Source organism: Listeria costaricensis (assembly GCF_900183385.1).
Lineage (GTDB): Bacteria > Bacillota > Bacilli > Lactobacillales > Listeriaceae > Listeria > Listeria costaricensis.
On record NZ_FXUT01000010.1, the window covers coordinates 115343 to 173013 of the forward strand.

The following is a 57671-nucleotide window of genomic DNA, read 5'->3' on the forward strand; positions in this document are numbered from 1 at the left end:
CAATCAGGACTTCTATTAAGATAAGCAGCACGCCCATCAGCAAGATCGAGCCCCATAACGTCGACATGGTCAAGATAAAGGAAAACAGCGAGAAAAGTGCCGAGATGGCATAAATCAGAATCACTGTTTGGCGATGTGTAAAGCCTAGATTCATCAGGCAATGATGCATATGAAACTTATCCGCCATGGCGATCGGCTGCTTGGTAACCAGTCGCCGAATAATCGCAATCAATGTATCTGCAATTAGTACGCCCAGAATCAAAATGGGCACAATCAAGGAAATAAATGTGACATTTTTAAAGCCCATCAAAGATAGCACGGAAATAATGAAGCCTAAAAAGAGTGCCCCTGTGTCGCCCATAAAAATCTTAGCCGGGTTGAAATTATACGGCAAAAAGCCAAGTGTCGCAGCAATAAGAATAGCTGCCAGCATAATCACGACTGGATCCTGCATGATAAAAGCCATACACATGATTGTCAAAAGCGCAATCGTCGAGACCCCTGCCGCAAGCCCGTCCAGTCCGTCGATCAGATTCACCGCATTTGTAATCGCCACAATCCAAATAATCGTGAGCGGAATACTCAACACACCAAAATGGATATCCCCACCAAATGGCAAATTGATAAAAGTAATTTCAATTCCACCAAATAGGACGATAACCAGTGCTGCAAGAATCTGCCCAAACAACTTAACGCGCGCTTTTATTTCAAAAATATCATCTATCAGTCCAGTGATCATCATGATCGTTCCGCTGACAAATAATGGCACAAGTAGCGATTTATCGATTGGCAGCATGAAAAGACCAATCGTAAAACTTATGTATATCGCAAGCCCGCCAAGACTTGGAATCGGTTTGATATTTACACGACGTTTATCCGGTTTATCTGTCACATCAAAGTAGAGCGCCAGTTGCCGAATGATCGGTGTAAAAAGAAGCGAGGCCACAAGTACGATCGCAAAAATCGCATACAGCATCTTTCGCCCTCCTTTTTCAATTGAGATCTTCTATATTATACGTGCTTATTTATGAAAATACAATGAATATCTCGGGAGCAACCTTTTGATACAAAAAAATCAGTAATTATTACAACTTTTCGACAGCTTAAAATAAAGAGTGACCTTTCTTATAAATTGGGCTAAAATAAAGGTAGCAAAAAAGAGAGGATGAATAATTTGCGAACGGATAAATACAAAAAGAAGAAAAAACATCGGGTTTTAAAAATCATTTCAGCCATCCTATTAGTAATCATTTTACTTTGTGCTGGATTAATCGGCTATGCTTACTGGAAAACCAGCGCAACTTTTGATCAAATCCACAAACCAGTCGAAGGAAAACAAAATACTAGTGTCACGCTCGATGGAAGTACCCCTTTCTCTGTGCTACTTCTTGGGGTCGATGAACGCGAAGGTGACCGCGGCAGATCTGATACCATGATTGCGGCTACGGTCAACGGTACGACCAATAAAATCCAAATGCTCAGTATCCCACGTGATACACAAACAGAAATTGTCGGGCATAATTCAGTGGACAAAATTAATGCTGCCTATGCTTACGGCGGTGTCAAAATGGCCGAAGATACAGCCTCTAATTTTTTGAATGACATTCCTTTCAATTACTATATTAAAATCAACATGGAAGGCTTTAAGGATCTTGTTGATGCAGTCGGCGGAATCACTGTCTATAATGACAAGGACGGACTTGAACTTGACGGTGAAACTTTCAACAAAGGGAACATTACACTTGATGGTGACGATGCACTTGCTTATGTGCGTATTCGTAAAACGGACTCAGAAGGTGACTTTGGTCGTCAAAAACGGCAGCAACAGGTCATTTCAGCGATCGCAGATAAATTGATGAGCACAGGCCTGATTTGGCACTTCAATGATGTTTTAGATGCGATTGGCGATAATATCGAAACTGACTTTACAATGAATGACGTGACAAAGATTGCCAAAAACTATGCTGGTGCACTCGGCAATGTGGAAAACTTGCAGGTTAGCGGAACAGGTGGCATACAAAGCGATGGCATCTGGTACTATGTGGTCTCCGATGACGAACGGGCACGGCTTCATGACGAACTAGCCAAGAATTTGGAAATCAACTGACCCACTAGTCAAAACAGCGGAAAGCATGACTGTTCATTGAAACCGTTTTGCTTTCCGCTGTTTTTTGCAGGTTAAAAATTTTATACCACATAAAAAAATCTTTCCGTCTATTCCACTGAATCTGAGAATAGACGGAAAGATTTTTATTGTTTGACGCGCGCCACAAATTGAAAGCGGCTGCCTACATATTGCGAACGAGTAAATTCAAATGGTCGACCGTCATCCAAATAGGTAATCTGCCGAAGCTTCATGACTGGAGAACCTAATTTTACATCCAGATAAGGCGCGACTTTTTCCGAAACAAGTGCGGCTTCCATCGTTTGCTCCGCCTCGCCAATCTGCTGATCAAGGCTGGTTTCAATCGCTTTATAAAGAGAGTTCATGATGTCCTCTTTGGTTAAAAGTGACGCAATTTTTTCTGGAATCGACGCGACTTCATAAAGAATTGGCACTTTGTCCCCGTAGCGAATCCGTTCGATTTTCATCACATTGCTGTTATCCGGCAGTTCAAGTGCTTCCTGTTCCTGGATACTTGCCGGTCTGATTCCATAGGAAACGATACGTGTCGACGGAATCTTGCCCTCTTGCAGCATCAAATTCGTAAAACTTGTCACTGCTTCAAGACGCTCAGTCAGTTTTTTCTCAGCGATAAAAGTCCCGGCACCCACGCGGCGCTGAAGGATATTATCATCCACAAGTCCTTGAATGGCCTGCCGGACGGTCATCCGGCTCACTTGAAACATTTCGGCTAATTGACGTTCTGCCGGAATTGATGACCCGACCTGCCAGACGCCCTCTTCGATTTTTTGCTTGATGTTCGATTGGATTTGAATGTAAATCGGAATTCCTGATTGTTTATCGATCATTTTTCAGCCCTCTTTTTTATAGAAGTGAAGCTGCTTCCTCGTCCACGATAATGGTAACATCCGGATGATTTTGCAGTGCCGAAGCAGGGCATTTCACATCTACAGATCCTTTTATAGTTTCTTTAATCGCTTCTGCTTTGTTTTCACCAAAAGCAAACAGAATGATCTTCTTCGCGTTCATGATCGATTTGATTCCCATCGAGTAAGCGTGCGTCGGAACGTCTTCTTCTCTTTCAAAAAAGCGTTTGTTCGCTTCACGTGTCGATTCTGTCAATTCGACTTTATGCGTTAGCGAGTCAAATGGCGTACCGGGTTCATTAAAGCCGATATGTCCATTTGTCCCAATGCCCAGAATTTGAATATCCACTGGGTGTGCAGCAAGAATTTCTTCATAGCGGGCACATTCAGCCGCAGCATCCTTTGCTAAACCGTTTGGCAAGAAGCTTTCTTTAAATGCTTTCTTAGAAAACAACAATTGGTTCATATAGTAATGATAACTGTTTGGATCGTCGGCTGCAAGACCTACATACTCATCTAGGTTGACTGTTGTGATTTCAGCGGTATCGACATCGCTTTTAATCATTTCAGCATAAAGGGTTTCTGGCGTACTACCTGTTGCAAGACCTAGCGTATTCACACGGCCTGCTTTTATTTCATTTTCAATGATTTCTAGTCCTTTAATGGAGCCTTCTAGTTTATCTTTTACTTGGATAAGTTGCATGTTTAGTTCGTCCTCTCAAGAAAATTTACGACCGAATGAGAATGTTGCGGTCAATTTTAGATCATTGTCAAATACGTTAAAATCAGCATCTTTACCTGCTTGAAGCGCACCTTTTTGTGTTAGGTTGAACTCCTTCGCCTGATTGACAGAGCTCATTAGAACAGCTTCTTCTATCGTGCAACCGGTAAAGCGAATGATATTACGGAAAGCATCGTCATAAGTGAGTACGCTTCCTGCCAGTGTGCCATCTTCAAGACGTGCCTGTTTATCTTTTACGATAACCGTTTGGCCGCCAAGTTCTGATTTTCCTTCTGGCATACCTTTCGCACGCATGGAGTCTGTAATAAGACTGATGCCGTGTGCCCCTTTCATCTTGTAAGCAAGACGAACCATATCTGGATGAACATGGATACCGTCACAGATTAGTTCTGCTTGGATGCCGTCTTCTAAGAGCACGTGTCCTGGAACACCTGGTTCACGGTGTGTCATTCGATGGCAGGCATTATAAAGATGGGTGGCGTGGGTTGCCTTACTTGTTTTCAAATGTTCCCGCACGTCATTACTGTGTCCGATACTTGGAACAACACCCAGCTCATAGCAAAGATTTTCAAATGCTGGAGAAGTTTCGTGCTCGGGTGCATAGGTTACGACTTTGATTAAGCCGCCAGAAAGATCAAACCATTTTTTGAAAACCTCTAAATCTGGTGCTTCAATATATTCTTCTGGTTGTGCCCCTTTAAAGACAACCGATACAAAGGGACCTTCCAAATGAATCCCGGCGATGACCGGTTCTTCTTTAGCCACTTCGCCAATCGTTTTTAATGCCTTTTCAATATTTTCATGCGATTGTGTCATCGTTGTTGGGAAATAACTGGTAATCCCCTCATTCAACATTCCGCGTACTTGGAGCTTCAACGCCTCTGGATCTGCATCCATAGCATCGTGTCCGTATCCGCCATGTGAATGAACATCGATAAAACCAGGAACCACTTTTTTTCCGGATAAATCGATTACTTCTTCATCCTTTTTTGCCTCGAAATTCGCCATGCTGCCAACTTCTTGAATCGTTTCCGTGAAGCGCATGTAAGCATTCTCAAGTACATTCTTCCCCGTGTAGATTGTTGCGTTAGTAATCACTTTTGCAGTCATTACGATAGCCTCCTTCATTTACAATCGGTCTATACCAATTATTATACCGCTTTTCCTAAAAAATGCAACTTATCTTTTGTCCTTTTCCCGAAAAAGCTTTGGCAAAACAAAAAGTCCGCAGCTCAAAAACACTGGAATCGTTTGTACCTGCCGCTTCTCAGAGGAGCTTCTTCAAACAAAAAAACACGTAATAAATGTCTCTTTCACATCTATTACGTGTCCGTAAAGGAATTTTATTCATTTTATCAAAGACTTATTTATCGTCTTCTGCTTTTTCTTCTTTCTTTTCTTCCAGTTCTGGGATTAGCCCTTCATCCTCTGTCTGTTTTTCTTTTTTTACAGCATCTTTTTCTAAGTCATTCAGTAGTTCATCCATCGAAGCCTGATCTTTCTTTTGGAAATTGCGTTTTTCTCGTTCGATCATATCGTCCACCATGGATGAAAATTCTTGGGCTTTATCTTTAATGACTTCTTTGCTCTTTTGTGTTTTCTTGTCAAGCTCGTCCATCAGCTCATCAAATGACTGGGAAAGCTCTTTCGCCATGTCGGCTTTTTTACTCGCCTCTTCAGAAAGCTCCCGCTGTTTTTGGGCTTCATGGTAATCTGTTACACTGCCCCAGCTCATATCATGGATGACCTTATCCATTTTTTGCGCTGTTTCTTCGGCGTTCTTTTCAGCCATTTCTGCTAGATGCTGTGTTTTGAGGTTTTTCCATTTCAGGCGCATTTCATGCATTCTAAGCTCCAATTTTTCGAGTTGCTCTGATGCCTGTTCATAATGTTCTTTGGTCGTTTCAAGCTGTGCTTCATATTGTTCTACTTCTGCCTGAGCAAAATTAGCTAGTTTCGTTTCGCCTGCTTCTTTGGCAATTTCCACTTGGCGCCGGCGTTTTTCAATGTAGGCTTCCATTTCTTTATATTCTTTATAGAAAATGGATTTCAGCTCACGTTGTTTTTCTACCATACGCTCTGCTTCTTTCATTTCTGCTTTCGTTTTGTCCATGTAGTAGCTGACTGAATTACGGCGTTTTTCATTTTTTTCATCGATTTTCTTTGTGACTTGTTTATTCCATTCTTTCATTTTATCAAAAAAATTTGTCATGATTTTCTCCTCCAATTATTTGTTATATGGATAATCAAACGTGTCATTATGCGATTGATTTTTAGGTCGACGGTTTTTCGTAATAAAGTAAAAGATTAAAGCGATAACCGCGACGACTAAGATGCCTTTTAGGTTAGCCAAAATAATGAGTACACCTACACCAATCAAAATACCATATAAAATTTTTTCACCGATTGTCTGGACTTCAAGTAATTTTTTCAGCGACCAGAAACCGATGACGGCACCGATTGTTGCCATAATGGCCGGCCAAAGGATCGTCAATATCAGCGCGATCAGGAGCACTACTAGGATCGCAATAAGTATGCCTCTCATCTATTTTGCCTCCTTTTCTTAACTGTACTTATCATACCCCGCATTTGCAAGACAATAAAGCAACTGCAGAAGGAATTTCGACTACAACTTGAGGCTGAAAAGAAAAAGCTGCCCTCTCATAAGAACAGCTCCATCTCTTATTTTGCTTGTTTTTCATTTTCATACTTGACGCTTGTCATGGCGCCTTCCGCGACCATATTTTCTGCCTCTATTTCGGTTTCGCTGACAGCCTCTTTTGCATACTGGTTCCGAATATCATTCACTGTATCAAAGGGATCGCCGGTTCGTTGTTTCAAAATAATAAATGTTCCTACGCCTACTAGAGCCCCTGCTGCCCCGCCAATCAGCCAGCCAATCTTTTTTTGCATCTTTGGCACCTCCTCGTAAAGTCAGTTGTCTTTTCCCAAAAATAAGCTTTTGCAAACAAAAAAAGCCATGACAAATGTCAGGCTTTTTAAAACTATTAAAGACTTGTAAAAGGATCACGAGGCTTACGCACCCAGGACATGATTGCTGCAATCAAAAACAGCAACGCCGGAATGAAACCTGTAGAAAAAGTGACGACAAAAACAAGAATCGCTGCGAAGAAATACAAGAAACCTGCTAAAACGGGCTTTTTATTTCCTGTAATAAAAATAATCGCTAGAATAGCTAAAATCAGTGTAATAATGGCTGCCACAAGAGATAATCCAGCAAATGTATGTATCTGGTCGAGAACCGTGCTTGCATCTGGAACGCTCGCCATACTGCCACCATATTGGGTTACCGCTTGATTATAATTATCGACAAAGCTTTGCAACCCGTCTGGCTGATTTGTCACTCTTACAAGTACAAAGCAAACGGCTGTAATCGCGCCTTGCACAATGATGGCTAAAATAAGTCCAATAATTCCGAGAGTCACCTCTCCTGTTCGCTTAATCAAAATATCGCCTCCTTGATAACAGTATACCGAATTTTTTTCTGCTTGAAAACCTTCAGTAAACGGATTATAGAAAGTGCGTTTTGGGTAAAAAGCAGGTATAATGAAAGAAATTGCGTTTGAAGGGGAGTCACAAGGATGTTAAAACGCCTTATATTTGCCGGCCTCGTGCCACTTTTATGTGTTGTCGGTGCGATTTATTGTATTTTCCAAATGGAGCCACAAGTCAAAGCCGTCAGCAGCTCAAATATACCGACAATTTTTATTCACGGCTATAGGGGAACCGATCGATCACTACATGGAATGATTCGCCGTTTTGATCAAAAATATGACTGGGGTACGGACGCGCTGAAAGTATCCGTCAGCCCCACTGGTGAAATATCTACAACAGGAAGCTATTCAAAAACGGCCAAAAATCCTTTGATCAATATTGTCTTTGAAGATAACCGGGCGACGATCACTCAGCAATCGATGTGGACGAAAAAAGTCATGCTCTATCTGCAGGATCACTATGATATCCGTCAGTTCAATGCGGTCGGACACTCGATGGGTGGCGGCGCTTGGGTGGCGTATCTTGCCAGCTATGAAAAAAATCCAGACTATCCGCAAGTCAATAAAATTGTCTTTTTGGCCGTCCCGTTCTATCCGGAAGAATATGTGAACGGTGACGAGGAAGTCGATATCAAAAATGCCAATGAGGTGCACGCCAAATTTGCCAGTCAGATGTCGAAAAACCTGCCTGAAAATGTTAAGATTCTGATCATTGGCGGTAATTTAGATGATGGCAGTGACAGCGACGGCGAGGTTAAGATTGACAGCGTGCTTTATGGTAAAAAATTATTTACCAAGCAAGAAGTTGAAACGCATGTCATTCATGGACCTGAAGCCACGCACAGCAATATGCATGAATTGACAGCAGTTGATAAGTATGTAGGACCTTTCCTATTTGGACAAAAATGAGGTGCATATCGTGAAAAAATGGTTGATCGGCGGTTCTGTAGTATTCGTATTTCTGATTTGTATCGGACTAATTTTCTATACACTGCCTCAAACGGAATCTCCAAAAAAAGAATCTGCAGCGAAAACAACAACGTCTCCCCCTCTTAAATCAAAGGTCACGGCGGAAAAGACACCCGATGTGCCGACGATTTTTGTTCACGGATATGCAGGGACAAAAAATTCGCTTGGCAACATGATCAAACGGCTGTCCAAAAACGGGCAGGCCACCAAGTCGCTGGTTTTGACTGTGAACGCAGATGGCACTGTCTCAACAAGCGGTCAGTTTGACGAAACAAGCCCAAATCCGCTGATTCAAATCCTTTTTGCGGATAATAAAAGCTCAATGGAAAACCAAACGATCTGGCTGGAAAACGCCCTTGCCACGCTGAAAAACGAGTACCATATCGAAAAAATCAACGCGGTAGGTCATTCGATGGGTGGCGTTAGTCTAACGAACTATCTGGAAAAAGATGGCCATAACGCGGCTTATCCGCAAGTTGAAAAGCTCGTCCTGATCGCCGCCCCGCTCAATGGTCTTGTAATCGGTGAGGATGGCGTGACACCTTATGATCTGACAGACAATGGGCCGGGTGCCGAAACCGATCGCTATGCGAATTTTATGAACGGTCAGGCTGGTCTGCCAAGTGATCTTCAAGTTTTCAATATTGCAGGCGACATAGAGGACGGGACGAAGAGTGACGGCAGTGTGTCGGTGGCCAGTGCCTTATCCGGTCGCTTCATTTATGCAGATGTGGCCAGCTATTCGGAAAAGATTTTTTACGGAGAAAATGCCGCCCACAGTAAGCTGCATGAAAATCCCGATGTAGACCAAACGATCGCCGACTTTTTATGGTCGGATTAAAGGAAAAAGGTGCAAAATCCACATAAGATTTTGCACCTTTTTTTATATTTCACGGGAAAAGCACCACATGTCCCGGCATAATAGGCCATTTTCAAAAATAGGTTCCTCGTAATTTTCAGTAAAGAAATCCAGCTTGATTGCCGTAAGTCGGAAGCCCATTTTCTGGTAAAAAGCCACTTGCCCGATACTGGAATTGCCTGTCCCAACATGCAAATCGCGTGCGCCTGCCTTTTTGGCTTCTTGAACGGCATGGTTTAGCAAAATCTTCCCTAAGCCCTCGCCCTGCCTTTTCTCGCTGACGGCAATATTCATCACTTCCATTTGCGTAGCGGTCAACTTCTGCAAAGCGTAGCAGCCGATCGCCTCCCCTGCTTCTTCTAAAACAAATACTTGGGACTTAGGCAGATAGCTTTTTATTCGCTCTTCACTGGGATCAGCCAGCTGGAGTAAATCTAGTGGATAATTCTGCTCAACCCTTTGAATCCTCATCCGGCACCTCTTTCTTCTTTTTAAATCCGAAGAAATTTTTGCGAGGGATGTCGTCCGTGCTCCGAACATCTAAAACATCTAGCATAAACACAAAGACGGGGATCCCAACGATTAAGCCCCAAACGCCAAAGAATTCTTCCGAGAAAATCAAAATGATAAAGGTGTAAAAAACTGGTAGATCGGTTTTGCTCGACATCAGCTTAGGATTGAGTACGTATGTTTCGATCGCATGGACGATGACCACGGTCAGCAAAATATAAAAGACGTCTTGAAATCCGCCGACGGAATAGGCAATGATGGTGAGTGGGATACAGGAAATAATCACACCGGCAACTGGGATCATGCCTAGAATGAAGACCATGATCGACAGACTAAGCAGTTGAGGGAAATCCATCAAATAAAGCGCGGTTGTCGTGATCAGACAATTGACAAGCGCAATCAAAAGCTGGGCTTCCAAAACCACTCCAAATGTTGAAACAAATTTTTTCCCAAAATAGGCCAGGTCTTCAAAAATAAAACCGATTTTACTTGTGAGAAATTGACCTGTAAACCGCATGACTCGTTCCTTTTCCAGCGAGAAAAACAGGCTGAGAATGAGTGCCATAAAGAAGGACACGCCCACCGCTCCGATACCTGAAAGCGAAGAAACGAGGAAGTTTACACCCGATTCGAGGTATTTTTGAACATTGGAATCTTGAATAATCCCGAAGACCCATTGTAAAAATTCATTGTTTGTTGGTTGATTGAAAAATTTGATGATCATATCGACAAGCTGTGAAACTTGATCGATCAGGATTGGCAAGTAATGCACCACTGCAATATAAAGCAGTAGGGCTACAAGTGCATATAGTGTAATCACAATCAACCGTCTGGGTATACGCACTCTTTTTAAAATGACATTTTCAATTCTTGTCACTAAAAACGCAAAAATAAATGTCAGTAAAATCAAATTGATCATACTGCGAAGAAGATAAAGTGTGAAGCCCATCAAAGCAAACACAATTATTCTTCGTAATGTTAAATTTTTTATAAAATAATCGACCCATTTCATCTTCCAAACTCTCCTCCTTAACCCTTTTCATTCTATCACAGCTTCCAGCATTCGCCTACTCTCTTTACAATTCCTGCCAGTCACGTTAAAATTAACCAATCATCCTACCTTTAATTGAAAGAAGTGATTCGATGGAAAAAATTCCTCGCTCAACGCTTGCAGAACAAGTTTATCTGCAAATCGAACAAAAAATTCACACGGGCGATTGGCCACTTGGAGCGCGCATTCCGAATGAAAAGGAATTGATGGCGCAGCTTGGCGTTAGCCGCAATACTTTACGTGAAGCTATTCGAGCGCTGGCCAGTGTCGGGCTCTTGGAAGCGCGACAAGGAGACGGCACATTTGTTACTGCCAAGAGTGAACTGGACGCCATCCTGCAAAAACGTGCAGAAAAATCGGCACCGCTGGAAATTTTGGAAGTGCGGCGAGCGCTCGAAAAAGAGGCTGTAGCACTTGCCTGCAGGCGAAAAACGGCAGCGGATATGGCGGAGATTCTTCGTTTACAAGCCGCTTGCCAAATGGCTGCTTCAAGCGGTTCTGAGGAGCAGTTTGTCGAGCAGGATACCAAGCTGCATTTGGCGATTGTGGCGGCCTCGCACAACCAGTTACTGTTCGATATTTATGCAAACCTGATCGAGCAAATTCGGCATTCGATTGTCCGGACTGCTGAACTAACAAAAGAAACGATCATTGGACATCCGGCACTGATCGAGGCGATCGACTGTGGGGATGTCGAGAAGGCGCAAGAAGAGGTTTCCCGCTATATTCGCCACTTTCAGCAGTTGATTTTGCATGAAGAGGTGCCAAATGACTGATACGAAAGCTGCACGTAATGGACTACTGATCTGCGGCATTCTCCTGATTGCGGCCAATCTTCGCATGCCGATCACCTCCCTTAGTCCACTGCTGCCTTTTATCAAACAGGATGCTCCGGTTTCCAGTGCCTTTGCAGGTTTTCTGACCACTTTGCCACTGCTTGCTTTTGCCCTTGTTTCTCCGTTTGTGTCAGGGCTCAGTCGCCGATTTGGCATGCGCCGGATCCTCTTTTTTGCCTTGATTATCCTATCCATTGGTAGCTTTATTCGACCATTTGGCGGTCTGCCGCTGCTTCTTATGGGAACGCTACTGATTGGCTTTGCGATTGCTGCTGGAAATGTGCTGGTGCCGAGCTTGATCAAGCAGGAATTTCCTTTTAGGCTGGGACTGATGACGGGACTTTATTCGATTGTGATGAATCTTTCGGCTGCTGTCAGCTCCGGCTTGAGTGTTCCACTTGCTGAAACGTTGCCGCGCGGTTGGCAAGGGAGCCTCTTGACATTTGCCTGCTTTTCACTGGTGGCACTTCTTTTCTGGCTGCCTCAGATCCGCCAAAATCGCGAACGACCGCTTGATCAAAAAACGCACGACAAGCAGGCGGTCAATGTGTGGCGGTCGCCGCTTGCCTGGATGATTACCGTCTTGATGGGCATGCAGTCACTGATTTTCTATGTCGCCGTGGCGTGGCTGCCGGAAATCATGCAAAGTCGCGGCTTGCTTCCGGCTGAATCTGGCTGGATGCTGACCATTCTGCAAATTGGGATTATGCCGACAACCTTTATTGCGCCAATGATTGCTGCACGGATGAAAGATCAGCGGCTACTGGTCGGACTCGCAGCGGGCTTTTTAGCGCTTGGCACGACAGGTCTGCTTTTTGCAAATGACCAGTTTTGGCTGGATGCAGTGATTGTGCTCATTCTGGGTATCGGTTCTGGACTCGCTTTTAGCCTGGCGATGATGTTCTTTAACTTGCGGACTCGCACGGCTGAGACGGCGGCGGATCTTTCCGGCATGGCACAGTCGATCGGATATCTGCTGGCGGCAATCGGCCCGACCTTGTTCGGCGTTCTTCATGACATCAGCGGTCATTGGAACGGGGCGATCGTGCTCTTTTATGTTGCCACCTTGTTGATCTTGTTTTGCGGACTGAAAGCTGGGCGGAATCGCGTGATTGACTGATTATTTCCACCTAAAACGGCCATCTGGCTGGAAACCTTGTTTGGCAGGTTTTCAGCAGATGGCCGTTTTCACTATGAGCGTTATTTTTCCTGTTCTTTTAAACGGGCTTGGGCTTGTTTGATTGTGGTCAAAGTTTCCGGTTCCTGAAATAGGCGCAGTGCTGTCACGGCCAAAAGTTTTGCTCCGGTCTGAATGGCCGCATCTCCCGCTTCACTTCTTGCAGCTTCCCGAAACGCATCTGTGTGCGCGACGAGTGATTCAGGCCCGATTTTAATAAACGGATGGATCGTCGGAATTCTCTGGCTCACATTCCCAGCATCCGTCGAGCCAACCCCCGCCCCGTCCTTCTCACACGCCACATCAAGCTCTGCTGCCACCTGATAAAAAAGATCATTAAAGGGTTGATTGACCCACACATTGTCAACGCCTCTTTGAATGCGGCTGATTTTGACAGTTGTTCCTGTCTGACAGGCCGCACCTTCCGCAATCCGACCCACACGTTCTGTTAACTGGTCCAGATTCTTCCGTTTTAAGGCACGGGTGAAAAATCGAGCTTTTGTATACGCTGGAATAATATTGGGCGCCTGTCCGCCGTCCAAAATAATGCCGTGGATCTGCTCGCCAGGTGCCAGCTGTTGTCTGAAAGCATTGATTCCGTTATAAAATTGGATCATGGCATCCAGCGCATTGATGCCCGCTTCTGGATTCGTAGAGGCATGCGCCGCCTGACCAAAGAATTCAAAATCAAGTACATCAACGGCAGGTGCTGGGACAGTGAGGTGCGTCTGGCCGTTTGGATGCAGCATCATGGCCGCGTCTATCTCCTCGAATAAACCGGCCGCACTGTAGCTCGCCTTGGCACTGCCATTCGGACCGCCTTCTTCCGCCGGAGTCCCAAATACAAAAATCGTCCCGTCAAGCGTTTCCTGCATCGTGCTCAAACTAACGGCCGCGAGAACACTTGTCGTGCCGATGATATTATGACCACAAGCATGCCCCAGGCCGGGCAGTGCATCATACTCTGCCAAAAAAGCAATATGCGGTCCCGGTCGCCCACTTTCTTTCCGCGCGATAAAGCCTGTCGGATGCCCAGCAATCGCTTTTTCAATTTCAAAGCCTGCCTCTTCTAACAAGTCGCACAATGTCTCTGAAGCAAAAAATTCCTCATTGCCAATTTCTGGTTTGCTATGGATCGCGTGACTGGCGGCCACATAGTCTGGATGACGGCGTTCAATCTCTGCTAAAAGCCGCTCTTGTCCTTCCTTCATCCTGCTTCACCGTCCTTTCAGTTCTTTCGTTGTATTTCCGCGTTCATCGCGTGCGGCCAGATGGATACTGGTCGCTTTTTTAGCCTGAAATGATCATCCTAATCGCGTGACCAGCAGGCTTATTTTCGGCATGATTTCTACAGCCGTTCTTAATCAGGATACCAAAGCTGCCACAAAAGGTAAACAAGCAGGCGTTTACTTGGTGAGAGGTGGTGACAGTTTGGCTGACCGTTTTTTCGTTTTGCCGCTTGGACGCTCTTTCACAAAAAAACAAGCCGCACATGAATCGTACAGCTTGCCTGTTCCTTTATTTGACCGCTTCAGAATAGGAAAATTTAACTTCTTCTGTTTCAGGATCATAGTCGATTTGCCAGTCATGTTCTTTAAAGTACCAGTAGTCGTGCTCCTCTACAAAAATCAGCAGGTTCTCTTCTTCATCAGAGACGGCGATTTCTGTTGGCACTTCAGCAGCCAGACCAATTGAAAAACCGGGATGTAAGGAACTATTGGAGCCGCCATATTTCGCGAATAAACGAATGCCATTATCACCAGACACATCAAACTCGTCCTTGAACCATTTTTGCGCATTCTCTGTTACATCAATTTTCATCCTTCTCACTCCTCATTCCTTTGCTTCACTATTGTCAGGATAGCAGATAATCCGCCTGAAAGCATTCATTCTGCTTGATACGTATGCTTATTATAACCGTTTTTCCGATCGATAAAACCTTTTATTGTTATAAAACAGTTTATTTTCTGTTTATTTATCCTATAACAACTCAAAAAAGCACCAGTCAGCTTTGACTGGCGCTTTTCATAAGATCCGTTTATTCTAATGGACCTCTTCCAAGATATGCTTTGAACATCCAAATGTGTTTGTCAATGCTGGTTTTAAAGCCAATCAGCATATCATTAGTTACATCGTCTCCTTCTTTATCAGAAAGATCGATCCCTTGTTTATATTCATCACGTAATAATTCTAATGTCGCTACTAAATCTTCCATTAAGTCTTCCATGGATTTAGGTTTTGTGTAAGGAGCTTCTTCAATACTCGTGTTTTCCAAGAACTCTTTTAAAGTGGAGAATGGGCTGCCGCCAATGGCAAGGAGACGTTCTGCTACCTCATCCATTTGTTCGCCGAATTCGCTGTAAAGCTCATCCATTTTTTCATGCAAAGTAAAGAAATTTTTGCCGCGCATATACCAGTGGATTTGGTGAATTTTAACGGTAAATACATTCAAATTGGCTACCTGATGATTTAAAAATTCCTTTGTGTCGACAGAGTTAATAGTTTTCATAATTGATGATCTCCTCCTAATTTGTAATCATTATCAACTAATAATAATTATAATATACTTCCAACCATTTGTCCAGTGTTGAAAGCTTCACAAAGAATATTTACCACTTATTTTTTATTTTAAACGCTTTTTCTGCTTTCGTCGAGATTTAATCGGTCTTCCTTGCAACAGTTCTCTAATCACGGCATAATAAAAGAAGACTGGAGGGAATGGAATGAAGTGGTTGACCAACCAAAAAAAGCCTATAACAGAAAAAGAGATTGCAGGTTTGTCCGGACTTGCTGCCCAGCTTCCGTCCTCTTATCTCGAACTATTGCTTCTTCAAAATGGCGGCTATCCTTCGCTGAATGCTTTCCCAACAACAGAGCCGACTTCCTATGGCATGACTCATTTAGAAATTTATCGGATTATGGGTTTAGAGGAGCTAGTTTCTGAGGTAAGCTACGAACGTGAAAATCAGTTAGCCTGGCCCAAACTATACTTTTCGGCAGATGGTCCGCGGTTTTTGGCGTTTGATTTTTCGACAGATGAGCCGTCCATCAAGTATATTGATTATGAAACCTTGCAGGTGCTGGGTGTGGCGGAAAGCTTTGAAGCATTTCTTGAAGGGCTTTACACGGAAACTTTTCCCATTGAAAAGGCAGCAAGCTTTCCTCTAGAAAAACGGATTCAGCTCTTCTATACACTCTCGGCAGAGCAAAAAGGACAGCTGCTCGAGCATTTGGAGGACATGCCGGAAAAACAGGTTTATTTAGACTTGCTTGCCGATTTGATTCCGATAGATTGCCCAAAAGCGCTGGCATTAACGGAAAATCAATTGACTTATTTTCGGCGTTCATTGACTGATCAGGACGCTAAAAAACTTTTTGAAGCCTTTAAAAGGGCCGAATTAGATAAAAATCAGCTTAAGCGGCTGGAAAAACTTTGGGAGGATTAACATGATTACAGTAGAATTTGTTTGTTTAGGAAATATTTGCCGTTCACCCATGGCAGAAGGAATTTTTCGTCAACTGGTAGAGGAAGCGGGCTTGACTAAGAAGATTGCAGTTCGCTCAGCTGCAACTGGCAGTTGGAATTTAGGCAAAGCTCCACATCGCGGAACCCAACAAGTTTTAAAGAAGCACGGTATTGATTATACGGCGATGAAAGCAACTAAGCTGACTCAGGATGAAATTGCAGATACGGACTATTTGATCGGCATGGATGAGGCGAATCTGGAGGATATTCGCGCTATTGCTGGTTCTCCCTATCTTTCCCAATTAGCCAAATTGATGGATTTTGTAGAGCATCCTGAAAAAGAGGAAATTCCTGACCCTTACTATACAGGCGATTTTGATGAAACGGAACGCCTTGTGCTTGCTGGTTGCAAGGGACTTCTTGAAAAAATTAAATCAGACCATCGTTTTTAATACGTTTTAGATGTATCAAAAAGTGGTATAGTCTATCTGACAATCAAAAGGAATGGGGTTTTACTTATGTTAGGTATTATTTGGGGGATTATTGTTATTCTCCTCGTTATTTGGCTGATCGGTATCATTTTCCATATTGCCGGCGGTTTGATTAATATTCTGCTAGTGATCGTTTTGATCCTGGTCATCTGGAATCTAATTCAAATGGCACGTAATCGACGAGGATAACAAAAAAAGAGCCTGTGGTGAGTTTTTACCACAGGCTCTTTTTTTATTTTTGAGCTAAATGCTGTTTGCGCAACTGTTCAGCCAGTTCAAGCCGAGTGGGTCGCTTCATTCCTTTGGCGATTTGTTCCGTCCACGTTTCACTGCGCATGCCGCCAGTTCGTTTTTCATAATAAGTACGAATCTCTTCATCATATTGCTGGTAGTCTGCCATCGTGCGAACCTGATAGCGGTCCTGATGATAGATGAGCTTTTCGGGCATTCTTGGTTTGGGTGCCGAAAGCTGTTTGGGATGCCCGATGGTTAAGCCAAAGAGCGGCATGGCATGGTCTGGAATTTCTAACAATTCTATGACGCGCTTGATGTCATTTCGAATGCCACCAATAAAACAAATGCCGAGCCCCATCGATTCAGCGGCGACAGCCATATTTTGAGCAGCAAGCGTGGCATCCACTACGGAGACCAGCCATTTCTCAATGGTGTCGAGCGATTCTGCCGCTACACTCTGAGCCTCTGCTATTTGTTTACTGCGGGCTAAATCACTGACAAAAACGAAGAACTGCCCTGTCGTGCGGACATAATCGGCACTTCCAGAAATCTCTGCAAGTACTTCCCGCTTTTTAGGATCTGATACACCAATAATCGAATAGGCTTGAATAAAATTAGAAGTTGAAGCGGACTGTGCGGCTTTAACAAGCAAACGAATTTCTTCCTCTGAAAGCGGCTGATCCGTGAAAGCCCTAACGGAATAATGGCTCAAAAGCTGCTCAATCGTATCATTCATCTTTTTCCCCCCTCTTAGTCATCAAAAATATGGCGCTCATAATGCGGCGCGGTCTCTAACTGCGAAAACGCCTGTTGTCTGAGTGCTTCATAGACTAAAATTGCCGCTGTATTGGAAAGGTTGAGCGAGCGAATATTTTCCGTCATTGGAATCCGAAGCGCTGTGTCCTCGTATTTGCGCAGTAGGTCCTCTGGCAGCCCAGTGGTCTCCCGTCCGAAAATAAAATAATGCGCCTCGTTTGAATCACTAAAATCAACATCGCTGTAAACATGTCGACCGAATTTTGTAATGCAGTAGTAATGCCCATTCGGATTCTTTTCAAAGAAGTCATCGAGTGAGTCATAATAATGGATTTTCACATGATCCCAGTAGTCAAGACCTGCTCGCTTCAACATCTTATCGTCTGTTGAAAAGCCTAGCGGTCGGATTAAATGGAGATCCGTATCGGTTCCTGCACAGGTTCGGGAAATATTCCCCGTATTGGCAGGGATTTCTGGTTGATAAAGAACAACATGATTGGACAATAGGTTCACCTGGTTTCTATCATTTTTTCTGCACGTGCGAGTTCTTTCAGCACGTCTGGATCTTTTTCCTGCAATTTTGCCTTCCTAATGGCGTCTGCCGCTTCCTCATTTGCAATCTTGCCGAGCGACCAAGCGGCGGTTCCACGAATGACAGGGCGCGGATCATTTTTTAAAACCTCACAAAGAATCGGCACTGCGGTTATGTCCCGGTAGCGCCCCAAAATAAGGATTGCATTTCGCTGAATCGGCTTTTTACCTCGCCATGAACCGGCCATCTGACCGAACTTCGCTTGAAATTCCTTGTTTGAAATCGACAGGAGCGGTTTGAGCTCTGGTCGCACCAAATCAGGATCAGGCTCCATCTCCGCATGCAGATGATAATCGACACCGCGGTTATAAGGACAGACAACTTGGCAGGTATCACATCCATATAAACGATTATGCAGCACATCGCGATATTTTTCATCTAAGAAGCCTTTGGTTTGCGTCAGATAACTGAGACAAATCAGCGGATTCATTTTGCCTTCACCAAGCAGCGATCCTGTTGGACACGCCTTGACACATTGGTTGCAGCTGCCGCAAAGGTCACCGATTGGCTGATCTGGCTCAAAAGGAAGATTTGTGATCATCTCGCCAAGGTATACATAGGAACCGTATTCTTTTGTCAGAAGTAATGTGTTTTTGCCGCGAGCGCCGATTCCAGCTCGTTCAGCCACCGCTACATCTGAAAGTTCCCCCGTATCGACCATCGATTTCATCCGAGCCTCTGGAGCACGCTGCTTAATGAAGGCTTCTAGGAGGGCCAACTTCTCCCGCAAGATCGTGTGATAATCGATTCCCCAAGAAGCTCGTGCAAAAACACCACGTCTGGCTGCTTTTTTGCTTGTCGGAGTTTCTTTCAATTTGGAAGGATAGGCTAGTGCGATGGCAATGATCGACCTCGGCTCCTCAAAAATCAGCTCTGGATACACCCGCTCATCGATATGAGGATGCTCGAAACCTGTCAAAACGTCTGCTTCCTCTGCCTTTTTCAGCCGGGCTTTTAGAAACAAAAACGGGTCTGCTGTTGTAAAACCGATTTTTTGGATGCCGATTTCTGCCGCATAGGTCTTGATGGCTTCTTTAAGCGCTTGAGGATTCACTTTGAAAAACCTCCTTCAAAACAAAAATAAACGCAATGCTTCGCTTAAAAAGGTCGAAACACTGCGTTAGTAACAATTTTTAAAAGAGCGGGTGAAGGGAATCGAACCCTCGACAACAGCTTGGAAGGCTGTGGTTTTACCACTAAACTACACCCGCATAATGGTTGGTATCACTTGTCGTAACAACTTTTATATCATATCATTTACCTACCATTTTGACAACCCTTTTTTGGAAATTTTTTACTGATTTTTGATTTTCCATGCCACTTCTGCATCACTTCCAACCCAAAATTCTCCATTATTCCGAAACTTCATCATTAAAATTTTTTGATCTACCAGCCAGAAGTCTAAATCATTTTGCTTTGGAAGTGCATAATTTGCCTCCAGCCAAAGCGGTTCATAGGTTCCTTCAAGACATACTTTTTGATCAGCAAAATAACAAGCAGTCTTTTCTGCCCCGAACAATAGCTCTCGAAGCGTAAACGTTTTAATTAGATGTGCCAAGCTATGAGGCAATGGGGTGATTTCTTCTGTTGCTCCCATAAAGAGTGCCGGTGCATTGCTGAAAATATGTGGCTCTTTCTGGCAGGCTTCTACCCAAATATAGAAGCAATCCTGGTTTTCTCCAATCAGACGAAAGCGACCATCTTCTTCTTTTAAATTCTCTGGTTGTACTAAGTAATCCTGCAGACCAAATCCACCTACCTCTCCCCAGTTGCTGAGAAATTGGTAATACTCGACAATCATTTGTGGGAAACGGTTAGGAAATTTTACCGTGCTACAGAAATCTGTCACTCGTGGTTTATTTTTGTACCATTCCTCCATAAATTGCTTGATATCATCTAGTTGGTTCGTATCTCGGAATCGCACGATCTGTTCCTCCTATTTGTTAAGTAAAATTTCTTCTATCTATTCATTGTGCTCAGGCAGCGCTTTTTTACGTCAACCACGGTTCCCGGCTGGTCACAACGGCTTATTTCCCAACTCATTTTCGGTGGTATTTGCTAGGAATTGTCGAAAAGTATATTGCGCGGATTTATGAAGAAGTAAAGAGGCGACCATTTTAAATCATAGAAATTTCCAAGTGTTTTGGAGCGTGACGAGATGAATATTCTCCGACTTCATGCTGAAAGCCCTTCTTAAATAAAAATCAGGAAAGAGAGGCACTTCAACTGAGGCGCCCTCTTCTTCCCTGATTTTTTAATAGAGCAGATCGAGAAATTCTTCTTTTGTAATGTTGCCGAAATAGGTTTTGATCTCCACATCCTGCAAGGCTTTTTCTAAATCTTCGCGTTTATAGTGGATGCCGCGGAGTTTCTGTTCAATATCTGTTACGTCGCCGATTCCAAAGAAATCACCGAAAATCTTGATATCACTGATCACGCCTTTTTCAACATCCAGACGCACATCGATGGACCCTACTGGGAAACGTTTGGAACGCTCCAGATTGAATTTCGGAGATTTGCCGTAATTCCAGTCCCAATTGGCATAACGCGCGGCCGAAATTTCATGGATGCGTGCCCAGTCGGCCTCCGTTAGCTGATATTCTTTGACATCTGCTACATCCTCCACGTCAAAAATGAAACGAAGCAGGTGATCGCGGAATTCTTCTGTGGTCATTTTTTGATCCATAAATTGCGAAATATTGGCGACACGGCTACGGACTGACTTGATTCCTTTTGATTCCAGTTTATCTTTTCGAGGTTTCAAGGAGGCCGCTACATGGTCCAAATTCAAATCCAGCATTAGGGTCCCATGCGAGAACATTTTACCCTTTGTGGCAAATTGCGCATTACCTGAAACCTTATAGCCATCGATCAGCAGGTCATTGCGGCCTTTTAGTTCTGCTTCCACGCCAATTTTTCTTAGCGCTTCGACGATTGGCTGCGTGAATTTGGCAAAATTATGGAAGTTTTCGCCATCATCTTCTGTGATAAAACTGAAATTCAGATTGCCTTCATCATGATAAACGGCTCCACCACCTGATAACCGCCGCACGACAATGACGCCATTTTTTTCCACATATTCTGTATTAATTTCTGCCACCGTATTTTGATTGCGCCCGATGATAATTGATGGCTGATTAATGTAAAACAGGAGAACCGGCTCGTCCAAGTTTAGTTCAGTCAGAATAAATTCTTCGACAGCTAAGTTGATTCGCGGATCTTTCTCATTATTATTATCAATAAAATACACGTTTTTCTACCCCTTTATATTGTAATCGATAATCCTTTTTCAGCAAGTAAAATTTCTCCGTCAAATTCAGCAGCAGCTTCGTTTTTAAGCTGCGCCAGTGAACCATTTTGCGGCAAATGAGTGAGCATCAATTTTTTTACAGAGGCTAGTTTAGCAAGACGCCCCACCTCAACACTCGCCATATGTACACGCGACTTTCCAGCCATTTCCTTGAAAAAGTTGGTATCTGCAAATAGAAAATCAGCCTGTTCAGAAAAACGGACAAAACTTTCCTGATAGGCACTGTCTGCTGTATAAACGATTGATTTCCCATTAGCAGTAAAGCGCATCGCAAAACAAGGTACCGGATGGATGGTCCGCAAGAATGAAATGCTGAACGGTCCAACTTCCAGTGTATCAGTTTCATGATAGGTACGCGCTTCCGAAATGTCTTTCATGGTCAAATAGGAAAAACCGCGTTCGTCTTCCTCATGCGCATAAATCGGCAGTACTGGCAGGCGTTTTTCGTGATTTCCAAGCAGTCGAACATGCTGCAAGATGCCAACATCCGCCACATGATCGGGATGATAATGCGACAAGATGACTGCATCCAACTCGGCAGGGTCCACATAGTTTTGCATGATGGAAACAGCACTTGCTCCCACATCAATCAGCAGTTTAAAGCCGTCTTCCTCAAGCAAATAGCTGGAGGTGCCGTCATTTTTTAACGGATAGCCGCCCCAATGTCCAAAAACCGTGAGCTTCATGTTTTCACGTCCTTTCTGATTCCTTTTCATCATACACTAAAAAGCCGCTTTCAGATACTTCTATGCTCCTTGAACCAAACGATCTAAAAGTGCAAATAATACACGTTTGTTCTCTGCGGGGATTTCCGTTTGCTCGATCTCTTCGCGGCTTTGGATATACGGTCCCTCTGTGATGTAGGCCGCATCATGCTGAACGATTGCCGCTACATTTTCCCGCTTGGTTTCAAAATGAAATTGCAGTCCTACCAGGTTCGGCTCGACAAAAAAGCCTTGGTTGGCACAACCGACAGAGGCAAAAATCTGCTGTGCGCCCACCGGCAAAGTAAAAGTATCCCCATGCCAATGAAATACGGTCAATTCTTCGGGAAATGCATCAGTGATTGTTTTAGCAGCAGTCGTTTGGATGGGGAAAAAGCCGACCTCTTTCACCGGGTTCGGTACAACCTCCCCACCAAGTGCCGCAGCAATTTGTTGGGCTCCTAAGCAGACGCCAAAGACGGGTTTTTTCGCCTGATGAAGCGCCTCGATCAAGCTGCGTTCCTTAGCGAGCGGTTCCCAGTCATCATAGATATTCATGGGCCCGCCAAGAACAACCAAAAAGTCAACCGCTTCTGCCACTGGAACAGCCTCCCCCAAGTCGAGCCGGTGAACCTGAAGGGCATATCCCCGCTCCTTGCACCAATCCTCTATCAGCCCTGGGTTTTCAAATGCGACATGTTGCAAACAATCAATTTTCATCCGCTTTCTCCTTTCAAAAAAGACCCCTCGGCAGGCGAAAAGTCAAAAGCCGTTAATCAGCTTTTCTTTTCTGCCAAATGGAGGAGTCCGATTTTTCATCATTGACTAAAATACTTTTTCTCAAGATCATCTGTCATTTTTTCGGTTTTAACGAGTTTTCCTGTCGCTACAAATCGCTTCGTCGTTTCTGTTGGTTTATCACAGGTAATCAAAGTGATCGTCGCATCATCAGTAGGATTAAGTACCGAAACGTCTGTCTCATTGATGGTCTTGGTTTGATCGATTTCATATTCATATACATTTTGTTGATCGGTTAGATAGACTTTCGCACCTTTTTTGACATTCATCAGCGGCCCGAAAAGCAGTGATTCCTGCTTCATATGGTGACCGGCCAGTGGGTAATTTCCCTCACCCATCGTCTGATCCGGCAGCATGGTCGTCGCTCCGGCCAGTAGATTTGCTGTGTTCGTTCCTTTAAAAACGAGCAATTGAATATCTACGGAAGGAATCGAGATTGCGCCTACTACGGCTTCTTTATCATAATTTGCCGCTCCCTGAAGAACAGAAGTCATGGATGGAAGCGCAACACTATCATAATCAAACGTTGCATCCTTCTCGCTGTTTTTTTCTATGTCTTTTTGTGAATAGTTTTCGATCGTTTCATGACCGCTCATATATTTTACGATCCCATCTTTAATGAAGGGAGAAAATACTAGAAGCAGGCCAATAATCAATATAATGATCGCTATTGTTTTCTTTAGCATATCATGCCTCCTCACCGCTTTCTTCATTATAAAGCAACTCCGTCCCTTCTGCAACTGGCAAGGAACGCCAGCCGGAATGCGGATCCATCAGCCCTTTCTTACCCGATAGAAATGGATTCCCCTGAACGGTAAAGCGCAGTGGATAAAAAGTGGCCAATCGTTTATTCGGAATGCCGATTCGCACGGTGCTCTCGATTCGCTGCGGAATCTTCCCTTCTTCCAGCCAGATATTACTGTTAAAAATCGTCTTGCCATAATCTTGCATGGTGAGGCGAAGAGCCTGGGTCAGCTTGCCAGGGCCATTTGAAATCTCTCGACCAGTGCGGCCGCCTCGGTTTCTGCTCATCTCAGCAAGCTGGTGCACCGGCTCGACAGCACGGATTAGTACGGCTTCTGGAACTCCCTCCGGCATGGTAATGATATTTAGCAGCACTTGCTGATGCATTTGGTACATGTAAATGTGGCCGGGAGACTGGAACATGATGCGGGTCCGCTTCGTCAATCGGTTGCCGTAACTGTGGGCCGCCTCGTCATCTTTTCCAAGGTAGGCTTCTGTTTCAGTAATATAGGCTTCGTAGCGTTCGTTTTCCGTCTCGTGGACGATTTTCTTGCCTAAAAGGTCCCGCGCCGCCATGATGGTGGATTTATAGTCAAAAAAAGCTGGTGTCAGTTTCATCGCATTCGCCTCACTTCCCTATTTATTTTAAGCAAAAGAATTCTTTTTTGCACGATTTTTCGCTTGGGGGAGATTTTCCGACTTGAGACGTATGTGTTTTGGTTTGCCTTTTGTTAAAGTTGTGTTAGAATTATGTTAACGTGGGTTCGGGTATGAATGTTGCAATTTATACATATGTGCCTGCTTTTTTTAATCAGCACGCTTTTTAATAAGCAGAAAAGAAACTCAGCAAAAAGAGTGTAGGAGAGGTGTACTATGAAGAATGGGAACGGGAAAGTCCGGGCCTTTTTGAGCAAGAATTATGGCTTTTTTATTCTTGCCGTTGTTTTATTTTGGATTAAATCCGTCATTGCCTATGTGACCCAATTTAACTTGGGTATTGAAAATTTGATGCAACAATTTCTACTGATCATTAATCCGATCGGTTCGACGGTATTCTTTATGGGGTTGGCCCTTTTTGCCAAAGGTCGCCGCTCGCATATTTGGATTATCGTGGTTGATTTCTTACTGACATTTATTCTTTACGCGAATATGGTCTATTATCGGTTCTTCAGCGATTTTATCACGCTACCGAACCTAAGTCCGAAACAAATGTCCAATATGGGCGATATGGCAGGCAGTGTATTTGCCTTGATGAACTGGACGGATATTTTCTTCTGGCTGGATATCATCCTTTTGATTTGCCTGCTCGCTTTCCACATTGTGGTACCAGAAAAATCAGATCGGATGCGTGCACGTAAAGTAGTCGGCGTTTTGACACTGGGTGTAGCGATTTTCTTTGCAAACTTAGGTCTTGCGGAAATCGATCGTCCGCAGCTTCTGACTAGAACTTTTGACCGTAATTATATTGTAAAATATTTAGGGATGACCAATTACCAGATTTATGATGCAGTGAAAAGTACGGAAGCAGAAACGCAGCGTGCTTTGGCTGACAGCAGTGATGTTGATGAGGTGCTCAATTATACAAAATCGAAATATGCCGCACCAAATCCTGAATATTACGGGGTCGCTAAAAACATGAATGTCATCTATATTCATTTGGAAAGCTTCCAGCAATTTTTAATTGATTACAAATTGAACGGCGAGGAAGTAACGCCGACCATCAATAAGTTTTTCCATGATGAGAATACGATCAGCTTTACGAACTTCTTCCACCAGACAGGGCAAGGGAAAACTTCCGATGCCGAAATGATGCTGGAAAATTCACTTTACGGGCTGCCGCAGGGTTCTGCTTTCACAACGAAGAGCCAGAACACTTACGAATCAGCGCCCGGTATTTTAGCCAATTATGGTTATGATTCAGCCGTATTTCACGGAAACTATAAGAGCTTCTGGAATCGGGATGAAATTTATAAAGAATTTGGTTATAATCACTTCTTTGATGCTAGCTACTATGATATGAAAGAAGAAGATTTAACGGAATATGGTTTGAAAGATAAGCCATTCTTTGAACAATCGGAGCAATATCTCGAGACGTTGCAACAGCCGTTCTATGCAAAATTCATCACACTGACGAACCACTTCCCGTATCCAATTGATGCGGATGAAGCAACCATTGACCCGGCGACAACAGGTGATTCATCTGTTGACACGTACTTCCAGACCGCCCGCTATTTGGATGAGGCTGTAGGCGAGTTCCTTGATTACTTGAAATCATCCGGTCTATACGATAATTCCGTGATCATCATGTATGGTGACCATTACGGGATCTCAGATAATCACGCGGATGCGATGAGTCAAATCCTTGGAACAGATTATAATGCTTACCAGAACGCCCAAGCACAGCGTGTACCGCTTATGATCCACATTCCTGGCGTTAAAGGTGGCATCAATACGACTTACGGCGGTGAGATCGACGTTCTGCCTACTGTTCTTCACCTTCTAGGCATTGATACGAAGGACTATCTCGAATTTGGTACAGACTTACTTTCAGAAGACCATAAGCAAATGGTGCCATTTAGAAATGGTGACTATATCACACCAGAATATTCCATGATTGGCGGTAAATATTATAACCAGCAAACTGGTGAGCCGATCGAGACGGAAACGAAAGAAATGAAAGAGACGAAACAGACCGTCCAGAAAGAATTGTCCCTATCCGATTCAGTTCTAGAAGGCGACTTGCTCCGCCTCTACAAGCCGGATGACTTCAAGAAGATCGATCCGACTGACTACAACTACAACAAAGGCAAGCAGAAATGGCCGGGTTCATCCTCTACTTCTGACAGCACCAAGGCTACTGAACAGTCTGGCAAAAATGAAGACAGTTCAGATGCAGCAGACTCAAGTGCCGCAACGGCCAATTAATATTCAACCAAAGCCCTGCAAGCTTAAAAACTTGCAGGGCTTTTTTGCATGGTTTTGACTCCCCCGCTTCTTTTTGCTATTCTATAAAAGGACTTCATCGAAAGGGAGAGACGCATGAAAATATTAAAAAATTATACGTTTACGATTTTGCTGCTAAGTGGCATCGTGATTGGTGGAATCTGTGGGATTGTTTTTGGAGAAAAAGCAGCCATTGTGAAACCAATTGGGGAATTGTTTTTAAATCTGATGTTTGTTGTGATCGTACCGCTTGTCTTTTTGAGTGTTTCATCTGCGATTGCGAACATGGAACAAATGAAGCGGCTTGGAAAGATTATGGGAACGGTTTTTGCGGTTTTCTTTACGACGGCACTGATTGCTGCTGTCATTGCTTTTATCGGCACCATGCTTTACAATCCGCTGCAAAATGTGGATACTTCGGCCCTTCTCGCCCACTTGCCGGAAGCACCGAGTGAACAAGGGAAATCACTTGGCGAGATTATTGTCTCCACTTTTACCGTGCCGGATTTTCTCGATTTATTTTCCAAATCTAATCTACTGCCACTGATCATTTTCTCGATTCTATTTGGTCTTGCCACCACTCTGGCTGGCACAAAAGGTCGACCGATTGCGGATTTTCTACAAGCAGGTACGACAGTCATTTTGAAAATGATCCAATTAATCATGTATTTGGCGCCAGTGGGACTGGGATGTTATTTTGCTGCGACAGTTGGCGAGCTCGGTCCGCAAATTTTGAGCGGCTACTTAAATGCCTTCCTGCTCTATCTGCTTTTAGCCATTGTTTACTTTTTCGGGGCAAACAGTCTGTATGCCTGGGTCGCAGGTGGAAAACTTGGCTTCAAGACTTTCTGGAAAAATGTACTGACCCCTGCTGTAACAGCGATTGCGACTTCTTCCAGTGCGGCTTCTATTCCCGCCAATCTGCTGGCAACGAAAAAAATGGGGGTTCCAGATGATATTGCGGAAACGGTCATCCCGCTCGGGGCTAATACCCATAAAGACGGTTCTGTTATGGGGGGAATCATTAAAATTGTCTTTCTCTTCACCTTGTTTGGTAAAGATATGACGAGTCCAAGCAGCATTTTATCCATCATCCTTGTGGCCTTTCTGGTTGGTGCCGTAATGGGCGCGATTCCAAGCGGTGGCATGACAGGTGAGTTGCTGATCTGTTCGGTATTTGGATTTTCACCTGAGCTTGTTGGAACGATCATGATCATTAGTACCATCATTGATATTCCTGCTACACTACTCAATTCAACCGGGAATACGGTCTGTGCCATGATGGTGACTCGCTTCGTGGAAGGAAAAGACTGGTTGAAGAAGAAAATAGTTGTGAAAGCATAGATACTAAAATTATATTACTTATTTTTGAGCAATTTTCTGGAATTGCTCTTTTTTTCGTTCTATAATCAAGTTGTAAGCGATATCAAAAGCAATCAAGGAGGAATTTTTCATGGGAAGATTAGCAGGAAAAGTAGCGATTATTACAGGTGCTGCAGGGGGCCAAGGCAAGGCAGAAGCACTACTGTTTGCTAAGGAAGGCGCCGTCGTTATCGCGACAGACATGCAAGAGGCTTTACTGAAGGAAACGGAAAAGGAATTACAGGCCATTGAGCCAAAATCGCTGACCTTCAAACATAACGTGGCGAGTGAGGAAGATTGGCAGCACATTGTGGACGAGGCAGTCAAGCACTTTGGGCATATCGACATTCTGGTGAATAACGCGGGGATTAGCACAGAACGGACCATTTTAAATACAACGCTCGACGAATGGAATAAAGTGCTTGCGGTTAATTTAAATGGCACTTTCCTCGGCATGCAGAAAGTGATTCCGCACATGCAGGAAAATGGCGGCGGCTCAATTATTAATATTTCATCAATTGCGGGACTGACCGGTGGATCTGGCGCCAGCAGCTATACCGCTTCTAAGGGAGCTGTTCGGTTGCTCACCAAGGCGACGGCGGTTGATTTTGCCAAAGATAACATTCGCGTCAATTCGGTTCACCCGGGCTATATTGAAACGCCGATGACGAAGCAGCTATTTGAAAGCGAAGAAACGCGCGGCTGGTTCCAATCACTCACACCGCTTCCACGACTCGGCAAATCCATTGATATTGCGGAAGGCGTCTTGTATCTGGCCAGCGATGAATCCAGTTTTGTCACAGGCGTTGAACTGCCAATCGACGGCGGTTATTTCGCACAGTAAACGGGAAATCGACAGCTTGTCCGTCTGGGCAGGCTGTCTTTATTTTGACTCTTCATTCTCCTAATTGTTTGTGCTACAATGAGTATGATAAAAGTTGGGAGGCAAAGAAACGCGAATGAGTAGTAAAGATTTTTCTTTTCACCGGAAAAGCCCGGAAGAATTGCTTGCACAGATTGAAAAGCTAAAACGTGGCAAATTGAAAATTTATATGGGGTCAGCACCTGGCGTCGGCAAGACCTATCGGATGCTGACGGAAGCCCATGAACTCAAGCAGGAAGGAATCGATATCGTGATTGGTCTTGCGGAGACACACGGTCGAAAAGAAACAGCCGCCCTCCTGCATGATTTGGAAATGGTTCCTTTAAAAGAAATCGACTATAAAGGAAAAATCTATCAGGATTTAGACGTGGAAGCGATTATTGCCCGAAACCCTGAAGTTGTGGTCATAGATGAACTCGCCCATTCAAATGTACCGGGCTCTGCAACGGACAAACGCTACCAAGACGTTAAGCAGATCCTGCAAGCCCGCATCAATGTCATTACAGCGGTGAATGTGCAGCATCTGGAAAGCCTGCATGATGTCGTCCATGACATTACGGGCGTTTCCGTGCGCGAGCGTATCCCTGATAGCATGATTGATGCGGCAGATGAAGTGATTCTGATCGATGTCACAGCTGAAACTTTGCAAAAGCGGCTCAAGGATGGCAAAATTTATCAGCCGGAAAAAATCGAACAGTCGCTTGAAAACTTTTTTACGACTAAAAATTTATCAGCCTTGCGCGAAATCGCCTTGCGTGAAGTGGCAGATGATGTAGATGACAAATCTGACAAAAAAGCGGCACAGCTTCGGGCGGCGATGATGAATGAAAAAATTCTCGTCTGTATCAAAAATGATGCCAATGCGGAAAAATTGATCCGCCGCGGCTACCGAATTGCCGATCGGCTGCGCAGTGACCTGTATATTCTGATGGCCATTGATAAAGAGCTGGACGAACTGCCGGCACATATTCAGGAAAGCTATGCAGAGTGGCGCGAACTGGCCCAACAATTTGGCGCCCATTTTCTACTTGAGCCGATGAAAGAGCGCAAAATTCCCCAAGTGATCACAGATGTGGCGAATAAGAAGCAGATTACCCAGATTATTTTAGGGCAATCGATCAAAAGCCGCGTGGAAGAGATTGCAAAAGGCTCGATTGTAAATGCGATCATGCGGCAAACTGATGGCGTGGACATCCATATTGTCGCCAATTCCAGAAAAAATTAGACTTCCCATATAAAAAAACCCCCGATTCTAAAAGCGGATCACTGTGTGGCCTATTTCCCACCAGTCGACCTGCTCCCACTTGAATCGGGGTTCTTTTATTTATTTCACTAAGCCGTGCAGAATATAGTCAACCGTATAGTCGACCTCTGCCTTGTCGTCCCATGTGGCATCTGGCATCACAACGAAACGCGTCAGTAAAAAACCGACAATATTGGTAATCAAGGCGCGCATGATCGTGCTGTTGGGCATATCGGCAAGCTCGCCGCGTTCCTTATAGTAATTAATCAAGCGGTCAAATTTTCCTTTAACATGCGTCATGAAGATTTCCGAAAATTGCTCCCGCAGCTCATCATGATAAAACAACTCCAAAAAGTAAATTTTAATAAGTTTACCGTTTTTTTCTGTGAATTCATAACGATTTTCAATAATATTTTTCACAAGCGTACGGAAGTCTGGATAGTCATGGTCAAGAACTTCCTCTGAAAAATTGGCTGCAAAAAACGGAATGACACCGCTGATTAGTGTCGGCATGGTGAGCGCCATTAATAAGTCCTTTTTGGTTTTATAATGCCGGAAGATTGTCCCTTCCGCCACGCCTGCTTTTTTCGCGATCTCACTTGTACTCGTTCCGGCAAACCCCTTCTCCGCAAAAAGTTCGATCGCTGCTTGAACGATCCGTTTCTGCTTTTCACTCATATGCCGATCTTCTTCCATCAAGTCCAACATTTTTTTGGCAATATCATCTGTTTCTTTCACTACGCTCTTCCTTCCTTACACCTTACGATATTTTTTCAAGGCAAAAATATTTAAAATCAAGAATACGGCTGCAAAGGCGACTAAAATATAAAAATCTGCCGCAAAACTGCTAAAACCTTCCCCTTTGATCATAATGTCCGTTAGCGCCGTGGCTCCGTAGTACATCGGCATCAAGTGCGCAATCCACTGCAACCAGTCTGCCATTCCTTCAAGTGGAAAAATCCCGCAGAACAAGAGTTGCGGCACAATCACGATTGGAATAAACTGGATGACCTGAAATTCATTATTGGCAAAAGTTGAAAGCAACATCCCGAGTGCCAGCGATACGATCGCAAGCAGCAAAGTAATGAGCAACACATACCAGATCGAACCGTTTTGTGTCATGTCCAGTACATGAATGGAGAAAAGCGCCACAATAATGGATTGAATTAGGGCAAATAACCCAAAACCAATCATATAGCCGAGTTCGAGCTCATAACGCTTAATCGGGGTCGCCATTAGCCGCTCCAAAGTGCCTGTCGTCCGCTCGCGTAAAAAGGAGATTCCGGCAATCAGAAAGACGAAGAAGAAAACAAAGAACCCGATAAAGATTGGCCCTATCGTATCAAAGTAAGTCGTATCTGCATTCCCATAAACATAATCGGTCGACAGTGTTAATTGGCCATTTGCAAGCAGCATTTCCTCACTGGAATCCGTACTGCTTCCTGTCATTTGACTAATCTGATCCATTTGAGCCTGCATAGCTTTGGCGGCCTGCTGCATGCTCGCTTCCTGCATACTCATCAGGCTTTTTTGCAGCTTCATCGTGATTTCTTTGCTGACAGCTGGGTCACTATTTTCAAATGTCACGTTCAGCTTATCGCCATCCTGCACGATAAAAGCGTCCAGTTCATTCGCTTTGATGGCGGCCTCTGCACTTTGATCCAACTCATCATACCTTTTGATTTTTAAGTCGTTCTCTTTCAGCGTTTGAACCAGCTCATCTGAAAGGCCTGTCTCGCCGATGACCGGTTCGACTGCTTGGTCATTGAATAAGTAGTTGAGCAGAGTGATCAAGACAAGCGGCGCTAGAAACATTAAAGCAAGTGTTCGTTTGTCTCGTTTAAATTGTAAAATAATCCGTTTGACAATGGCAAGTGTTCTCATTATGCTTCCCTCCCGAACGCCAAAAAGGCATCTTCCAGGCGGTTCGTCTCTGTATGTGCCGCTAGTTCGTCAGGTGTTCCGCGGGCAATAATTCGTCCTTCTCGCACCATTGCCAGCTGGTCGCATTTTTCCGCCTCATCCATGACGTGAGTGGTGACGAGGATGCATTTTCCTTGGTTTTTCAGTTCGGCTAGTTCTTCCCAAATTGCTTTGCGTAATTCTGGATCGATTCCAACTGTCGGTTCGTCCAAAATCAGGACATCTGGATTTTGTAAAACAGAAATGGCCAGCGATAATCGCCGCTTCATTCCCCCTGAAAAGGCGGTCACTTTTTTGTTTAATTCAGCCGTCAAATCAACCAATTCAGCCGCATAGGCTATTCGTTCCTTTTTTTCTGCACCTTTCAAGTGATATAAGGACGCAAAAAAGTCAAGATTTTCTTTAGCTGTTAGTTCCATATACAAGGCATCTGATTGTGCCATGTAGCCGATTTTCGGCACGACTTTCAGCGAAGGCATGGAGGTTCCAAGCACTTTTACTTTTCCACTCGTGGCCTTCTCCATACCGACAATCGCCTTCACAAGTGTTGTTTTACCTGCACCGGACGGACCAATCAAGCCAAAAATCTGACCGCTATCAATCGTTAAATTCACCTTTTTTAAAATTGATTTCTTCTGTAAAATGATATCCAGTTGCTCCACTTCGATCAATGGTTGCATCCTTTCCCCTCCTCCAAATGAGTGAGTGCTTACTCATTTATACTATACAATATTTTCATCATTTGTAAAGCAAAAACCAGCCAGCGGTTCGACACGTCCCAAAGAGGAGGAGTTGCCGGCCGCTGTCTGGTTTTATTTTCGTAAATAAATGTCTGATATTAAGTGATTGCTGCCCTTTTGCAACACAAGATCTGCCCGATATTTTGTTCGCTCGATGTTTTCTTTCAAATTGACACCATTAATATTGTCCCAAATGTCGAGCGCATATTGGCCGGCTTCTTCCCGGCTGATTTTGGTGTATGGATGAAAATACGAGCTTTCATCTTGAAAAGCAGTTTCTCGCAACATATAAAAACGTTCCAAATACCACTTTTTAATATCTTCTTCCGCAGCATCCATGTAAACCGAGAAATCAAAGAAATCACTCGGCAAAAATTGTTCTTTTTGATCTACTTGTAACACATTGATGCCCTCTATGATCACAATATCAGGGCGGTGAATCGTGCGGGTTTCTTTTAGCACATCATAGGTGAAGTGCGAATATAGTGGCACCTCTACCTCTTCTTTTCCAGCCTTAAGATCCATTAAAAACGAATGAAAACGGGCTCTGTCGTAGCTTTCTGGAAACCCTTTGCGGTCCATTAGTCCTTTTTCTTCCAGCTGTTGATTGGGATATAAAAAACCATCTGTTGTGATCAGCTCCACCTGCCGAGTTTTGGAGAACCAGCGATCAAGCATCAGTTTAAACACGCGGGCGGTTGTGCTTTTCCCAACCGCAACACTCCCAGCAAGCGCAATAATAAACGGCGAACGGGATTCTTTTTTCTTGAGGTATTCCATTTTCTCCCCGTGGATAAAAATCGCTTCATGATATTGAATCGCCATCAATTTGATCAGCGGCAGGTAAATATCAGAAATATCTGCGAGCGAGATTCGATCATTGAGTCCCCGAATGGCCTCTAGTTCTTCTGCCGTCAGTATCTGATCTTTACTGACCTCAAGCTCCCGCCATTCATCCCGCGAAAAATGAAAGTAATGTTCATAATAGTTCATGGATAGATTCCGTCCTTTTGCTAATCTTTACGTGAAAGCCTAAACAGTTATACGATTAAGCATACCGTAATTGGCTGGAAACTGCAAGATGCTCTCTTTAGTAAGTCCGGTATACATAGACATCTTTTGGTTTCGAGATTGTCTCATAATGGTCCACTTTAACGGCAGGGATGTTCATTTTGAAAGGCGCATAATATTCCTGCTCAATCGTCCCGGTAACTTTTAGCCAGGTGTCATCGTCAAATTTGGCCCCTTCCGGCATATTCGTCAGCATGCCGTAAACACCTGAATCCGCCACACAATGAATGATGCCAAATCGGAATAAAAAGACATTGTTCACATCTGTCACTGTATCATTGTAGACAAAGCCGGTAAACTGGATCTTTTTGCCAATAAAATCACCCGGATAATTGTAAATGATTTCCATCGTCATCAAGTAATTATCGTCGGTGACAATGATTGGATTCTCTTTATCCAGTGATTTCCGTTCCTTTTCCATCATTTTTTGGTAATCACTTGCTCCAAAATAACCGCTCGTATCCGGCCGTAAAAATTGATTCATGGCGTACGGATCATCACCTGCTGCATTATTCTTCGGAAAATGGAAGCCCTTGGCCGAAACGATCGTCGAATCCAGCGTTGCGACGGGGAATAAAAATCCGGCAATGAGCGGATAAATCAGCAGGCTATAGACTAGTATTTTTTTCCACCAGGTATTTTCGCCTTCATGTACGTGCCCCATATGTTCGTGATGGGCCGCCAGATCTTCATCCCGGAAAACCATAATCAATTGAATGATCGCAAGGAAAAAGGCCGCTATCATGGCCGAAATGGACAGATAGGAGTACTTCATATTGATATATTGGCTGATATTGCCACTGATATGCAGATACATTAAATAGAAACCAAAACCAAATAAAATAAACGCGCGAAGCATTCTTTCACCTCCTAAATGATCAGTGCATAAATAAAGACAACAATTGTTACGCTGCTAATCAAAAGCAGCACAAATTTCGTTTTAAAGGTTGCGAACATCATCATCACATTTTTAATATCAAGCATCGGGCCGAACACTAGGAAAGCCACGATCGATTGTGTGGAGAAAACACTCCGGAATGAAGCGCCAATAAAAGCATCCGCTTCCGAGCATAGTGACAGCACGAAGGCCAAAACCATCATCAAAATGATCGATAAAACAGGTCCATGACCGATCGACACCAATGTGGACGTTTTGATGTAGGTTTGCATGGCTGCAGCAATTAACGCACCAAATACTAAAAATTTTCCAACAGAAAAAAATTCATCGACCGCATGTTGCGCTGTGTGCCAAATTTTCGCTCCGAGTCCCATATGGGTATGATCATGATGCTCGTGTCCGTGGTCATGCGCGTGATCATGTTCATGGTCGTGTGTATGCGCATGTTCATGTTCATGGGCGTGGGCATGTGCGTGAGTTCCTTCATGAGACGGCGAGATGACTCCGGTAGATGCACCTTCCAGTGTTAATTCGGCTGTCTGCATGATTTTTGGCTCAGCCAGTTCTACTTTTCCGTCTGCTAGAGCAAGCGCTGGATGCATCTTCTTTTCATCCGCTGCCTCATAAGCGAGAAATTTGTCCTTTAGACCGGTTCCTTTGTAAAAATAAGCAATGAGATTTCCAACGATAAGTGCTACGACCAGACTGCCGATCACGCGTAGAAGTGGAACCTGCCAGGTACTGCCAAAAGCGACGTATGTAGAAAAAAGAACGACCGGATTGATAATCGGCGCCGTCAGCATGAAGGCGATCCCGGCATGGAGCGGCACCCCTTTTGAAAGCAGATTTCTGACAATCGGCACAATGCCGCACTCACATGACGGGAAAAATACACCGATACATGAGCCAACCACTACTGCTAAGAATTTATTTTTCGGAATAATTCTGGCAATCATTTTTTCTGAAATAAACATTTGAATAAAACTGGCAATAAAAACACCGATTAAAACGAAGGGCAGGGCCTCAATCAAAATCGAAATAAAAATCGTATTCATCTGTAGAAATGAATCGGGTAGATGGCTAAACATTTCCTAACCGCCTTTCCTCATTTTCCCCTATAACTTCTTGATTTTATTCCTATCCGCCTAATAAATCAAGTCTCTATCAAAATTTAACCTTTTCTTAAACGACAAAAAAGAATGGCCCCCTGGTCGAGCGGGTACCATTCTTCAACCATGCTACTCTTTAAAAATAATCCGAAAAGTAAGGCGCCTCTGCCGGGAGGAGATCCTCCAGCTGCCGAATCACCTCAGCGTCCGCCTCCAGCCGACCGATTTTGGCCAGATAGCTAGGCCGTTTATAACTGAAAAACATGGTGGTCATCGTCTGAATATCCAGCTTGACAGCAGGACCGATCGCCTCTTGCTGCAGTTTTACTTGTCCATCTGCAAATTCCAGTCCAAAAATCCCCTGATTCCACTCTAAAAGTGGATCATCAATAACCAAATGGAAGTTTTTTTCACCCGTTCTTACTCTGAACGGATACTGGCGCAGAAAATCCATGACGTCGACAATTCGGGCCATATAATAAGGCTGGATCGTTTCGACAATCTCACTATCTTCCAAAAGAAAGGCGATTGGCTCATTGGTGTAGGTCCGCCCCTTCACATCTGTTACCATCGAATAGTGGGCCGTCACAAAATTCCACAAGCCGTGGCGCGCTTCCTGGGTCAGATAAATCATTTCTTTCATATGAAAAATATCATCTGCAATCCAGTAAAACAGATAGCCTTCAGGTTCATGACGCTCATTGTAATAAACGCCGGCCACCAGTTCCTCTTTCTCCCAGCGAAAATATTCTTCCCAGCCGAGTTCGTCGCGAATCAATGTGCCGTGCCGCCTACTGGCAAACTGCTGATAGGTCAAAAGGACATCTGGATCATCATAGCTTGTCCGCTCGACCATTCCAGAAACCGGTACGATGCTGGGTAATTGGGTGTCTTTGATGGCAAAGGTCATTTTATCAGAAATGATTTCCCAGCCTTTTCGTCTATAATAGGGAATCGAATATGGAAACAAATAGGAGACGCTTTGCCCGCGATCACGCATATCTTGCAAGCTTTTGCGCATCAATTGGTGCATCAAACCTAGATTGGCATATTCCGGATAGGTGCCAACGCCCGTCAAACCGCCCATTTTATAGCGCACACCGTGCACATTGATCTCCATTGGGTATACGGCTAATTGCGAAACCAGCTTGTCCCCATCAAACCAGCCGAGCACATCGGCTTTTTGCAGGACGGGGCGCTTCGCCTGCTCGAGCTCATCCTCTTCAAACCCTACTTCTTGGAGTTCCTGATTGGTGACTTGGAAAACATAGCGCAATAAGTCGTTGAACTGTCCTAGATGCTCCATTTTGACTGTTTGCATTTTTAATCGTTCCTGGACATTTAGCTGTCCCATTCTATTACCTCGCTTTTTCTGCTTTTCTTTCATTTTAGTGGATACTTCCCAGATTCTGCAACTAGATATGCTTTAATTTCCGGACAATCTCAAAATATTCTTCATCGAGCGCTTTTTTCTCCGCTTCGGAAAGCTGTGGCTCCATCAGCTTTGCGGCAATTTCAGACTGCCGCAGTGTCAGCAGCAACTTATCTTCCTCGACTTGTGGTTCTTCCTTTTCCTTTTTGTAAACATCCGGTGGCTGGTCGATTAGACGGAGCTCTTTTTCTTCGATCAACAGCATTTTTTCTGCCACTTTTTCCGTAAACATTCGGTCGTGTGAAACGAATAAAACGGCGCCTTCATAAGAGGCAATCATCTGCTCCAAGGCTTCAAGCGCTTCAATGTCCAAATAGTTGGTCGGCTCATCCAATATCAAAAAATTGGCCCCTTGCGTGAGTAACATGGCCAGACTGAGCTTGACACGCTCGCCCCCTGAGAGCACTTGGACGGGTTTTTGCCAGTCTTCCTGATCGAAATGCAAACTGCCCAGTACATCCAGCGCCACCTTATCTTCGTGGACATTGGCTTTTTGGATGTTTTCCAGTACAGTCGCCGCTTTATCCAAATTGCGCAGTTCCTGATCAAAGTAGCCGATCGTGACATCCGGGCTTAACCGCAAGGCGCTATCTTCACCGATGATCGCCCGCAGTAAGGACGTTTTACCGGAGGCATTGACGCCAGAAAGCACCACTTTTTCACCCGCTCGAAGGGTAAATCCTTTTGTTTGGAACAGCACTTTTTCGCCTGCTTGAAGCGTCAATGCTTGGGCTGTCAGAACGGCGCTGCCTGGTTTTAACATCCGTTCTTTGGGAATCGTGATTTTGACTGCTTTGAATTGATACGGTTTCTCTACCGTTTCCAATCGGTCGATCCGCTTTTCAATGGCCTTGATCAACTTGTGCTGTTTCTTTTGCTGGACACCCTTTGAAGGCTTGGCTGAGCGGATTTCCTTAGAGGTAAGCCGCTTCGATGGGCGCACCTGTTTGCCCGCTTCTTTTTCGCGATGACGAATGGCTTCTTCCAGCTGGCTTTTTTTGGCCTGCCGTTCGCTGTATGCTTGGGCGGCTTTTTCATGCTGCTTGGCTTTGGCGGCCAGATAGGCATCATAATTACCTGGATAGACGGTTATTATTTCATTTTCAAGCTCCCAAATCGTGTCGACTACTTCATTTAGGAAAGCGCGATCGTGGGAAATCAGGAAGACTGCACCGCTATACTTTTTAAACTGCCGCTCTAAGTGACGCACGCTTTCCACGTCCAGATTGCTGGTGGGCTCGTCGGCAAAAAGAAGCGCTGGCCGCTGCCGCATTTCCGCCTTGATCCATTTGCGTGTCTTTTCGCCGCCGCTCAATCGATCGTCTTCCGGCGACAGTTGACGAATATAGCCGGTCGAACCTTTTCGTCTAATTTCCCCTTGATCTGGCTCCTTTATACCGGCTAAAATTTCAAAAAGGGTGGTTTTCCCCACGCCGTTTCGTCCGACCAAACCGATTCGCGCTCTTGTTCCGGCGGTCAATTTAGGGATTTGAAATAAAGTCCGAGTTCCGAGCTCTTTTTTCACTTGTTCGATTTCTATGCTAAACATAAAAAAACCTCCTGTCCGATTGACGGAAGGAGTTCGCAGACTAACACAAAAAAGCTTGTGCCAATGGCAATTATTTGTGTAAACAGCCAAAAAAGTACATACGAATCCTGTCCGAAAAAAATCACTCATATTGAATATTTTCTCTGGGTATGCAGGATTAGAATTTCATTGGCTTTATGTTACACTCCTTTAAATTTGATACTTCCATTATAGGCTGAAATGGTTAAATATGCAAATCTGCCTGCCGAAAAGCCTCTCGACAAGCGGATATTTTAGTTGAATCTACGACTGACGGTGTGGATGATTTTTTCCATTTTTTGCTGCATGGTTTTATTTTCAAGAAGCAGCATGGAAATGATATCCATAACATACATGATCGCAAATTGGTTGTTAACAAACTGTTCGTTGCTGACAAAATGCGTATTATAAGTCGGAATTACGAAGTCACTCAGAGCGGCCAGGGGACTTTTTTCAAAGCTTGTGATTGTTGCAATCTTGCTGCCGTTCTTTTTGGCATTTTCGAGTGTTTTGACCACCTCTGTCGTACGGCCAGAATTGGAGATCCAGATAACCAGATCTTTTGGCGTCGTAATCGCACTTGTAATGATCATCATGTGCGAATCGGTAAGTGCCGTCACGTGGAGCCCCATTCGGATAAACCGCTGGGTCATTTCCATCGCCGTCAAGCCGGAACTGCCAACTCCGGTGAAAAAGATCCGCTCCGCCTGTTTCATCGCTTCGACGAGTGCCCGAATTTTTTCCTTGTCGATCATTTTGACCGTTTGTGAGATGGTCTTGTGGTAAAACGAATTGACATCCGCAAAAATATCTCCGTATCCATTTTCCGGCACTTCCTCCTGCGCACTATGGAGCCGAATTTTCAAATCGACAAAGCTCTCACAGCCGATCCGTTTGCAAAAGCGCGTAATTGTGGCGTTCGATGTGCCTGTCGCTTTGGCCAAATCGGCAATATGAATATTTTTGATCGTCTCACCGTGCTCCAGTATATAGTTCTTTCTCTGGAAGCTCCTGAAATTTTTGCTGAATGTCCCGTTTAATGTCCATCTTTCTACTCATCTCACTTTTTCTTTGATTTGGTAAAGTACGCCAAGCAGGCCTGCCTCATTTCCAAATTGGGCAAATTTGATCTCCCCTTGATAAAAATCAGCCGAAACCATGACCTGTTTCATTTTTTCGGCTAGCCGCGGGACGAAAAAGGCGCTCTCCTTTATTATACGGCTTTTCAAGTTTTTTACTTGGTCATTCACTCAGTTTGGAAGTAAAGCGTGTGGTGATTTCTTGCGGGCGTGTGATGGCACCTCCAACTACCACAGAAGTTCCGCCAAGTGCTAAAGCCGTTTTCGCCTTTTCTGGCGTGTCGATTTTCCCTTCTACGAGGACTGGGATTTTAGCTGTTTGAAGCACTTCTTTTAAAAAGTGAAAGTCATCCTCTGTGATATTTCGCCCGGCGGTTTGTTCTGTGTAGCCGTACAAGGTGGTTGCTGCCAAATCAAAGCCTAATTCTGCAGCCAGCGCCACTTCTTGAACTGTTGAAATATCTGCCATAAAGAGCGTCTCCGGAAAACGACTCTTCGCCTGCTGCAAGATATCAACTAATTTTTCATCTGAAGGACGCTTGCGACTGGTTCCATCCATCGCGACAACTTCCACGCCTGTTTCACAGACTGCTAGTACTTCCTCTATCGTAGGTGTAATAAAAACTGGTGAATCTGGATATTCTTTTTTGATGATGCCGATCATTGGAACAGAGACAGCATTTCGAATCGCTAGAATATCGGCTACTGAATTGGCTCTAATTCCTGCAGCACCTCCAGAAACAGCCGCTACTGCCATTTTGGCCATGATGAATGAACTGTAAAGCGGTTCCTCCGGTAATGCCTGACATGAGACGATTAGTTTGCCGCGCGTCTTTTCTAGGAATGGATTTGCCATCTTTTTTCCTCCTCCAAAAATTAAAAGTATCCGTTTTCACCATCACTATATTACAAGAAAATAATTTTATCAATAACTTTTTAAGGAAAATCATTTTCGTTAAATGGCAAAAAAACGGCACTCCGTTAAAGAGCACCGTTTCTTCCAAAATCAGTCTCGATATTTTAGATTGATAAATTTCACTTGGAGATATTCTTCCAGTCCATAGTGACCATTTTCACGGCCAAATCCAGAATGCTTAACCCCGCCAAAAGGTGTTTCCGGATTTGAAATGGCAATCTCATTCACGCCGACCATGCCGTATTCCAAGGCATCACTCACTTCTTCCACTCGTGCAACATCTTTCGTGAAGAAATAAGATGCCAAACCAAATTCACAGTCATTGGCCATCTCGATCGCTTCTTCCACCGTTCGGAAACGAATCAGCGGGATCACTGGGCCAAAAGTTTCCTCATAGAAAATATTCATTTTTTGAGTGACTTGGTCAAGAATTGTTGGCTGATAAAAGAAACCATGGTCAAATTCGTCTCCATGAAGTTGACCGCCGCCAGTCAAAACTTTGGCTCCTTTGTTCACCGCATCTGTCAGCTGCTCATCGATTTTTTCGATTGCGTCCTCCCGGATAAGCGGGCCAACGTCAACTCCCTCATCCAGCCCGTTGCCAATTTTGAGCTTCTTCACGCGTGCCAGTAGTTTTTCCACAAAGTCTGCCTGGATCTTCTCATCCACAAAAATTCGGTTAGGCGAGACGCAGACTTGCCCATTATTCCGAAACTTCGCCGCAACTAGCGCTTCAACGGCTTGATCAAGATCAGCATCATCAAAGACGATAAACGGTGCATGCCCACCCAGTTCAAGGGACAATTTTTTCAACGTTTCCCCGCTTTGAGCAAATAATTTTTGCCCCACAGCCGTCGATCCGGTAAAGGTCAGCTTGCGAACATCATCACTTGCTGTCAAAACGCCGCCAACCACTTTGGAATCACCCATTACAAGGTTTGCCACGCCTTTAGGAAGACCGGCCTCTTCAAAAATCTCAAATACTGCAATGGCTGAAAGCGGCGTGTCACTGGAGGGTTTCAATATCAGCGTATTCCCAGCAGCCAGCGCTGGCGCCATTTTCCTCGTTGCCATGCCTGATGGGAAATTCCACGGTGTAATCGCAGCCACAACACCGATTGGCTCTTTCTTGACAATATAGCGATGGTGGTTGGGTGCTGGAATTGTTTCCCCATAAAGCCGTCTCGCCTCTTCTGCTGCAAATAAAAAGGTACTCGCACCGGAAAGCACTTCTAATTTGGCTTCGTGCAGCGGTTTTCCTTGTTCGATCGTCATGATTTTTGCCAGTGTATCTGCCTTTTCTTCTAGTAGAGAACTGATTTTCCGCAGAATTTCCACCCGTTCTGCCAGTTCTAATTTTCGCCATGCCGGAAAAGCACGTTTGGCCGCCTCAATCGCCTGCTTCGTCTCCGTTTCGCCAGCCTGAGCAATTTTTGCAATGACTTCCTGGGTAGCGGGATTGATGACCTCATGCTCCTTGCCAGACATACCTTCCAGCCACTTTCCGTCAATATATAAGCGTGTTTCAACTTTTGGTAAAGTCGTTTTTCTCACTTTTCAACACTCCTTTTATCTGTTTGCCCTCCTTGTTTTTTTCCACAAAATAAAATTTTTAATCATTGTATAAAAAAATCGGTAAGAGATTGTGAAAGTCTCTTACCGATTTTTGCTTATAATTCATGTGCGGGTTCTTCTGTTTTTTCTGGCTGTTCTTTCGTTACATAACCTTTTTTATAGGCTAGATAGTAGAACAGGCTGACAAAAATTGCGCCGCCGACCAAGTTGCCTAAGTATACGGGAATCACATTCAGCCAAAAGTCCGTCCAGCTGTAAGCACCTGCAAAGATGGCTGCTGGAATAATGAACATGTTGGCCACAACGTGCTGAAAACCGATGGCAACAAAAGCCATAACAGGGAACCAAATCCCTAAAATTTTTCCTGTAAAATCCTTCGCTGCGTAACAGAGCCACACTGCGATACCCACAAACCAGTTACAACCGATTCCGGAAACAAAGGCAACCCAGAATGGATCATGAATTTTCGCACCAGCCGTTGCCAGCGTTTTTTCAAGAAAGTCGCCCTCTGTCAAGCCGACAAAGTGACCAAAAAAGAAAGCAACAAACATTGCGCCAATCATATTGGTGATTGTCACGATCGCAAGGTTACGAAGCATTTGCGTGAAAGTAATTTTCTTATCAAACCAAGCAATTGGAACTGCCATCATATTCCCCGTAATGAGCTCGCCTCCACCAAGCAGAATACAAATCAAGCCGACTGGGAAAACACATGCGCCGATAAAGGTGACAAAACTGCCCCATTCATGCGGCATCGTCCCCGCTACTCGAATATAAAGCAAATAGCCAAGCGAGATAAAAGCACCGCCGAGAAAACCTAGAATAGCCAGTGTTAAAAAGCTGGAATTCGCCTTTTCGATTCCTTTCTTGATGGTGATGTCTGTTACTTCTTTCGGGCTATAATAACCCACGCCAATCCCTTCTTCCTACAATATTGTTTATGTATTCACATAAAATAGCGTTCTTATTATACCATAGGCGCTGCTCGAGATGCTACCCCCTAAAAAAAGCCTGTGCACTTCGCACAGGCCTAACATTTACGCTAATTTTTTGATGACTGGAATCCGGATCCAATAATTTTGTTGACTATTTTCTTCCACCGGTCGTGGATAGCGTTCAATTTTGATTGGCAATGGATCAAAAATCGGACTTTCAGCAGTTACATACGGCTCATAATTCCGCTTGTGAATCTCTTCTGCAAGTGTTTGATAACTTTCAGCGATACTGGTCGACCCAATATGTTCCGCAACAAGATAGGTATGCGCCGGCACTTCCAGCCACTCCAATCCCTGCGGCAGCTTTTTAGGCTTTCGGTTGGCTTCTACGGCAGCATAATGCGTGAAACCCTCTTCCATATTATGAACTGAAATACTGTATAGGGCATCTTGTTGACTGATTTCTTTCAACTCTTGCTGTTTGTCAATTTCCTCAAGCAACGCCCGAACTTTCTCGCGTTTTGCTTCTTCATAGGTTCCTTGCCAAACAAACGCAATTAAAAAAATTTGTTCATGCACTTCAAAATGAATATCCCGGACAGCCATCTCCACCGACTCCTTCACAAAAATTCACTGATAAACCTGATTATTTCACCCTAAGCATATCATAATTCAGTTGAAAGGTCTCACGAAAATAATACGCTAATCAGAATGGCTACTGCAATTATTCCAATAAAAATCACCCATCCAAGAGGCCGCGCCATATTGATCGTCCAGCCGATGCCAAAACGTTTTTCGATGAAAAGAGCCGGATCATGGCGATTTACATAGAAAATCCCCAGTTTCCAGTACTGATCGTCATCACGCACCTCCCGCGTATTTGAACGCTTCGTTCCGTCCAGTTTCAATCTGCTGCCACCCTGCCCAACAAAATAGGAAAGGCCAAAAAGCCCTGCAAACAAAATCACGATTAAAAGTATCGAACCTACTGTCATGACGGCAACAGGCCATTGGAATAGAAATGTCAGCTGATTGACCAGAAAATCCAGTACCATTAGCACGCACATGATAAAGCCGGCTCGACTATAAATCCGTCGAAAATGTTCACTCCGAATCAGGGATTCCTGCGGGTTTTCATAAGTTGTGACTTGTTTGCTTTTTTGAATCATCCAATTGAGTCCCATAAAGGTGAGAATCATCAATAGTTGAAGAGTGGGAAACATGGCGGCGGTCAGAAAGCTTTTTGGCAGCGCCCGCGTAATTTGTCCATTTAAATCAAAGTGTGCCGGCAGATAGGCAGCCGCATTCGGATAGTAGATCCATGTAACCGTCACTGTAATGAGGAAAATTAGGAAGGGCACCAAAAACCACGCGTATGGCAGCACCATCTTCTTGCGATGAAAATTGGTATCCACGTAGACCTTCCTCGAAAGCGAGATAGCGCCTGTTTTCACACGTTCTGCTTTCCACTCAATCATTCGCTTGTGATATTTCAGATAGATGGCAAATGACATGACAAGCAGTAGTAGCAAGGTTCCTGTAAAAATGAGCGCGATCTTTGCCTCGCTAACATGAAATGCCGCCATTAAGGCCACAGCTAGCAAACTGATCACGCCGCCAAACAGGAGCACCTGTCCTGCATATTGCTTTTTCATCTGCTTGATGTCTGACTCTTCTGCAAAACGTTCTGGAATCATCACACCAAAGCACTCTGATTTGCGGATCAAGAGCGGCATAAATGCTTCCAGTAAAATAATCACAATAGCCATCAAAAGAAATGAATACATGCCCATCCTAGTTTTCCTCCTGCTTCAAAATCTCGCGATATAAACTCTCCGTCACTTCTTGGAATTCTTCCAGCGAGACGTCCCGTACAATCGAAGTTGCGACGAGTGGCCGTAGTTTTCGCTTGAGGCCTTCAAAATAAATGGCATCTGCCTTTTCGATTCCCTCCGGCCGAATGACAACCCCTTTTTGACGATGGATCTGAATAAAGCCTTCCTGCTTCAACAGCTGATAAGCCTTGTTCACGGTATGAAAATTGATGCCAATATCCGCTCCCAGACTGCGCACGGAAGGCAAACGGTCGCCTGACTGCAGTTCTTTTTTGGCAATCCCTTCAATAATTTGATTCATAATCTGGGTGTAGATCGGCTCTTCCGACTCAAAATCGATTTCGAGCATCATCGGCGCACTCCTCCTTACTGTTATATCTATCGTATAACAGTTAGAAAGACCTGTCAAACATCGTCAATTTACGTGTTTTAAATAGCACTTTTTAAACAATGATGGTAAGATAAAAGAAATTAAAGGAGGGACAGCAATGAAATTTTCTCGCTTTCGAGAGAGCAAATTATTTTTTTGGACGATCGAAATTTTAGCACTCGCTTTGATCGTTTTTGTGCTCTTGAAAATGAAGTACATATTCCAGCCGCTCGTTGTCATTTTCTCGACACTTTTTATGCCGATTTTAATCTCAGGGTTTCTCTTCTACATGTTTAATCCTGTCGTGACCTTTTTAGAGAAAAGAAAAGTGCCGCGACTTCTCAGTGTGATTTTGATTTTTATCGTCTTTATTCTTTTACTTGTCGGCGCAATCATGACTGTCGGACCAATTTTAGCGCAGCAGGTGGCTGATTTAGCGAAGGCACTACCTGGCTACTGGAATGACTTTGAAAAATGGCTACAGGGGCTTTCCAACAATCAGATGCTCGCGAATATCGATATCAAATCCGAACTAAGCAAATTAAACCTGTCGATCCCGGATATCATGAATTCGGTACTAAGCGGGATCACTTCAAGTATCGGTGCCATCGCAGGATTTGTCACAAGCTTTGTCATGGTGCTTGTAACCGTGCCATTTATTTTGTTCTACATGTTCAAAGATGGAAACAAATTTATTGATTCGGTTGAAAAATTCTTTCCCACTTTTATTCGCGAAGATGCAAAAAAAATCATCCGTGAAATGAACAAAACACTTTCCACTTATATCAGTTCTCAAGTTCTGGACTGCCTGTTCATTGGGATTATCACTTTTATCGGGTATTTAATTATCGGTCAGCCTTATGCACTGCTTTTCGGTTTTATTGCTGGGGCAACCAATATCATTCCTTACCTTGGACCATTTATCGGTGCGGCTCCGGCTGTCATCGTGGCACTTTTTGTCTCCCCGTATCAGGCACTATTTGTAATCATCGTTGTCACCATTGTTCAGCAGATCGATGGAAATGTCTTGCAGCCGCTCATCATGGGCCGCAGCTTGAAAATCCATCCACTGACGATCATCATCATCTTACTTGTAGCAGGAAACTTGGCTGGTTTGATCGGGATGATCCTAGGTGTTCCTACTTACGCCGTGATTAAAACGATTATCGTGAACATTACCAAACTGGTCAAATTACGACGAGGCGGACTCGAACAGGAAGCATTTGAAAAAGGACAGCTGAAATCGCCTGACGACTGATTCGCTCTAGACACCCAAAAAGCCGACATGCGCTGAATCTGCATGTCGGCTTTTTCTTATTCCTTGATAAAGTGAGACGTGTCATTGAGACGCTCTACTTTGAAAAGACCATTCTCATACGCCAGTACCGTGACGCTGGCATTGTCGAGCACAAATGTTTCTTTAATCGACGGCTCTAATTCATGCACGATATTCCGAATCGTATTGCCGTGCGCGACAATCAGAATATTGCCGCCTTCTTCCCGGTGCCGATTGATGACATGTAGGAAGCCCTGCTCCACTCGCGTCCAAAATGTCATGAAATCTTCTGCATCACCCGTCGGATCGGCTTTTTTCGTTCCGTTCATGGTTTCGCGTACATCCGCATGATCAAATAGATCCTGCTGCGTCGCATAACCGTTCGCCTTTGCAATCTTATTCCACGCTACATCGCCAAGCTCCCCTTCAAAGGAACCGAAAAATGTTTCGCGAAACTCTTCCCGCGGCTCAAGTGTCAATCCGTAAGCATGTTTATTTTCTTTTAGAATCAATTCCGCCGTTGCAATCGTCCTGTGTAAATCGCTACAATAGGCGGCAACAAATTCTGTATCTGCAAGGCCCCGGCCGCTTGCTTGGACGATTTCAATTCCTTCTGGCGTCAGTGGTGTGTCTGCCCAGCCTTGCATGCGTAAATTTTTATTCAAATAGGTTTGCCCGTGCCGCACAAAATAAAGTGCTAATTTTTTTCCCATGTCAACTTGTCCTCCTTCTGGTGTCTTCTTATTCTATCGTAAACGTTTTGAGCTGAAAATAAAAGAACTAACGCATCGTAACAAATTCCTCCGCACTGGTTGGGTGAATCGCAACCGTCTGATCAAAATCGGCTTTTGTCGCCCCCATCTTGATCGCCACGGCAAAGCCTTGCAGCAGTTCGTCCATGCCGGTGCCAATTCCATGAAGCCCGACAATCTTTTCTTCCTTTCCAACACAGATCAGTTTCATCTTGCATGGCTGTCGGTGGGCGGTCATCACTGTGTACATCGATGTAAAAGATGACTGGTAGACTTTTACTGCCGCTTCGCCATACTCCTCCACTGCTTGCGGCTCTGTCAGTCCAATTGTACCGATCGGCGGATGACTGAAAACGACCGTTGGGATTAATCGGTAATCTAAATGCTCATCTGTTTTGCCATTGAAAAGCCGTTCTGACAAGCGGCGACCTGCAGCAATCGCAACTGGCGTCAGTTCCACATGTCCGGTAACATCTCCCACTGCATATATGCCCGGCACATTGGTGTTTTGATATTTATCCACCGCCACATAGCCCTTTTCATCCAGCTCGACGCCCGCATTTTCAATGGCTAATGTATCTGTCACCGGTGTGCGCCCAATCGCCCAAATAAGCGTTTCGACAGTCTGCGCACGACCATCTTCAAGCTCCAGCGTCAGCGTGCCATCTTCATTTTTTCGCACGGCTTTTGGTACCGCATGCGTATGTAGCATGATCCCATCCTCTGTCATGATATCAGAAAGCGTCTCACTGATCAGCGGGTCAAAATGACGGAGTGGCGCGTGTTTGCGAACAAATAAATGCGTCTCAGTTCCATAAGCATGCAAAATCCCGGCCAGTTCAACCGCAATGTAACCTGCGCCAACCACCGCCACACTTTTTGGCAGTTCTTTCAACGCGAAAAAGCCATTGGAATCGATTCCGTATTCTGCCCCTTCAATCGCTGGAATGGTTGGACGACCACCCGTTGCAATCAGGATATGCTCAGCGGTATAGGTTTCACCTGCCACTTCGACTGTATGTGCATCGACAAATTTGGCATAACCATTAATGACGTCCACATGATTACTAGCAAGTCCCTTCGCATAAATGCCGTGCAAGCGATCGATATATGCCTGCCGATTTTCTACTAGTTTGCCAAAATCAAACGAAATCTCGGAAGAAAGCCCATAATCAGGACCATATTTCTCAATGCCTTCTTTAATTTCCGCTCCGTACCACATGACTTTTTTGGGCACACAGCCAACATTCACACAAGTCCCGCCAAGCTGTACCGGTTCGATAAGCGCACACTTTTTCCCGTGCATGCCAGCTCGATTGATTGAAGCAATCCCGCCGCTTCCTCCACCGATTGCGATATAATCATAATGTTTTCCCACTTTTCATACCTCCCAATCAAATTCCATAACTCCAGTTTACTGCATTTCTCGCCCAAAAAACAATTTCTAGGACTGCACAAAAAAACAGATGCCCGCAAAGGACACCTGCTCATATAGTTTGATTAAAGTTTGTTCTTCTTCTGACGCATCGCATAGTTTTCGTAAATACCAAAAGCCAAAATAGCAAAGAATACTGGACCAGCTACCATCCAGATTGTATCACTCATTGCTCCTTCAATGGCTGGTTGAATAATCGTGAAGACATTGGCAAAACCTACAACTGCAACAACGACAAAAGTGACAAGGTAAGCGAATCCCTTACTCTTGAAGGCAACAAACGGTCTTTCCAAGCCTTCGCGATTTTTGAAGAATGGGAACGCCAAACCAAGAAATACATATGGTAGCGTCATCGAAACATTTGCCATCAGTGTCAGTTTGTTGTAGAAAGCAGATGCTGTGCTTCCCCCGAAAGAAACAAGGAAAACGATCAGACAAACGAGCAAGCACTGGATCCACATAGCGGTTTCCGGCATACCTGCTTTGTTGATTTTCGTCAATTTCTTCGGCCAGATTTCTTTTGGTGTACCTTGAATCAAGGCTTTCAGTGGTGAATAAATCAATGTGAAGAATGCACCTGTATAAGCAAGGAACATTGAAAGGCCCGTGATACGTGCAAACCAGATGGCAATCTCAGTTGCCACTGCTGCCGAAACACCAATTGCATGCCCGAATTCAAGCCCCAGATTGTACATTAACACATATGTAATGTTCCCCATATTGGTTGTGTCTCCGCTAAGAACGTCTTGCCAGTTCGCACTAACGCCCCATAGCAAAATAGCAAGTGCATAACCAACTGAAATAACAACTGCCGCAATCAAAATCCCTTTTGGAAAGGTTTTTTTCGGATTTTCTGTTTGGTCAACAAGCCCAGCAACGGCCTCTGTCCCCCCATAAGCAAAGATCGCAAACACGACAAACGAGAAGACTGCCAGCGGACTTAAGTAAGCCGGGTTGGGCGATGTAATAAATGCATCTACACCATTGATTTCCTGTGCAAATTGACCGCCATTCAAAATTAAAATGATCAAGCTCGTCAAAATAAGCACGACGTTTAGCCCCATCACGGCGATACCACCAACCGTTGTTACTTTTGTGATTTGTTTCAACCCTTTGGCTGCAACAAGTGTTACAATAACCATCCACAAGATCCCTAGAATACCGATCGTTTGTGTAGAAGATAGTCCGAAAAGTGACCACTCCTGTGTTCTATCAGTTCCAAAAATAAATGTGGAGAAAGGAATCCATACCTTGGAAGAGGTACTAACCATCCAGATAACATAGGAAGTAAACCACATGAACGTTACGATAAACGCGTAACGCGGCCCTACACTATCATTCATCCATGAATAAATTCCGCCTTGCTCATGTCGATACGCAGATCCGTATTCAGCCATCATTAGCGCGAATGGAATAAAGAAGAAAATCGCAGCTAAAATGTACCAAGGGATGGCACTGTAGCCCATCAGATAGAAACCTACCGGCCCGTTGGCAAAACCAAATACAGAAGTAAAGATCATGAGAATCAAGCTGATGAGTCCCATTTTTTTAACTTCATTTGACATTTTTTTTAGTCCTTTCTCTGTTAAAGTTTTTCAGGTGTACAATGACTTTGATAAAGTTCAAACAAATTATACCACTTTTTCAAGGAAATCCTTTTTTATTGATAAATTTAAAAATAATGCCTAATCTTATCAATCAGATTTATCTAACTACTTCAACAAAAAAACGAGTCTTTTTTTACAAAGAAACTCGCCTAAATAATGATAATTATTGATATTTAACACCGCGCATGACAGTCAAAACACGCGGATTGGGCAGATAGCGCTTGATCATTTTTAATTTTTCTAGGGCCTCATCCAACTGATAATGTTCGGCTATTCCCATAGCCACCGCGCTGCTGCGACTAATGCCCGCTTTGCAATGGACCACAATCTGCTCAAAATCGGGATGCTCCTCAATAAACGCATAAATCAATGCCCGATGCTTCGGATTAAAAAGCTTCATTTCTTCCTTTTCTTTTTCACTCAGTCCCCAGTAGTCATCCGTTTCGTTGATATCATTAAAATGGATTTCCAAAATCGCCTGATAACGCAGAGGATCTTTCAGCGGCATAAAAGAAGTGCCGACATCTGCAATCCTGATCAAAAGAGCCCGCTCACTCACCGGTCGGTAGTTGACCGCCATCACTTCCGGAAGAGCCAGTATAGAGAGTTTCATCGGATCAAAATCAATCTGCCGTTTCTCCTTATTGATATAATTCGCCAAACGCCTCATCCCCTTTTACTGCAGTGGCTTGTTCCCTTTCATTTTAACATAGTGATACGTCGTTCCCTAACAAACTGCCGGAAGCCCTTCTATTTTTTGTAGCATGCCCGCCCCCAAATCCAGTACTCCAAAAACTGTCTCTTGCCTCCTCCAATCCGTTTAAAAAAACGCCCATATTTAGATGGACGTCATGACTTACTTTGCCGATAATGTGTGATTGTTTTATATTCTTCCCCAAGCAACCGAATCATTTCTTCCTGCCGTTTCAAACGAGTGCTCTCTTGCTTGGCACTATAGATATAGCGAGCCCAATCTTTTTGATACCCTTTTGTTAGCGACTGATAGAAGGCAAGTGCTTTGGGATTTCTAGCTAAGATGGCTTCGACTTCCGGGATTTTTTCCAGATAGTCATCTACACGACCACTGTTTGCAGTGCTTTTTTTATTTTTCCCCTTTGCATCGCGTTTCAGTCCAACCATCGTAAATACTTCATCCAGACCGACCATACGAGAAAATTTCAGATCACTATTTTCAATATAACCCGTTTCCTGATCTGCTCCAATCCCTTCAAAAAGTTGATCTCGATGAATATATGTCGCATAGCGCTTGTTCCCTTTTTTCGGATAGGCAAAAAACAGATAGCCATTTGCTGACAGCCGTTTCTCATTGATCACCTGATCCACGAATGCCTTCATCTCGGAAAGTGAGAAGCAAAAAGCAATGATTAAATCGTATTCAACCGCCGCCGAAAGAGCATGATCGACTTTGCCCAAACCATCAAATGCTGTCAAATCATCCGGTTGGTTCAATACGGCCTTCTCTTCATATTTTAAAAGATTCAGTTTTTCAATGATCGTTTTGGCCATTTAATCACTGCCTTTCATTATTTATCGACATGCTGACTGCCGTACTCTTTTACGATCGCCATTACTTCTTCACGTGCATCTTCCCGCAAAAAGGCCACCATTTTCGGCACCATCGCCATCATATCTTTCTGCTCAAAAGTACCGTTTTTTTGCTGTTCAAATGCATTTTCAAGCAGCTCTTTCATCGCCGCTTCGTTACTTGACTCTGTTCGCTCCATAATAAATTGAAAAAATTGTTTTTGTCCGTCATTCATTTTTGTCAGACCCCTTTCAGTGGTGTACTGCCATTAAGTATAGTTTCTTTTGATAACGGACGCAAATTTTTTACCTACTTTGCCTTTCACTTTTATACGCGTCTTGTTAAAAGAGAATGTTCCTTCGCCAGAAAAGTACTTCTAACATGTAGCATCGCCTTCATCCGCTTCTCTGCTAAGTGGTCGGCAGCAAGCGCTGGAATAATCTTTTCGTGTCGGGCGATCTCAAAAACTTTGCCAATCTGCTCATAGATTTCATCGATCTTTTTCATGGCCCGTTCAGGATGATAGCATTTTAACTCGTCTGCCACATTGATCACGCCACCCGAATTGACGATATAATCCGGTGCATATAAAATCCCTTTTTCTTGTAAAAGTTGTCCATGCTTCTCCGTTTCGAGTAGCTGATTATTCGCGCTTCCACAAACAATTTTGACTTTCAGCTGCGGAATGGTTTGATCATTCAAAATCCCACCAAGTGCACAAGGCGCAAAAATGTCCGCCTCCACCCGATAAATCTCTTCCGGCTTTACTGCCTCCGCACTAAATTGTCGAACGGCACGCTCCAAGGCCTCCTTGTGAATATCCGTCACAATCAGTTTGGCTCCTTCTTGATAGAGCAGTTCGGATAAGGCATAAGCCACATTGCCACAGCCTTGCACTGCCACCGTTTTGCCACTGAGCGAATCATTTCCGTACACTTCCTTGGCGCTCCGTTTCATGGAAACATAGACACCACGAGCCGTCATCGGACTTGGGTTCCCAGATGCCCCAAAGCTTTCAGAAATACCCGTCACATAGTCGGTTTCCTCATGAATGGCATCCATATCCTGCACCGTTGTCCCCACATCTTCCGCAATGATATAGCGACCATTCAGACTTTCCACATAACGCCCCAGCGCCCGAAACATCGCCTCACTTTTATCCTTTTTCGGATCGCCAATAATCACCGTTTTCCCGCCGCCAAGATTCAATCCAGCCGCTGCATTCTTATAGGTCATCCCTTTCGCCAGCCGCAAAACATCCACCAGCGCTTCTTCCTCACTTTCATACGGCCACATCCGGCATCCGCCAAGCGCCGGTCCCAAAGTCGTATCATGAATCGCAATAATCGCCTTTAGCCCCGAAGCCTCGTCATGGCAAAAAACCACCTGTTCAAATCCTTCTTTTTGCATTGCTTCAAATATCATTCCAAAAACCCCCTTCAACCGTTTAAACAAAATTGTAAGTGCTTACAAATTTTATTATACGGATTTTGACAATAAAAGGAAAAATTTTTGACTATTTGAATCATATTTCATACTTTTCAGCTAAACAGTAGTCTTTTCTACCTCTTCCAAATGTATGCGTTTCCATAATTGAAAGGACTTTTGATTTAGTTAGCCAGTAATAGAACCATTTGTTATTTGAAAATTATCAGAAAGCTGATTATACAAAAAAAGACAGGCCGCCCGTATTTCTACAGGCAGCATGTCTGTGTTTTTATTGAAACGTGACCGATTCTGTGATCACAACATTCGGGTTAATGCTTTGAGCCACTGGACAAGCCTCTTTGACGAATTTCAATACACTTTCTGCTTTTTTCCGATCTTCTTCTGCCACCTTAAGCGTAAAATGCACATCAATACTCGTTAATACATGGACAGGCTGCTCCTGATCCTGCTGGTAATCTACTTCGACCGCGAGTTCTTCCACTGGCACGCGTTTTTTCTCAAGAAGCGACTGGTAGACATAACCACTGCATGCCCCTACTGCCGCTGCCGTGATTTGGATCGGCGAAAAGCCCTCCTCTTTCAAAAGCGTCCAGTTACCAGCAGGATGCAGCAACTCCATTTTCTTTCCTTGTTTAATTAATTTCATGTCAATTCCCCCTTTTAATTCCGACTATAATACTAAGATTATAAGGAATGAGTGCCTGCCTTGTCAAACGAAGAAACTTGAGAATAAAAAAGACGGCTCACAAAAAGTGTCCGTCCTTTCCAAAAATCAGGTTGCAACGGCATAAACGCCATCTGCTTCTGAAAAATAAAGCTTCAATCCCATATTGGCATCCATTCCAGCAAAATGCTCTGCCCAGTAACGAATCGCCTGAATTAGTGAAAAATGGTCGAGACTTTGCAGTAGCGTGCCATTTTGCATCACATCTGCGCCAAAACCAGCCTCATCATGATATGTCAAAATGACTTCCACATCATCGAGCGACATTCCCTTCTCATTGGTAAAGAAGGCAATTACAGCATTGGAGATATTTCCTTCATCAAAAACCGTCCCCGTATCTGCTGTCGTTGTACTTTCAGCTGCCTGACTTTGAAACATTGAATTCTGCTGATTTTGATTGGCACTCGTTTGTTGATAGCCACCAGTAGCAGCGGCTTGTTGTGGTTTGCGTTTTCTAAACAGCATCATGACAAGACGGATAATGACAAAAATCGCAAACAGATTGATCAAGAGACCGAGGATTTCACCAAATGCGCCCATACTGCTAAGCGCGCCGCCGAACAGGAGTCCAGCAAGTCCGCCGAGCATCAAGCCGCCCATCAGGCCACGACCGCCCGTCATACCTTTAGACTTGGAAGTTGTCCCACTTGTTGATTTTTTGCTTGGCGTCACGTTGGAACGGTTAACGCCGTTATGTCCGCTTTTAAACGACCGAGACGGAGAACGGTAACTTTTTGCATCTGCATGGCTGACTTGCTCATATTTTGTTGGCAAAACCTGGTTGATAGCGGTCGTACCTAGGGGCGAAAAAAACAACCCGAACGCCACTAAAAAGACTAGAATTTTTTTCACTGTTTTCCTCCTATATGTAAAACTTCCAATCGTCACTTTCCAAAAAAAGAAAAGACCTCACGCTTATCGAAAAATAAACGTAAGGTCTTGCAAACAATTATCAAAAATTGCGAACCATGCCGGGGTGAATACCCGTACTGACGACATGATTACTCAGCTACTCCCCTTATGTGAGCGACGTTATTGGTTTAAACGTATCATACTACAATTATCAGCTTGGTGCAACTAATGCTACTTGCGAAGTGAAACCGGCTTGTCGAGTACTTCCTTCATGATGACAGCCTGTTGAAGCTTCCCTCGAATCCGCTTCTTCTTTTGAACCTGTTGGCGGCGTTTCCTGTAATCAAAATCCGCCGTCACGGAAGCTTCTTTTTTAAGCCGCTTCATTTCCTGATAGGCCTCTCGCTTCGCCTGACGATTGATCTCAGTCAAACTGACATCCTGACCAGCCGATGCAGCTCTTTTTGATGGATGCGGTTTTGCTTTTTGCCGCGGTTCGCCTTTTGCCTTTGTCATTGGGTATTCCTGTGCTTTTTGGGCAGCTGCCACCATTTTTTCAGCAAATCCTTGTTTCTGCTTTTTAACGGGTGCCGATTTTTGCTTTTTCTCCGCTTCCTTCAGTGACTTATTGTAGGCTGAAATAATAAACCCGATAATGGCCACAGCAATCGGCAGAATAGCCTCCCAGTTATTCATCAGATAATCTGGCAAGTTAGAATCCAACGCGGTCACCTACTTTCCGTTACTCAAGATCTTCTTTAGCAATCGATTCGCGCATGGTGGTATCTGCTTGAACATTTTCCATCTTGTAATGATCCATCACGCCTAGATTGCCTTCTTCCAGCGCACGAGCAAGTGCACGCGGCACCTCTGCTTCTGCGGCAACAACGGCTGCACGGTTTACCTGTTCGAGTGCAATCGCTTCTGCTTTCCGTTTGGATGCTGCTGCTTGAGCCACTTCCATATCGGCATTGGCTTTTTCAATATCGAGTTTTGCCTTGATATTATCACCAATACGCATTTCCGCAATATCGATCGACAAAATCGTATAGGCTGTCCCATCGCCAAGACCTTGCTCCTGCACTTTTTTAGAAATACTGTTTGGATTTTCCAAAACGTCTGTATGCTCATGTGTTTCCCCAACTGTCGAAACAACGGCTTCACCGACACGCGCAATAACAGTATCTTCGCCGGCCCCCCCGATGATTCGTTCAATGTTGGATTGTACGGTAATTTGCGTAATAACTTTTACTTCAACCCCATTTTTAGCTACCCCGGTGAATTCCGGTGTCCGAATGACTTTCGGTTTAACGGATGTTTGAACGGCTTCAAGAACGTCACGACCAGCCAAGTCAATCGCAGCAGCACGGCTAAAATCTAATTCAATGTTGGCGCGGTGTGCAGCAATCAGCGCATCCACCGTATTATCAACATCCCCGCCTGCTAGATAGTGGCTTTCAAGTTGATTGACTTCCAGTTCCAAGCCCGCTTTTACTGCCTTGATCAGCGGTTTAACGACACGAGACGGAACAACACGCCGTAAGCGCATCCCGATCAACGTGCCAAGTCCTACGGGTACCCGCGCTGAAATCGCACTGATCCATAGCCCCACTGGTACTAGCGTAAAGAAAATAATTAAGACGATCACAACGATCGCAAGAATAATAATTGGTCCGATATACATTTAATTCCCTTCTTTCTTATATTCATTGACTAACACATACCCGACATCCACGCCTACTGCTTTTATGTGTGTGTGAACGTCTAAATAACCATTGTTCAGCCGTGCTTCATAAACTTCCCCATCAATTTCCACACGCCCGATCGGCTTGAGCGTTGTAATGGCCACACCGACTTTTCCATATACCTTATCGCGTAGCGCTTTCATTCGCTCGATCTCGCGGTCTTCAAGTACGCCTCGGTGCACAAGCCCCCAAGAGTCCCCATAGACCAGATCATCTTCATTAAAATCACGTGCCATAATGTCACCTTCCTTTAAAAGGCCGTAATACTTGATACTTTAACCATACAGGAAAACGAGCTGGTTGACAATTATTTCTAGGCAAAAAATTCAAATTTTTATTTCTTCTTTTGTTTCGCCCCTTTCAGGATGGATTTCCGCTAAAATATGTAGGTCTGACACTCACTATAACAAGATCAATTATACCTTACCTAACGTTCATTTGTAATAGACTGGAAAAGTATTTATTATCAGTCCAGCGATGTATTTTGTAAGGAAAATGAAAAAATATAAAAAAACCCCGTCCAAAACGGACAGGGTTGGCTTAAAGTCTATGTAATTATTTAACAGCTTCTTTAAGCGCTTTACCAGGTTTGAAAGCAGGTACTTTACTTGCTGGAATGTCGATTTCTTCTTTTGTACGTGGGTTGCGGCCTTTACGAG

Annotated in this window: 63 protein-coding genes and 1 tRNA gene (2 of these 64 running past the window's edge); 13 read left to right on the forward strand and 51 right to left on the reverse strand. The window is 44.2% G+C overall.

The window, feature by feature from the left end; genetic code table 11:
• A protein-coding gene (locus tag CS921_RS09525; RefSeq protein WP_099223278.1) for an MraY family glycosyltransferase crosses the window boundary here: on the reverse strand, window positions 1-976 show its 5' portion. The gene continues 83 nt to the left of window position 1, outside the view; the window shows 976 of its 1059 coding nt (coding positions 1-976); the start codon lies at window positions 974-976; its stop codon lies beyond the left edge, outside the window.
• 189 nt (window positions 977-1165) lie between these two features.
• Between CS921_RS09525 and CS921_RS09530 the strand changes: the two genes are divergently transcribed.
• Window positions 1166-2107: an LCP family glycopolymer transferase gene (locus CS921_RS09530; RefSeq protein WP_099223280.1), complete on the forward strand. Its 942-nt coding sequence runs from the start codon at window positions 1166-1168 to the stop codon at window positions 2105-2107.
• Between the two features lie 143 nt (window positions 2108-2250).
• Here the strand turns inward: CS921_RS09530 and CS921_RS09535 are convergent, their stop codons facing one another.
• The 7 genes from CS921_RS09535 to CS921_RS09565 all read right to left on the reverse strand — a co-directional run bounded on the left by CS921_RS09535 (window position 2251) and on the right by CS921_RS09565 (window position 7200).
• Window positions 2251-2973, reverse strand: coding sequence for a GntR family transcriptional regulator (locus tag CS921_RS09535; RefSeq protein ID WP_099223282.1), 723 nt, complete (start codon window positions 2971-2973; stop codon window positions 2251-2253).
• 16 nt (window positions 2974-2989) lie between these two features.
• Window positions 2990-3694, reverse strand: coding sequence for a glucosamine-6-phosphate deaminase (locus CS921_RS09540; protein ID WP_099223284.1), 705 nt, complete (start codon window positions 3692-3694; stop codon window positions 2990-2992).
• A gap of 15 nt (window positions 3695-3709) precedes the next feature.
• Complete coding sequence (nagA, locus tag CS921_RS09545) at window positions 3710-4843, reverse strand: N-acetylglucosamine-6-phosphate deacetylase (RefSeq protein ID WP_099223286.1); 1134 nt, start codon at window positions 4841-4843, stop codon at window positions 3710-3712.
• A gap of 253 nt (window positions 4844-5096) precedes the next feature.
• On the reverse strand, window positions 5097-5945 hold the full coding sequence (locus CS921_RS09550) for a PspA/IM30 family protein (protein ID WP_099223288.1): 849 nt from the start codon (window positions 5943-5945) through the stop codon (window positions 5097-5099).
• 15 nt (window positions 5946-5960) lie between these two features.
• On the reverse strand, window positions 5961-6278 hold the full coding sequence (locus CS921_RS09555; protein WP_099223290.1) for a lmo0954 family membrane protein: 318 nt from the start codon (window positions 6276-6278) through the stop codon (window positions 5961-5963).
• Between the two features lie 137 nt (window positions 6279-6415).
• Window positions 6416-6646: a hypothetical protein gene (locus tag CS921_RS09560; protein ID WP_099223292.1), complete on the reverse strand. Its 231-nt coding sequence runs from the start codon at window positions 6644-6646 to the stop codon at window positions 6416-6418.
• Window positions 6647-6741: 95 nt separating this feature from the next.
• Window positions 6742-7200 (reverse strand): DUF4064 domain-containing protein, encoded by a 459-nt coding sequence (locus CS921_RS09565; RefSeq protein WP_099223294.1) that lies wholly within the window; start codon window positions 7198-7200, stop codon window positions 6742-6744.
• Between the two features lie 135 nt (window positions 7201-7335).
• On the opposite strand from CS921_RS09565, the gene CS921_RS09570 reads away from it, so the two are divergent.
• Together CS921_RS09570 and CS921_RS09575 are read left to right on the forward strand one after the other, a co-directional pair.
• The gene (locus tag CS921_RS09570; protein WP_099223296.1) at window positions 7336-8157 is read left to right on the forward strand and encodes an alpha/beta hydrolase; all 822 of its coding nucleotides are present in this window, start codon (window positions 7336-7338) and stop codon (window positions 8155-8157) included.
• A 10-nt stretch (window positions 8158-8167) separates the two neighbouring features.
• Entirely contained in the window at window positions 8168-9058 is an 891-nt protein-coding gene (locus tag CS921_RS09575; RefSeq protein ID WP_099223661.1) for an alpha/beta fold hydrolase, read from the forward strand.
• A gap of 42 nt (window positions 9059-9100) precedes the next feature.
• Here CS921_RS09575 and CS921_RS09580 read toward each other — a convergent pair whose 3' ends face one another.
• Both CS921_RS09580 and CS921_RS09585 read right to left on the reverse strand, forming a co-directional pair.
• Window positions 9101-9547, reverse strand: coding sequence for a GNAT family N-acetyltransferase (locus CS921_RS09580; protein WP_099223298.1), 447 nt, complete (start codon window positions 9545-9547; stop codon window positions 9101-9103).
• Window positions 9528-10598: an AI-2E family transporter gene (locus CS921_RS09585; RefSeq protein WP_099223300.1), complete on the reverse strand. Its 1071-nt coding sequence runs from the start codon at window positions 10596-10598 to the stop codon at window positions 9528-9530. Before CS921_RS09585 ends, CS921_RS09580 begins: the two co-directional genes overlap by 20 nt.
• Before the next feature lie 131 nt (window positions 10599-10729).
• Here CS921_RS09585 and CS921_RS09590 point away from each other — a divergent pair, with 131 nt between their 5' ends.
• Window positions 10730-11413, forward strand: coding sequence for a FadR/GntR family transcriptional regulator (locus tag CS921_RS09590; protein ID WP_099223302.1), 684 nt, complete (start codon window positions 10730-10732; stop codon window positions 11411-11413).
• A complete protein-coding gene (locus CS921_RS09595) occupies window positions 11406-12593 on the forward strand; it encodes a CynX/NimT family MFS transporter (RefSeq protein ID WP_240422333.1) in 1188 nt (395 codons plus the stop codon). The genes CS921_RS09590 and CS921_RS09595 overlap by 8 nt, the downstream gene beginning before the upstream one ends.
• An 80-nt stretch (window positions 12594-12673) precedes the next feature.
• Here CS921_RS09595 and CS921_RS09600 read toward each other — a convergent pair whose 3' ends face one another.
• The 3 genes from CS921_RS09600 to CS921_RS09610 form a co-directional block, all read right to left on the reverse strand.
• The gene (locus tag CS921_RS09600) at window positions 12674-13861 is read right to left on the reverse strand and encodes a M20 family metallopeptidase (RefSeq protein WP_099223307.1); all 1188 of its coding nucleotides are present in this window, start codon (window positions 13859-13861) and stop codon (window positions 12674-12676) included.
• A 307-nt stretch (window positions 13862-14168) separates the two neighbouring features.
• Window positions 14169-14471, reverse strand: a complete 303-nt coding sequence (locus CS921_RS09605; protein WP_099223309.1) for a HesB/YadR/YfhF family protein — start codon at window positions 14469-14471, stop codon at window positions 14169-14171.
• Between the two features lie 217 nt (window positions 14472-14688).
• Entirely contained in the window at window positions 14689-15159 is a 471-nt protein-coding gene (locus CS921_RS09610) for a Dps family protein (RefSeq protein ID WP_099223311.1), read from the reverse strand.
• 214 nt (window positions 15160-15373) lie between these two features.
• Between CS921_RS09610 and CS921_RS09615 the strand changes: the two genes are divergently transcribed.
• The 3 genes from CS921_RS09615 to CS921_RS09625 all read left to right on the forward strand — a co-directional run bounded on the left by CS921_RS09615 (window position 15374) and on the right by CS921_RS09625 (window position 16796).
• The gene (locus CS921_RS09615) at window positions 15374-16096 is read left to right on the forward strand and encodes an SMI1/KNR4 family protein (protein ID WP_099223313.1); all 723 of its coding nucleotides are present in this window, start codon (window positions 15374-15376) and stop codon (window positions 16094-16096) included.
• A gap of 1 nt (window position 16097) precedes the next feature.
• Window positions 16098-16568 (forward strand): low molecular weight protein-tyrosine-phosphatase, encoded by a 471-nt coding sequence (locus tag CS921_RS09620; RefSeq protein ID WP_099223315.1) that lies wholly within the window; start codon window positions 16098-16100, stop codon window positions 16566-16568.
• 66 nt (window positions 16569-16634) lie between these two features.
• Entirely contained in the window at window positions 16635-16796 is a 162-nt protein-coding gene (locus tag CS921_RS09625; protein ID WP_099223316.1) for a lmo0937 family membrane protein, read from the forward strand.
• Window positions 16797-16839: 43 nt separating this feature from the next.
• Here the strand turns inward: CS921_RS09625 and nfsA are convergent, their stop codons facing one another.
• From nfsA to CS921_RS09675, 10 genes are all read right to left on the reverse strand, one after another.
• On the reverse strand, window positions 16840-17577 hold the full coding sequence (nfsA, locus tag CS921_RS09630; RefSeq protein ID WP_099223317.1) for an oxygen-insensitive NADPH nitroreductase: 738 nt from the start codon (window positions 17575-17577) through the stop codon (window positions 16840-16842).
• A gap of 14 nt (window positions 17578-17591) precedes the next feature.
• The gene (gene trmL, locus CS921_RS09635) at window positions 17592-18101 is read right to left on the reverse strand and encodes a tRNA (uridine(34)/cytosine(34)/5-carboxymethylaminomethyluridine(34)-2'-O)-methyltransferase TrmL (protein ID WP_099223318.1); all 510 of its coding nucleotides are present in this window, start codon (window positions 18099-18101) and stop codon (window positions 17592-17594) included.
• A 5-nt stretch (window positions 18102-18106) separates the two neighbouring features.
• The gene (gene queG, locus CS921_RS09640; RefSeq protein ID WP_099223319.1) at window positions 18107-19243 is read right to left on the reverse strand and encodes a tRNA epoxyqueuosine(34) reductase QueG; all 1137 of its coding nucleotides are present in this window, start codon (window positions 19241-19243) and stop codon (window positions 18107-18109) included.
• An 86-nt stretch (window positions 19244-19329) separates the two neighbouring features.
• Window positions 19330-19400 (reverse strand) — tRNA-Gly (locus CS921_RS09645).
• An 83-nt stretch (window positions 19401-19483) separates the two neighbouring features.
• Entirely contained in the window at window positions 19484-20113 is a 630-nt protein-coding gene (locus tag CS921_RS09650; RefSeq protein WP_099223320.1) for a hypothetical protein, read from the reverse strand.
• A gap of 330 nt (window positions 20114-20443) precedes the next feature.
• Window positions 20444-21439: a lipoate--protein ligase gene (locus CS921_RS09655; RefSeq protein WP_099223321.1), complete on the reverse strand. Its 996-nt coding sequence runs from the start codon at window positions 21437-21439 to the stop codon at window positions 20444-20446.
• A 14-nt stretch (window positions 21440-21453) separates the two neighbouring features.
• Window positions 21454-22185 carry an MBL fold metallo-hydrolase gene (locus tag CS921_RS09660; RefSeq protein ID WP_099223663.1) on the reverse strand — a complete coding sequence of 244 codons (732 nt, stop codon included), beginning with the start codon at window positions 22183-22185 and terminating at the stop codon, window positions 21454-21456.
• Window positions 22186-22245: 60 nt separating this feature from the next.
• Window positions 22246-22923: a type 1 glutamine amidotransferase gene (locus tag CS921_RS09665; protein ID WP_099223322.1), complete on the reverse strand. Its 678-nt coding sequence runs from the start codon at window positions 22921-22923 to the stop codon at window positions 22246-22248.
• Window positions 22924-23021: 98 nt separating this feature from the next.
• Window positions 23022-23687, reverse strand: coding sequence for a class A sortase (locus tag CS921_RS09670; RefSeq protein WP_099223323.1), 666 nt, complete (start codon window positions 23685-23687; stop codon window positions 23022-23024).
• 1 nt (window position 23688) lies between these two features.
• On the reverse strand, window positions 23689-24363 hold the full coding sequence (locus CS921_RS09675; RefSeq protein ID WP_099223324.1) for a DNA-3-methyladenine glycosylase: 675 nt from the start codon (window positions 24361-24363) through the stop codon (window positions 23689-23691).
• A gap of 255 nt (window positions 24364-24618) precedes the next feature.
• Between CS921_RS09675 and ltaS the strand changes: the two genes are divergently transcribed.
• The 4 genes from ltaS (at window position 24619) to kdpDN (ending at window position 30158) form a co-directional block, all read left to right on the forward strand.
• A complete protein-coding gene (gene ltaS, locus CS921_RS09680) occupies window positions 24619-26670 on the forward strand; it encodes a lipoteichoic acid synthase (RefSeq protein WP_099223325.1) in 2052 nt (683 codons plus the stop codon).
• 114 nt (window positions 26671-26784) lie between these two features.
• Window positions 26785-28032, forward strand: a complete 1248-nt coding sequence (locus CS921_RS09685) for a dicarboxylate/amino acid:cation symporter (protein ID WP_099223328.1) — start codon at window positions 26785-26787, stop codon at window positions 28030-28032.
• A gap of 109 nt (window positions 28033-28141) precedes the next feature.
• The gene (locus tag CS921_RS09690; RefSeq protein WP_099223330.1) at window positions 28142-28894 is read left to right on the forward strand and encodes an SDR family NAD(P)-dependent oxidoreductase; all 753 of its coding nucleotides are present in this window, start codon (window positions 28142-28144) and stop codon (window positions 28892-28894) included.
• Window positions 28895-29009: 115 nt separating this feature from the next.
• Window positions 29010-30158, forward strand: a complete 1149-nt coding sequence (gene kdpDN, locus CS921_RS09695; protein ID WP_099223333.1) for a KdpD-like non-kinase potassium sensor — start codon at window positions 29010-29012, stop codon at window positions 30156-30158.
• Window positions 30159-30257: 99 nt separating this feature from the next.
• On the opposite strand, the gene CS921_RS09700 is transcribed toward kdpDN, so the two are convergent.
• The 15 genes from CS921_RS09700 to CS921_RS09770 all read right to left on the reverse strand — a co-directional run bounded on the left by CS921_RS09700 (window position 30258) and on the right by CS921_RS09770 (window position 45608).
• Window positions 30258-30914, reverse strand: coding sequence for a TetR/AcrR family transcriptional regulator (locus tag CS921_RS09700; protein WP_420843752.1), 657 nt, complete (start codon window positions 30912-30914; stop codon window positions 30258-30260).
• Between the two features lie 15 nt (window positions 30915-30929).
• Window positions 30930-32060, reverse strand: coding sequence for an ABC transporter permease (locus CS921_RS09705; RefSeq protein ID WP_099223335.1), 1131 nt, complete (start codon window positions 32058-32060; stop codon window positions 30930-30932).
• Entirely contained in the window at window positions 32060-32779 is a 720-nt protein-coding gene (locus tag CS921_RS09710; RefSeq protein ID WP_099223337.1) for an ABC transporter ATP-binding protein, read from the reverse strand. The genes CS921_RS09705 and CS921_RS09710 overlap by 1 nt, the downstream gene beginning before the upstream one ends.
• A gap of 132 nt (window positions 32780-32911) precedes the next feature.
• Entirely contained in the window at window positions 32912-33832 is a 921-nt protein-coding gene (gene coaA, locus CS921_RS09715; protein ID WP_099223339.1) for a type I pantothenate kinase, read from the reverse strand.
• Window positions 33833-33929: 97 nt separating this feature from the next.
• A complete protein-coding gene (locus tag CS921_RS09720; RefSeq protein ID WP_099223342.1) occupies window positions 33930-34769 on the reverse strand; it encodes a TIGR03943 family putative permease subunit in 840 nt (279 codons plus the stop codon).
• 11 nt (window positions 34770-34780) lie between these two features.
• A complete protein-coding gene (locus CS921_RS09725; RefSeq protein WP_099223344.1) occupies window positions 34781-35896 on the reverse strand; it encodes a permease in 1116 nt (371 codons plus the stop codon).
• Window positions 35897-36053: 157 nt separating this feature from the next.
• Window positions 36054-37238, reverse strand: a complete 1185-nt coding sequence (locus tag CS921_RS09730) for a GNAT family N-acetyltransferase (RefSeq protein WP_099223667.1) — start codon at window positions 37236-37238, stop codon at window positions 36054-36056.
• 94 nt (window positions 37239-37332) lie between these two features.
• Window positions 37333-38898: a ribosomal protection-like ABC-F family protein gene (gene abc-f / locus CS921_RS09735; RefSeq protein WP_099223346.1), complete on the reverse strand. Its 1566-nt coding sequence runs from the start codon at window positions 38896-38898 to the stop codon at window positions 37333-37335.
• 272 nt (window positions 38899-39170) lie between these two features.
• Window positions 39171-39782, reverse strand: coding sequence for a MurR/RpiR family transcriptional regulator (locus tag CS921_RS09740; RefSeq protein WP_240422337.1), 612 nt, complete (start codon window positions 39780-39782; stop codon window positions 39171-39173).
• Window positions 39783-40158: 376 nt separating this feature from the next.
• A complete protein-coding gene (locus CS921_RS09745; protein ID WP_099223348.1) occupies window positions 40159-40851 on the reverse strand; it encodes an N-acetylmannosamine-6-phosphate 2-epimerase in 693 nt (230 codons plus the stop codon).
• Window positions 40852-41001: 150 nt separating this feature from the next.
• The gene (locus tag CS921_RS09750; protein WP_276107391.1) at window positions 41002-42465 is read right to left on the reverse strand and encodes an NAD-dependent succinate-semialdehyde dehydrogenase; all 1464 of its coding nucleotides are present in this window, start codon (window positions 42463-42465) and stop codon (window positions 41002-41004) included.
• 116 nt (window positions 42466-42581) lie between these two features.
• Window positions 42582-43397: a formate/nitrite transporter family protein gene (locus CS921_RS09755; RefSeq protein ID WP_099223351.1), complete on the reverse strand. Its 816-nt coding sequence runs from the start codon at window positions 43395-43397 to the stop codon at window positions 42582-42584.
• A 126-nt stretch (window positions 43398-43523) separates the two neighbouring features.
• Window positions 43524-44027, reverse strand: a complete 504-nt coding sequence (locus tag CS921_RS09760; RefSeq protein WP_099223353.1) for an effector binding domain-containing protein — start codon at window positions 44025-44027, stop codon at window positions 43524-43526.
• 80 nt (window positions 44028-44107) lie between these two features.
• Entirely contained in the window at window positions 44108-45214 is a 1107-nt protein-coding gene (locus CS921_RS09765; RefSeq protein WP_099223355.1) for a DUF1648 domain-containing protein, read from the reverse strand.
• A 1-nt stretch (window position 45215) separates the two neighbouring features.
• Window positions 45216-45608, reverse strand: a complete 393-nt coding sequence (locus CS921_RS09770) for a GntR family transcriptional regulator (protein WP_099223358.1) — start codon at window positions 45606-45608, stop codon at window positions 45216-45218.
• Window positions 45609-45744: 136 nt separating this feature from the next.
• Here CS921_RS09770 and CS921_RS09775 point away from each other — a divergent pair, with 136 nt between their 5' ends.
• On the forward strand, window positions 45745-46884 hold the full coding sequence (locus CS921_RS09775) for an AI-2E family transporter (protein WP_099223360.1): 1140 nt from the start codon (window positions 45745-45747) through the stop codon (window positions 46882-46884).
• A gap of 56 nt (window positions 46885-46940) precedes the next feature.
• Here the strand turns inward: CS921_RS09775 and CS921_RS09780 are convergent, their stop codons facing one another.
• The 13 genes from CS921_RS09780 to CS921_RS09840 form a co-directional block, all read right to left on the reverse strand.
• Window positions 46941-47615 (reverse strand): histidine phosphatase family protein, encoded by a 675-nt coding sequence (locus tag CS921_RS09780; RefSeq protein ID WP_099223362.1) that lies wholly within the window; start codon window positions 47613-47615, stop codon window positions 46941-46943.
• 67 nt (window positions 47616-47682) lie between these two features.
• Window positions 47683-49032, reverse strand: coding sequence for a glutathione-disulfide reductase (gene gorA / locus CS921_RS09785; protein WP_099223364.1), 1350 nt, complete (start codon window positions 49030-49032; stop codon window positions 47683-47685).
• Window positions 49033-49154: 122 nt separating this feature from the next.
• Window positions 49155-50654 (reverse strand): glutamate/gamma-aminobutyrate family transporter YjeM, encoded by a 1500-nt coding sequence (gene yjeM / locus CS921_RS09790; protein WP_099223366.1) that lies wholly within the window; start codon window positions 50652-50654, stop codon window positions 49155-49157.
• A 205-nt stretch (window positions 50655-50859) separates the two neighbouring features.
• On the reverse strand, window positions 50860-51357 hold the full coding sequence (locus CS921_RS09795; RefSeq protein WP_099223368.1) for a dual specificity protein phosphatase family protein: 498 nt from the start codon (window positions 51355-51357) through the stop codon (window positions 50860-50862).
• Between the two features lie 188 nt (window positions 51358-51545).
• Window positions 51546-52223, reverse strand: coding sequence for a YdeI/OmpD-associated family protein (locus CS921_RS09800; RefSeq protein WP_099223370.1), 678 nt, complete (start codon window positions 52221-52223; stop codon window positions 51546-51548).
• A gap of 17 nt (window positions 52224-52240) precedes the next feature.
• On the reverse strand, window positions 52241-52477 hold the full coding sequence (locus tag CS921_RS09805) for a hypothetical protein (RefSeq protein WP_099223372.1): 237 nt from the start codon (window positions 52475-52477) through the stop codon (window positions 52241-52243).
• 92 nt (window positions 52478-52569) lie between these two features.
• On the reverse strand, window positions 52570-53667 hold the full coding sequence (locus CS921_RS09810) for a Glu/Leu/Phe/Val dehydrogenase dimerization domain-containing protein (protein ID WP_099223374.1): 1098 nt from the start codon (window positions 53665-53667) through the stop codon (window positions 52570-52572).
• Window positions 53668-53959: 292 nt separating this feature from the next.
• Window positions 53960-54337: an OsmC family protein gene (locus CS921_RS09815; RefSeq protein WP_099223376.1), complete on the reverse strand. Its 378-nt coding sequence runs from the start codon at window positions 54335-54337 to the stop codon at window positions 53960-53962.
• Window positions 54338-54463: 126 nt separating this feature from the next.
• A complete protein-coding gene (locus tag CS921_RS09820) occupies window positions 54464-55267 on the reverse strand; it encodes a DUF2653 family protein (RefSeq protein WP_099223378.1) in 804 nt (267 codons plus the stop codon).
• Between the two features lie 231 nt (window positions 55268-55498).
• A complete protein-coding gene (locus tag CS921_RS09825) occupies window positions 55499-55990 on the reverse strand; it encodes a hypothetical protein (RefSeq protein WP_099223380.1) in 492 nt (163 codons plus the stop codon).
• Window positions 55991-56009: 19 nt separating this feature from the next.
• Window positions 56010-56951 (reverse strand): flotillin-like protein FloA, encoded by a 942-nt coding sequence (gene floA / locus CS921_RS09830; protein WP_099223382.1) that lies wholly within the window; start codon window positions 56949-56951, stop codon window positions 56010-56012.
• Complete coding sequence (locus CS921_RS09835; protein ID WP_099223384.1) at window positions 56952-57248, reverse strand: NfeD family protein; 297 nt, start codon at window positions 57246-57248, stop codon at window positions 56952-56954. It lies immediately after the preceding gene.
• Window positions 57249-57567: 319 nt separating this feature from the next.
• Window positions 57568-57671 carry the 3' end of an HU family DNA-binding protein gene (locus tag CS921_RS09840; protein WP_003720260.1) on the reverse strand. The gene runs 172 nt beyond the window's last position, so the window shows 104 of its 276 coding nt (coding positions 173-276); its start codon lies beyond the right edge, outside the window; the stop codon is at window positions 57568-57570.

Bases quoted from the DNA above. Each gene is read 5' to 3' on its own strand.
- CS921_RS09660 (WP_099223663.1), bottom strand. From the start codon at position 22,185: ATGAAGCTCACGGTTTTTGGACATTGGGGCGGCTATCCGTTAAAAAAT.
- CS921_RS09615 (WP_099223313.1), top strand. From the start codon at position 15,374: ATGAAGTGGTTGACCAACCAAAAAAAGCCTATAACAGAAAAAGAGATT.
- CS921_RS09605 (WP_099223309.1), bottom strand. From the start codon at position 14,471: ATGAAAATTGATGTAACAGAGAATGCGCAAAAATGGTTCAAGGACGAG.
- CS921_RS09835 (WP_099223384.1), bottom strand. From the start codon at position 57,248: ATGGCACGTGATTTTAATGAAGATGATCTGGTCTATGGGGACTCTTGG.
- CS921_RS09685 (WP_099223328.1), top strand. From the start codon at position 26,785: ATGAAAATATTAAAAAATTATACGTTTACGATTTTGCTGCTAAGTGGC.
- CS921_RS09600 (WP_099223307.1), bottom strand. From the start codon at position 13,861: ATGAAGGAAGGACAAGAGCGGCTTTTAGCAGAGATTGAACGCCGTCAT.
- CS921_RS09535 (WP_099223282.1), bottom strand. From the start codon at position 2,973: ATGATCGATAAACAATCAGGAATTCCGATTTACATTCAAATCCAATCG.
- CS921_RS09570 (WP_099223296.1), top strand. From the start codon at position 7,336: ATGTTAAAACGCCTTATATTTGCCGGCCTCGTGCCACTTTTATGTGTT.
- CS921_RS09730 (WP_099223667.1), bottom strand. From the start codon at position 37,238: ATGCAAACAGTCAAAATGGAGCATCTAGGACAGTTCAACGACTTATTG.
- CS921_RS09710 (WP_099223337.1), bottom strand. From the start codon at position 32,779: ATGCAACCATTGATCGAAGTGGAGCAACTGGATATCATTTTACAGAAG.
- CS921_RS09665 (WP_099223322.1), bottom strand. From the start codon at position 22,923: ATGAAAATTGATTGTTTGCAACATGTCGCATTTGAAAACCCAGGGCTG.
- CS921_RS09770 (WP_099223358.1), bottom strand. From the start codon at position 45,608: ATGATGCTCGAAATCGATTTTGAGTCGGAAGAGCCGATCTACACCCAG.
- nfsA (WP_099223317.1), bottom strand. From the start codon at position 17,577: ATGAATGATACGATTGAGCAGCTTTTGAGCCATTATTCCGTTAGGGCT.
- CS921_RS09620 (WP_099223315.1), top strand. From the start codon at position 16,098: ATGATTACAGTAGAATTTGTTTGTTTAGGAAATATTTGCCGTTCACCC.
- CS921_RS09800 (WP_099223370.1), bottom strand. From the start codon at position 52,223: ATGGCCAAAACGATCATTGAAAAACTGAATCTTTTAAAATATGAAGAG.
- CS921_RS09560 (WP_099223292.1), bottom strand. From the start codon at position 6,646: ATGCAAAAAAAGATTGGCTGGCTGATTGGCGGGGCAGCAGGGGCTCTA.
- kdpDN (WP_099223333.1), top strand. From the start codon at position 29,010: ATGAGTAGTAAAGATTTTTCTTTTCACCGGAAAAGCCCGGAAGAATTG.
- CS921_RS09610 (WP_099223311.1), bottom strand. From the start codon at position 15,159: ATGAAAACTATTAACTCTGTCGACACAAAGGAATTTTTAAATCATCAG.
- ltaS (WP_099223325.1), top strand. From the start codon at position 24,619: ATGAAGAATGGGAACGGGAAAGTCCGGGCCTTTTTGAGCAAGAATTAT.
- CS921_RS09675 (WP_099223324.1), bottom strand. From the start codon at position 24,363: ATGAAACTGACACCAGCTTTTTTTGACTATAAATCCACCATCATGGCG.
- CS921_RS09590 (WP_099223302.1), top strand. From the start codon at position 10,730: ATGGAAAAAATTCCTCGCTCAACGCTTGCAGAACAAGTTTATCTGCAA.
- CS921_RS09775 (WP_099223360.1), top strand. From the start codon at position 45,745: ATGAAATTTTCTCGCTTTCGAGAGAGCAAATTATTTTTTTGGACGATC.
- CS921_RS09780 (WP_099223362.1), bottom strand. From the start codon at position 47,615: ATGGGAAAAAAATTAGCACTTTATTTTGTGCGGCACGGGCAAACCTAT.
- CS921_RS09550 (WP_099223288.1), bottom strand. From the start codon at position 5,945: ATGACAAATTTTTTTGATAAAATGAAAGAATGGAATAAACAAGTCACA.
- CS921_RS09595 (WP_240422333.1), top strand. From the start codon at position 11,406: ATGACTGATACGAAAGCTGCACGTAATGGACTACTGATCTGCGGCATT.
- CS921_RS09670 (WP_099223323.1), bottom strand. From the start codon at position 23,687: ATGCTAAAGAAAACAATAGCGATCATTATATTGATTATTGGCCTGCTT.
- CS921_RS09580 (WP_099223298.1), bottom strand. From the start codon at position 9,547: ATGAGGATTCAAAGGGTTGAGCAGAATTATCCACTAGATTTACTCCAG.
- CS921_RS09625 (WP_099223316.1), top strand. From the start codon at position 16,635: ATGTTAGGTATTATTTGGGGGATTATTGTTATTCTCCTCGTTATTTGG.
- CS921_RS09815 (WP_099223376.1), bottom strand. From the start codon at position 54,337: ATGAAATTAATTAAACAAGGAAAGAAAATGGAGTTGCTGCATCCTGCT.
- CS921_RS09705 (WP_099223335.1), bottom strand. From the start codon at position 32,060: ATGAGAACACTTGCCATTGTCAAACGGATTATTTTACAATTTAAACGA.
- CS921_RS09810 (WP_099223374.1), bottom strand. From the start codon at position 53,667: ATGATATTTGAAGCAATGCAAAAAGAAGGATTTGAACAGGTGGTTTTT.
- CS921_RS09530 (WP_099223280.1), top strand. From the start codon at position 1,166: ATGAATAATTTGCGAACGGATAAATACAAAAAGAAGAAAAAACATCGG.
- CS921_RS09690 (WP_099223330.1), top strand. From the start codon at position 28,142: ATGGGAAGATTAGCAGGAAAAGTAGCGATTATTACAGGTGCTGCAGGG.
- CS921_RS09725 (WP_099223344.1), bottom strand. From the start codon at position 35,896: ATGTTTAGCCATCTACCCGATTCATTTCTACAGATGAATACGATTTTT.
- CS921_RS09585 (WP_099223300.1), bottom strand. From the start codon at position 10,598: ATGAAATGGGTCGATTATTTTATAAAAAATTTAACATTACGAAGAATA.
- CS921_RS09540 (WP_099223284.1), bottom strand. From the start codon at position 3,694: ATGCAACTTATCCAAGTAAAAGATAAACTAGAAGGCTCCATTAAAGGA.
- CS921_RS09805 (WP_099223372.1), bottom strand. From the start codon at position 52,477: ATGAATGACGGACAAAAACAATTTTTTCAATTTATTATGGAGCGAACA.
- CS921_RS09555 (WP_099223290.1), bottom strand. From the start codon at position 6,278: ATGAGAGGCATACTTATTGCGATCCTAGTAGTGCTCCTGATCGCGCTG.
- floA (WP_099223382.1), bottom strand. From the start codon at position 56,951: ATGTATATCGGACCAATTATTATTCTTGCGATCGTTGTGATCGTCTTA.
- CS921_RS09765 (WP_099223355.1), bottom strand. From the start codon at position 45,214: ATGGGCATGTATTCATTTCTTTTGATGGCTATTGTGATTATTTTACTG.
- yjeM (WP_099223366.1), bottom strand. From the start codon at position 50,654: ATGTCAAATGAAGTTAAAAAAATGGGACTCATCAGCTTGATTCTCATG.
- coaA (WP_099223339.1), bottom strand. From the start codon at position 33,832: ATGAACTATTATGAACATTACTTTCATTTTTCGCGGGATGAATGGCGG.
- CS921_RS09720 (WP_099223342.1), bottom strand. From the start codon at position 34,769: ATGCTTCGCGCGTTTATTTTATTTGGTTTTGGTTTCTATTTAATGTAT.
- CS921_RS09745 (WP_099223348.1), bottom strand. From the start codon at position 40,851: ATGGCAAATCCATTCCTAGAAAAGACGCGCGGCAAACTAATCGTCTCA.
- CS921_RS09760 (WP_099223353.1), bottom strand. From the start codon at position 44,027: ATGGCTGTCCGGGATATTCATTTTGAAGTGCATGAACAAATTTTTTTA.
- abc-f (WP_099223346.1), bottom strand. From the start codon at position 38,898: ATGTTTAGCATAGAAATCGAACAAGTGAAAAAAGAGCTCGGAACTCGG.
- nagA (WP_099223286.1), bottom strand. From the start codon at position 4,843: ATGACTGCAAAAGTGATTACTAACGCAACAATCTACACGGGGAAGAAT.